The organism is Nocardia sp. NPDC003999, from assembly GCF_053604885.1.
In genome coordinates, this window is the sequence record NZ_JBSGIB010000035.1 from 1 (window position 1) to 43,331 (window position 43,331).

A 43,331-nucleotide genomic window follows, 5' to 3' on the forward strand; every position below is an offset into this window, starting at 1 on the left:
ACATCCTCACCGCGCGCCCCGAACCCGTCCGGCACGAGGCGACGGCCAACGACATCGAGATGCCGGCCATCGAGCATCCTGCGGAGCAGACGGACGAGCGGAGCACCGCTACGGAGCACCCGAACGCAGCACCTGCTACGCAGCGCCCGATGGTAGCTGCTGCGGAGCACGAACAGAGCACCCCGCCCGCTGAGCAGAGCACCGTTGTGGAGCAGCCCGCTACGGAGCACCCGGCGACTGCTACGGAGCACTCTGCGGAGCACGTTGTGGAGCACTCTGCGGAGCACGAACTGAGCAGTCCGCGGAGCACCCCGGCCGCTACGGAGCACCTTACGGAGCAGCGGAGCACCACGGCACCCGAGACTGAACCTGCGCCTCGTGTGGTCGAGCCGGACGTCGAGCAGGCCGCACCTGCACCCGTTGAAGGGCTGGTAGAGCCAGTTGCGGCCCGGCCGGACACCGAGGAGAACGAGCCTGCCGAGCAGGTTGTGGAGCACCCTGCTACGCGGGCCACCGAGCAGCAGAGCACCCCTGTGGAGCACCCTGCTACGGAGCACCCGGCGACTGCTACGGAGCAGTCTGCGGAGCACGAACCGAGCAGTCCGCCCGTCGTACGGAGCACTCAGCGGAGCACCTTGCGGAGCACTTCGGTTCTGGCGGAGCGCCGTGCGGAGCAGCCCACGGAGCACCGCAGGGTTGCTGCGGAGCACGCTCGCGCCGAACGGAGCACCCCGCGTAGCACCCGGACCGCCGCTACGGAGCACCCCGCCGTCGCGGCGCATGGAGCACCACCGGCCGGTATCACCGCGGCGACTTGGTCGCGGGCGCACGAGGTGAAGAGGGTGACCGCAGCACGCTCCTCGGTCGAGCAGATCGCCCAGGTGCTGACCCGCCAGGAGGAAAACCCTGAGCACGGAGCTAGCCGCATTGCTCGCGACCTGCACGTGGGATTCGCTTCGGTGAAGAAGTGGCTGGAAGCCGACACACGGATCTCCAACGCAGGCACCGGCGCCCGCGTGATCGAACTCCGGAAGTGAGGCAGTGACCTTCAGCTGAATCGCACAGTGGAAAGACTCTTTCCACGCAGCTTCCCGAAATAAAGACGCGACCCCGGCGGGGCTTAGCCGCCGGGGTCGCGTCGTGTCTGGACCCTACCGGTCCAGCCCTCCACCAGCCTCGAGGTGGGGGGAGGAAAGGTGCGCTCGGCCGGCGTGAGGCCCCCCGTTCGCAGGTCGGCGTAGCCCTTCGGTGGCGGACGGTTGCCGCGCCCTGTCGAGTCGCGTTTGGTGCTGGTCGAAGCGATCTTGCTCCGGTACGCTCAAAATCGCGGCCCCAGCGGAGCAAGCTAACACTTATGTGCCATAAGTGTGGTCACCTCGCGGGGGCGAGGTCCACCCGGGTGCCGGGTGTCGCTGCGCTGAGCCAGGAGAGAGAGGTGGATTCCGAGGTGGTCACCCAGGTGCCGGAGCGGCCGGATTCGGCCGTGCACGAGGCGTCGACGGCCCATGCAGGTGTGTCGTCGACGCGGCGGATGCAGTCGGTGGCGCGGACGCGGAATCGGAAGCGTCAGGAGAACATCGGCGAGGGGGCGAAGCGGTTCCGGGTGACGGTGTCGGCGGCTGATGCGGTGAAGCTGGAAGAGGCCGCTGCGGAGGCGAACATGACGGTGCCGCGGTACTTGGCGGAGTCGGCGTTGAACCCGACCGGCGGCCGTGCGGCGGGGGAAACCGATGAGGCGGGGCCGTGGCTGCCGTGGCCGAAGCGCAAGACGTTGGCGGGGGTGCTGTTGTCGGCGGCGGGCGCGATGGATGAGGTTCGAGTGGAGCACCTGGCGAAGATCGGCGGCAATCTGAATCAGATCGCGCACGCGGCGAACATCACCGGGACGTTGGCCGATGACATCGATGACACCCTCGACCAGCTGCGCGCGGTGCTCGACGACTTGGCGGTGCGGGCGACGCGGCTGGACGAACTGGCGCGCGAAGTGACGCGACGGTGAGGGCAGGGGCATGAATCCGAACATCAATCGCGGCGCCAAGCTCGGCGGGCTGATGGTGTATCTGCTGGGGCCGGGGAAGGCCAACGAGCACACCGATCGGCATGTGGTCGCGGGGTCGGCGTCGGTGATGCGGGCGGCGTGGTTGGGCCGGTTCGACGGTCCGGAGTCCAACCGGGCGGCGCGCGATGTGGCGTTGGAGATCGCGCGGGAGATGGATCTGCCGCGCAAGCTGCACGGAACCCGGGCTCGGATGCGGGCCCGCGCCGCGAGCGCGAACACCGGTGCGGTGGAGGTGATCGAGCGCCCGGAGAAGGGGGAGAAGGGGGTGCTGCGGGATGCACCGGTGTGGCACTGCTCGTTGGCGTTGCGTGCCGAAGAGGGCGATCTGTCGGACGAGACGTGGAAAGCGATCGCGGAAGACTTCATGAAGGAGATGGGGTTTGTCGACCCCACCCAGGCCGGGGTGCGGTGGGTGGCGGTGCGCCACGGCCGTGCGGGCGCCGACCGCTCCGGCGGCGACCACATCCACATCGCGGCGTCGCTCATCCGTGAGGACGGCAGTGTGGTGGACACGTTCATGCGCGATCCGGTCACGGGGCGGCCGATGGGTGATTACACGCGCTCTCAGAAGGTGGTCAACCTGCTGGAGCACCGGTACGGGCTGGAGGTGCTGGCGTCGCGTGAGGACGGCGGCGCGCTGCGCGGGAACTCGCGAGCGGAGACCGAACGTCGCGACCGCTCCGGTGGGGATCTGACCGAGCGGGAGAGGCTGCGGCTGGAGGTGCGGGCGTTGGCGTCGGCGAGCGCGACCGAGGCGGAATTCGTGCGCCGGGTCCGGGACGCGGGCATCTCGCTGCGCCCCCGCTACAGCAAGGGCGGCGAGGAGGTGACCGGGTACGCGGTGCGGTGGCGCGACCCCGCCGACATCGCCGCCGACCGCAAGACCGAGGCGGCGCGGCTGGCGCGCGGCGGAAAGCCGTTGACGCTGGACGAGCTGACGCACACCGGGCCCTGGTGCAGCGGCGGGCTGCTGTCGAAGGATCTGGCGCTACCTGCGCTGCGGGATCAGTGGGACGACTCCCCGCAGGCGCGGGCGGAGGCGTTGAAGACGTGGAAGGCCGGCCGCCGCAACAGCGGGCAGCGTGGCCGGGAAGCCCAAACCCTCGACGACCCGAAGCTGTGGACACGGGCGCACCAGGATCTACAGCGCTGGAACGACTACCTCGCCAGCATCCCGCCGGAGAATCACGGCGAGTGGGCGCGGGCGGCCGGGCGCGCGGCGGGAGTGTTCGCGGCGTGGTCGCGGCGCGTGGAATCCAAACCGGGAGTGTTCGCGGCCGCGGCGACAGAGCTGACCCGCTCGGCGCAGGTGCCCGCCCATCTGCGGTGGCGCCCGCCCGCCGCAGGGCAGCGCCCGCCCGGGTTGGGGGCGGTAGCGGTGATCCTCATCCAGCTCGCCAAGTACGCCGATCGGAACGACCCAGCGACGGAGACGGTTCGGTTGGTCGAGCAGTTGATGCGCACGCTCGTCGCGATCGCTGACGCACACACCGCCCGCCAGGAGTTCCTTCGCGCCCAGCAACTGCGCGACCGAGCGCTGGAACCCTTGCAGGTCCTGCGCGAGCGTCAGCACCAGCACGCGCAACACGAGTCCCGGACGTCGGGGATGTCTCGACAGGAACGCATCGACCAGCAGGCAGAGCAGATGCGCGCGGCTGGGGTCGATGAGGAATACATCCGCGCCTGGCGCACCACCGCCCGCGCCTTCGACACTGACCCAGGTTCAGCCGTCACCGGGTCGGCGTCGGAGCCCACGCGCCCCAACACCACACCCGGCATCAGCCAGAACCGCGACACAGGCCGAGGACGCTGACCGGCGGGGCTGGTCCAGGGGGTGGATTACCCCCTGGACCAGCCCCTGGATTAGCGCAGGGTTTGGGTCCAGGGGGTAATCCAGGGCCTGGTCCAGGGGGTAATCCAGGGGCTAATCCACCCCCGCGCAGCTCGGTGAGCTGCGGTGTTTGCGTCCCGGCCCGCACCTTCGTCCGCAAGCTCCCCGATTTCCCGACCACCCTCGATCTGCGGAGTACCTGGATCAAGGGTGGTCGAGAAACCGGTTCGGGCCGGGACGGAACACCTTCGAGACCAGACTCTGAAGCAGGGTGGTGGGGGAGGGGTTTCGGTCGCCGCGTCAGCCGTGTCAGCATGCCGCAACCGAACACGCGTGATGGTTCGGTCGAGCGCGGCGAATGCCGTCAAAGGGCAGCCAGGGGTAGCGATTAGGGTAGCGACTAGCCTCGCGCAGCCGTCGCTACCCTGATCGCGAGTCTGGTCGCTACCTTGATCGCTACCCCAGTCGCGAGGCTGATCCGGTCTGAGCTGCGGTGTTCCGTCCCGCCCTGTCCCCTACGTTCGCGGGCTGCCGTTTTCTTGACCACCCTCGATCTGCGTACCTGGACGAGGGTGGTCAACAAACCGGGGACGGGGCGGGACGGAATGTCGAGCAGTGGCACCGGATTCGGGGAGGCACAGGGGAGGGGAATGGCGGCGGCCGGCGGGAGGGTGCGTGCGCTGCGGTTGGGCGTCTGGTCGCCTTGGAAGGTGCTGCCGCACGAGCTTCGCTCGCTTGCCACTGGCCGGGCCTCACTTGGCCCCCTACCGGTATAACTTTGCTCCTCCGGATCATCCCTACGGGGGTTCCTGACTCGCCGAATTTCGGGCGGATCTCGGCGGCGTCATCGAAGCGAACCGGCCTTGTTCGACTACACGCTGATCGGAATGTGCGCCCGTCCGGTCAGCCGGAGTTCGGTGTAGTGCGCCAGTCGGTTGATCTGATCGATGAAGCGATCGGTGTTGGCGTGGCAGACCGCGATCAAGGACAGCGTGTCCGCTCGTCCGGTCGTTGGATACCGGCCCTGGTCGCCACGCGGGTCCAGTCGGTGGAAATCCTGGATGAAACTGACGATGAGTTGCTGGTCGGCGCCATCCCCAAGCAGATCATCCCCTGCCGGGAGCGCGTTGAGCAGGCGTGCGAGATTGTGGCTGTACCGGTGATTCGCGAGGACGGCCGACGGAAGGAATGCCTTGAGCGCGAGTTCGGCTGCTTGGCGGCCGTAGTAGAAGGCTGTTCCGAGCGAGTGTTCGGCCAGAATCACTGCGGACTTGGTTGTCTCGAGGAAGGTTTCCAGGACAGGATCCTCGCAGTTCGCGCGCGACAGGCAGAACATGCGGTCATCGCTGTCATGGTCGAGGTGTGCGTCGACAAACGGGCTGAGATATTCGACAGTGCTCATGCAGCGGACCATACGGCTGAGGGGTGCAGGCTCCTGGGCACTCCAAATCCGCCCGAAATTCGGCGAGTTCGGGAAACTCCTACGGCGCGGTTGTGGTTGTGTGGCAAGCCCTCCCGCGAGGGAGGGCGCGGCAGCCTGGGCGGGGCGACCGACGACTTACAGGCTGTAGCCGGTGTCGCGGGTAGGGCTGTTGTCGTAGATCGGGGTGTCCCATCGATCGCGCTGGCGTTGCCGCTTGGCCTCACGCTGCTGGCGTCGTTGTTCGGTGCGCTGCTGGGCGGCGATTTCCTCGTGGGAAGGCAGGGGGTTGTCCTGGGCGTGGATTTCGGCGCGGGCGCGGTTTTCCCGTTCGAGCTGGTCGGGTGGAAGCTCGGCGCGGCGCTGCTGTTCATCGACGGGGGCTTGGGCCCAGGCGCGTTGTTGCGCGCGGTATGCGTCGGCGCGGTCGCGGTCGTGTTGTCCGGCGGCGATCTCGCGGTCGGCGTCGGCGAGGGCCTGGTCGCGTGCGGCGGTGTCGGTGGCTTCGGTGAGCAGGCGAGGCCAGAGGGATTCGTGCGCACCGATGCGGGCGCGCAGCTCGCTGAGTTGGGCGCGGGTGGCGTCGCGGCGGTCGGCGGCCTGGTTGAGCGCTTCTTCAGCGTCGGCGGCGGCCTGTTCGCGCTCGAGACGGGTTTGGCGGCTGTGCCACCACCGCAGGGCCGCGACATCGTCGCGTGCTGTTCGCCAGGCGGCACGCGCGGCGGCTTCGTCGCGAGTGTGTTCGGTGTTCTGACGTTCGAGGGTTTGGGCGGTGCGGATGTCGGCGGCTTGGTCGTCGCGGCGGCGGTGGGCCTCGATCAGCTGCTCGCGAGCTCGGAGGGCAAGGGTGAGCCGGTCGGGTCCGAACCGCACGTTGGTGTACCGCAGGTGGTTGTGGCGCCTGGTGACCTCACGGGCGAGGTCGGCATCACGCAGTGCCCGCAGTTCCTGGCTGCGGAGTTCGGCGATGAGGTCGACGAATTCGCGGTCGTGGCCCTCGTCGAGGTGCTCAGCCATGCGCCAGCGCAGCGCGGCCGCGGGCTGCTCGAGAGGCAGCGGGCGCTGTTCGTGTGCGGCGCGCAGGGTGGTGGGGACGTCGAGACCTGTTGCGGCGGCGCGGGTCAGCTCGGTGGCCAGCACCGGCCAGTACGGGTCTTCGGTCAGCCGTGAGTCCAGCGCGGTCGCGGTCGCGTGCCAGCGGCGCACATCGGCGTCGCGGTCGCCCAGGACGCGGGTGATCTCGTAGTGGAAGCCCGCTTGGGACTGATGCGCGAGGGTGCCGGGTAGTTGTTCGGGGCCGGTGAGGCGGCGATCGTTGTCGGGGATGTCGTGGACGGCGCGCCAGATGGTGAGCGAGGACAGCAGGTCCGGTTTGGTGCCGACGAGGGGTTTGGCCCACATCGGCGCAGTGGTGGTGGTCCAGGCCCGTGCGGCGGTGTCGATCTCGGCGACCAGGTCGGTGATCTGCTGCGCACGCGTGCGCAGGTGCTCGCCGTATTCCGGGTCGGCCAGCAGGCCGGCGGGCACGGTGGGCAGCCACGACAACGGGGCGGCGCCGTCGCGGCTGCTGGTCAGGTCGATGCGCCAGCTCAGGACGGCGGCGCGGTCGTTGGCGGTGTCGAGTTGGTGGCGCGCGACCGCGTCGGTGAGGACGGCGACGGGGTCATTTCCGGCCACCGCGAGGGTGGAGAGCTGTTTGCGCAGTGTCGGGTAGGCGGGCTCGCTGGTGAGTCCCGGTGCGAGTTGTTCGGCCGCGGCGTCGATGCGCTCCAGCACGGTCGGGTCGGTGCGCTGGTGGGTGACCACACTGATCGCGTCGGTGTAGGCGCGTGCGGCGTGGGCGAGCTGGGCGCGGGGGTCTTCGGCGTGGCGTTGGGCGGTGGTGGCGGAGACTTGGGCGCCGTCACGGCCGAGGATGCCGGTGAGCACGTCGAGGGCGGTCGGCGGGTGGAGCGCATCCAGGGTCTCGGGTGCGGTGTCCTCGCCGTCGTGGGCGGTCGCGACATACAGGTGGTTTTCGTGGCGGCCGCGGGTGAGCGCGACGTATGCCTGCTGGCGGGACTCGCCGCCGATGAGCACGGTGTGCGCGGTGTCGACGGTGAGGCCTTGGGCGGCGTCGATGGTGGTGGCGTAGCCGAGGGTGGTGTAGTCGGCGATGTAGTCCTCGGGCAGGGTGATCAGCCGCCCGGATCCGATGTGCGCGGCGGTGATCCGCCCGTCGGGGTGGACGGCTCGCACCCTCCAGCGGTAGCCGTTGCGGACGTGGTCGGTGGCGGAGATCCGCATTCGGTAGGCGTTCTTGCGGGTGGTGATGATGTCGTCGACGCTGGCGGCCAGCCCGTCACCGAGCGTGACCTCCCGCCGGATGTGGGCGGTGGGGTCGCGGGCCAGGCGGGCGTCGCGGGCCCGGGTGTTCAGTTGGGTGACCAGGTCGCGGGTGGGTGCCAGCAGCACCGCGTCGCGGCCGGCGGCGGTGTCGGCGGCCCACGCCTGGAAGGCGTCCTCGACGACGGCGCCGATGGTGCCGACGTGGACGCGGTCGTGGTCGACGTAGTGCGCGATCGCGGCTGGATCACCCTCGCGCAGCGCGAGACTGGCGGCGCGCTCACCAGCGTCGGTGAACCGCATGACCTGGGTCAGGGTGAGAGCTTCGGTGGTGTGGGCGATGTCGCGGATCACGCCACCGGCGGCAACGGCGGCCAGCTGCTGGTCGTCGCCGATCGCGCGGACGCTGGCGCCACGGGCGAGCAGGAACCGTATGGCGGTGTCGAGTTGGCGGGTGGAGGCTTTCGCGGCCTCGTCGATGATCACCAACGTGCGGTGATCGATCCGCCGCAGCCAGACGGGGCTATCGGGGTCGAAGATCGTGATGGGGTCGTCGATGAGGGCGGTGAGCATGTCGATCGTCGCTGTCGGGGCATGGATCTCCTCACCCAGCACCGCCGCGGCCGCAGCGGTCGGCGCCAGACCGAGCACGATGCCGCCCTCGCTGGTCCACGCGCGAGTGAGCACCTGCATCGCGGTGGTTTTCCCGGTTCCGGCCGGGGCGATCGCGACCTGCAGCCGCGCCCCGGAGGTGGCGAATGACTCGACGAGGGCGCGCTGGCCGGGGTTGAGGGTGCGGCCGTGGTTGTTGGCGGCGAACTCCACCAGCGCCAGCTGCACCGCCGCGGCCGGGATGGTGCGGCCGCCGTCGAGGTGGGCGGCGGCGATGAGCCGCTGTTCGGCGTCCACGATCGCGCGGGCGGTGTAGAGGGTGGAGTCGGCGGTGGTGTAGACGCTGGTGCCGTCCCGGCGGCGCAGCACCCCGACCGCGGGCACCGGATCCGGGACACCGCGCGGGATCGAACACGGCTCGGCCAGCGCGACCGCGACGACTCGCTCGGCCACCTGCGCCCACTGCCGGGTGCTGACCTGGCCGCGCAGCTGGCGTTCGGTCTCGGCGCGAATGTGGTTGAGCTTCCAGGTGGCGCGGTGTGCGGCGACGGTGTCCACGACGCGGCGCGCGGTCTGGGCGATCCACGCCTCATCCACCTCCGGCAGCTCGAGACTGCCGGGCGCGAGGGTGTCGGTGAGCAGCTCCTCGACCGCGTGACGAGAGCCCAGCAGCTCGATCGCTTCCTGCTCCCAGGTGGCGCGCTGCTCGGCCAAGGCGCGGGGTTCGTGCTTGCGGGCCCGGGTGGCGATGGTGGCCTGCTGGGCGAGTTTCCACACCTCCGCCGGGATCGGCGCGCGACCGTGCTTGGCCTGGAACTGGCGGGTCAACGTGGCGAGTTCGGCGCGGATGCTGGTCGAGCGCTGCGACCACAGCTCGATCAGCTCGGTAGCGACCCCGGCGATCTCGCGGACCGGGCGCTTGCTGGCGTCGCGGGCGGGACGGTCGGTGAACCGGACGCCGATCGCGTCGCCCAAATGCTGCTCGAGGCGGGCGTTGTAGATCTCGCTGGCCGTGACCGCATGCTGGTAGACCATCCGGCCATCCAGCGCCCGCCAGCGCCCATCCAATGTCCTGACCTTGTTGGACACCACGACGTGGGTGTGCAGGTTCGGGTCACCGGCGCGGGAATCGCGGTGCAGGAACGCGGTCGCGATCATGCCCTCGGTGTCGACCTGGCGGACACCGTCGGTGCCCAACCTGGTGTAGCAGCCGTGTCTTTCGAGGTAGGCCAACGCGTCGGCGATGGCGGCGGCGTGCGCGGCCTCGATCTTCTCGGCGATCTCGCGTGGCGCCAACGCCCACACCGCTGACACCGACTTCACTGCCGAGAACGTCAGGTCGAACCCGGCGACGGCCCGGCGCTCCGGACGAGAATGCCGCGAAATCCAGTCGGTCAGCTCCGGCCCCTCGTGAGGTGCGCGGCCGTGCTCGCTCGTGAACATCTCCCGGCCCACCCGGGTGCGGATCTCCTCGCGCACCTTCTTGGGCACGGGCGCGTCCTCGGCCTGGCCCGCCGCGACGTTCCACGCCTCCAGTTGCTGAGCGACGACGTGGCGGAAGCTGCCCTCCGGCACCTTGAATTGGTAGAACGGCCTGCCCAGCTGTGTGGCCTTGCGGGCGGCGGCCGCGGAGTCGCCGGCCGCGAGGCGGGCAGCGATGATCGCCTCCGCGTTCGGATGACGACCCTCCCGGTACAAGGCGGCCATCTGCTTCTCGTCGACCGGATCTCCGGCGGTGATGTCGTCGAACGCCACCAGCCCCGAACCCAGCCAGATCCCCGGCACCTCACCGCGATCGGAGTAGTAGTCCGACAGGCTCGCACGGCCCCGCTCATGGCCGTCATGCACCGCAACGCATCTCGTGTAGTAGTCGACACCAGCGTCCGCGCTGAGCCTGTGCGGAGACATCACATAACCGACGGTACGGACGAACCGGACGTTGCAGGTCAGACCACACACAGCCGGTGTGTCCATGAATGCAAAAGGTGTGAACATATGTTCGAAGGGTGGTAGGTAGGGGATAGCGCAGATGGGTGGAAGTGGGCTGGTCGGAGTGGGTTTGGGGGAGGAAACGCGATGAGGGTCGCGGGCGTAGAGGGTTTGGGTGTGAGCACTGGTGGTGTGAGCTACCGACTGCTCGGAAGCCTCACCGCCCACGCCCACGCCCACGCCGAGGCGGTGCCCGTCCTGCGGGCGGGCAACACACGGCGACGTATGGGGCTCCAACCCCAGCCTTTTCGCCGCAGTCGTCGGTGCCGCGGGTGATGATGTGCGGTATGGACCGCTTCGACCAGTTCCGCTACGACCTGGGCTATCCCTGCAATAACCCACGGTGCTACGCGGCGGTCCACGCGACCCCGACGTGCCCGTACTGGCGACCCGAGCCTCTCCCTCCGTCAGAGCCGGTCCCTGGCTCGCGGCCGCCTCTGCCGTATATCAAACCTCTGGACATGCGCTGGATCTGGCTGGTTCCGCCGGCGGTGGTCATCTTCGCGCTGATCGTGCTCCTATAGCAGCCCACTCGATCGACGTCGGGACCGACCGGCCGCACAGCGGTGGCGGACCCGCTTCGCTGTGATGCAGTAGGAATCCCGAGCCATATAGCGGCCTCGACTAGGCCCGTGAAGTCCAGCAGCGCAAAATCTGGCGGTAGCCAACGGGATAACGCTCTGACCAGTGGCGCGTGGCCGGTCAGGCTCCGCGCGCGTAGTCCTCGTGCCAGGTCTCGAGGACCGACAGCGGCCAGTAGAGGCGATACAGGATGCGGTGGGGGGCGGGGAAGGGGGCCTTCTTCGGCCCGCCGCGCGCCAACCAGCCGGTGACGGTGCGCGAGGGGATTTCGGTGATCGCCTCGACCCCGGCGATGTCGACCCACATGTCTCCGTTCGGCAGTTCCGGCAGGCCGAGGAGGCGGCCGGCGGGGAGCTGCTGGCCGTCGGCGCGGGCCTGGCGGATCTGCGCGGATCGGTCCGCCAGGTCGAGGTCTTCGACCGGCCGGGTTCGGGTGGGGTCGGGCGGCATTCGGAAGTCGCTTTCTGTCAGGGCTTCACGGCATCGCCGACGAGTCTAGGACAGGTTTGCAGTGTCAAAACTGTAGCAGCCCACCGAGTCGCACTGTACAGTTTTATTACTGCACAGTTTTGAAACTGCAAGGAGGGGTTCATGTCCCGACGTGACTCGACCAGGACGCGGCCGCGCACCGCTACGCATCGGCCCGCTACTCGTCTTCGTCGGTTCCGCCACGACGATTTGGTCGCGGTGGATCTGTTCTCGGGGTTCGGTGGCCTGACCAGGGGAATCGAGATGGCCGGATTCACCACGATCCTGGCGGCCAACCACAACAGCTACAAAGTCGATGTCCACGAGGCGAATCACCCGGACGCGCAGCATTGGATCGCGGACCTGGTCGATCCCGAGTCCGCCGATTACCACGATGTTCGCGACCTTCCCGCGGCGGATCTGCTGGTGGCGGGGGTGTCGTGTGTGAACCACAGTCAGGCGAACACGCAGAAGGCCTACGAGCAGGGCGTGAGCCTGTTCGATCTGGACGACCCCGAGTACGAGGATCGCGTGACCCGCTCCGAGCGGGACCGGGCGACCGCCAATTGCGTGCTGCACTACGCGGATCGGAATCGTCCGCGCATGATTCTGGTCGAGTGCACGACCGAACTCACTTCATGGGGTCCGGCGATTCCGGGCCGCCGCAAGGTCGGTGACGGGTCGACGTACCGGTGGTGGCTGCGCGCGTTCGGCAATCTCGGCTACGAGCACAAGATTCTGTATCTGAACTCGATGTTCTTCGGGGTACCGCAGAGCAGGGATCGTCTGTACATCGTTTTCTGGGATCGCCGTCTGCCGGCGCCGGATCTGGATCATCGGCCGTTGGCGCGGTGCGGGCACTGCGACGAGGTCGTGGAAGCGGTGTGGTCGTGGAAGACCGGTGTGCCGCCGACCGGCGCGGTCCGCTACGGCACCCAGTACAACTACCGGTGCCCGCGCTGCCACCGCGAGGTCGTGCCGACGATGACACCGTCACTGCACGCGCTGGACCTCACCAACCTGGGCACCCGGATCGGGGACCGCAAGCGCCCGTTGCGGCCCGCGACGATGGCGCGCGCGGAACGCTGCCGAGCGAAGTTCGCCGAATTCCCGGCGATCCTCATGCCCGCCAAGAGCGTGTACGGCACCGAACGAACCTTGAGCCAGCCCCTGGCCACCCAGACCAGCCAGCAGGAAACCGCGCTGCTGTGGACCGGGCACGTGTTCGCCGCGCACCGCCACAACGGCGACGGCCAGCACTTGAGCCGCCCGATGGACACCGTGACCTCCACCCATGAGAAGGCGGTGCTGCTCGCGGTCAACAACTTCCAGGGCGCACCGCGCGGTGCCGGTGACCCGCTGCCCACCCAGGGCGGCTCGCAGACGCTGAGTCTGCTCTCGACGGGAGTGGTGCCGTTCCGGAAGAACACGCTGCCGACCACCTACGCCGAAGCGATGCCGACGGTCACCTCCGAGCAGATCCCCGGCGTGCTCACCGCCGCCGGGGTGATCAAGAACAACGGCGCCATCGACGAAGCGAAGTACCGCGCCCACCCGGTCGCGGACCCACTGGGCACCATCACCGCGTCCGCGTCGCAGGCCCTGCTGTTCGGCGGCTGGTACAAGCAGAACGGACCCTCGGGGACCGAGACCGCACCACACCCGCTCATCGACCCGTTCGGGACCTTGACCTCCCGCGATACCACGGGCCTTCTCACCGCCGGATGGCGAGCTGCACTGGCCGATCTCGCGCTGGAGGACTGCTACTTCCGCATGATGGCCGCCCACGAAGTGGGCCGCGGCTGCGGATTCGACACCGACTTCCCCGGCCACACCGGCGAGTTCGTCGTCTGGGGGACCGCACGCGACCAGGTCGACGGATTCGGCAACGCCGTCTCCCCGGCGGTCGGTGCCTGGATCGGGCAACGGCTGCGTGCGGTGCTGCACACCGCAGAGGCGATCGCATGAGCGTCCCGACACCGACTGCCGGGGGCCAGCCGTGATCCCCGCACACCAGACCTTCAGCAGACCGTCTACAACCAGAAGACAGGACACGACCTGAAATGACCGCGATCGAATGGACCGACGTCACCTGGAACCCGGTCACCGGGTGCGACCGCATCAGCACCGGCTGCGACAACTGCTACGCGATGGGCATGGCCAAACGGCTCAAGGCGATGGGCTCGGCGAAGTATCAGCGTGACGGCGACCCGCGCACTTCCGGGCCGGGGTTCGGGGTTACCGAACACCCCGACGCGCTCGATATCCCGCGCCGCTGGCGTACTCCGCGCATGGTGTTCGTGAACTCCATGTCGGATCTGTTCCACGCCAAAGTCGGCGAGGATTTCGTCCGGGCGGTGCTCGACGTCATCGCCGCCACCCCGCAGCACACCTACCAGGTGCTGACCAAACGCCCGTCGCGGGCGCGGCGGCTGGCCGAACGCGGGCTGGTGTTCCCGCCGAACCTGTGGCTGGGCACCAGCGTCGAGAACGGCGCGGTCACTCACCGCATCACCGACCTGCTCGCCACACCCGCCGCGGTGCGGTTCCTGTCGTGCGAGCCGCTGCTGGGGCCGATCGACCTGGACCGGTTCCTGTTCACCCGCACCTGCCCCGGTGGCTGCGGCTGCCGCTGGCCTGACGACGCGGACCGCTTCGAATGCGCCTGCGGCGGCGAATGCGCCGACTGGCGGCCCGAACCGGCGATCGATTGGGTGATCGTCGGCGGCGAATCCGGGCCGAACGCCCGGCCGATGCACGCGGACTGGGTACGCGACCTGCGGGATCAGTGCGTGGAGGCCGGGACAGCGTTCTTCTTCAAGCAGTGGGGTGGGCGCACCCCGAAGTCGGCCGGCCGCGAACTCGACGGCCGGATCTGGAACGAGTTCCCACAGAACAGGAGTGCATCGTGCCGAGGCTGATGTCGGTGTCGCTGACCGAGGACGCGGTGCGCGACCGCAGAAAGACCGTCACCCGCCGCATGGGCTGGCTGCACCTCACCCCGGGTACTCGGCTGACCTTGTGCCGCAAGGTCATGGGCCGCAAGCCCGGCGAGCCGCTGGTGCGCATCGTCGACGTGGAGGTCGTCGATGTCCGCCGCGAGCGCCTGGCGCTCATTTCTCCGGAGGATGTCGAGGCCGAAGGGTTTGCGGGTATGACTCCAGAGGCGTTCGTGGAGTTCTTCTGCCGCAGCCACACCGGCTGCACCCTGGACACGGTCGTCACCCGGATTCGGTGGCGCTACCTCGACTGACTCGTGTCAGCCCAACGGCCCCGGACCTCGTCTTCAGGCGGGATCCGGGGCCGTTGTTGTTGCCGTGGTGATCGCAATGAACGAAACCCGTTGGTGTCAGCGGTATCTGGCATATTCGATACATGACGACGGGGGCACAGGATCGGCGCGGCAGTTTGTGGACCGGAGACGACTACCAGGGCGTTGTTCGCCGCGTTGGCGACCTCCATCCCCGATAGCGAGATCGCGGCACAACTGGGCCGCTCTCTCGAGGGGCTGCGCGGGCGGGCGAAGTTCCTGCTGCTGGACAACTATTCGTCTGCGGTGGCCCTGCGCAAGCTGAGGCAGATGGCTTCGGAGCCGGGTTTCGACTGGGAGCCCCTCGCCCGCGACGCGCACGCCTTCGCCAACAAGTCCTATTGGGATGCCAGGACCGACGAGCGGCTGATCCTGGCCTGGGCGCGGAATCCGGCGCCGACCATGGCTGAGCTGGTCGAGGAGTTCAGTGTCGGCGAGCAGGACATCGCGCGGCGCTGCATCGCGCTCGAGCTCGCCCAGACCCGGGTGGAGATCGTCGACCACCTCGGCGCCGAACCCGGCGGTGATCTGGCCTACCAAGCCCGGCTGGGACGCGACAAGGCCAACACCGCGGTCGGTGTCCTGGTCCTCACCTCCGCGACCGGCGCCGTGCTGCACCTGTCACTGCACTCCGACATCGACGCCGCTGCACAGGCCTGCGGCGAGGTCGACGAGACCGCGCTGGAAGAGCTGCCCGCCGTGTGGACGATCGCGACCCGCGTCCTGGGCGAAGGGGCCACCCGCGCGACCAAGACCGGGTCCTGGACCGAACGGCCAGCCACCGAACCACACACCAACGCGGTCAGCGACCCGGCCCCGGCCGCGGCCCGGGCGGTTCCCCGGTGGCGGCGGCTGCTGAAGCCACGAACCCGCTGAACGATTCGGTCAGTCGCTCTCGGTGAGTTGAGCACGCAGTTCTTCGATCTGCTCGGTGTCGAACCGGTACTCCTCGAGTGCGGGGCCCGGGTCGTCGAACTCCCTACGCATGTAGCGCTGCTGTTCGCGGTGCCAGGCGCGGAGTTGTGTGAGAACTGCGGCGGCGGCAAACCCCTCGAGGACGAGTACTTCGACAACTTGGGCCTTGCTGAGCTGCGCGGCCGGCCGGGGAGTCGCGACTACCGGCGTCTGGGTGGCGTGGACCGGCGTGGTGGGAGTGCGCCCTGATGATGTGCGTCGTCGCCTGCGTCGGCGTCGCCGAGTGGATGTGCGCGGTGGTGGCTCTGTGTCGCCGAATCCGTACTTCGCCAGGGCGCTGCGCAGCCCCTCGTACAGGGCCTCACGCAGGACTGGTTCGGCCATCTCGCCCAGCAGCTCGTGGCGATGTTCTTGGATGTACTGGCGGCCGATCTTGGTGATCCGGGCCATGAGGACTTGGCGGGTGGGAACGTAATTCCCCCACTCGTAGGCGAACTGGAGTTCGACGAGATCGACCGTGTGCATCATCGATTCGGCGTAGCCGCGGCTGACGAGTCCGTCGAGCGCCCGGCGTATGACGGCGCGGCGACTGCGCTTGATGTCGCGCTCGGCGAGGGTGGTGTCGTCGCCGTCGTACAGGTCGTAGTCGTCGTCACGCAGTCCGATCTCCGCGACGGCGAACCAGGAGTACCCGGCATCGAGATGCCAGGTCCGCCAGGGGCCTACGCGTCCGATGTAGAGCGCGGCGAGGAGTCTGCGTTGAGCGCGGCCCAAACCCCGTGACATCAGGCCATTTTAAGTGCATCCACCGTGTCGGAGGCGGTTGCTCTAATGGGATTCGCCCAAGAGTTCGATCGGGTGATCCTCCCCCCGAGTGCGAGTCGGGGGGAGGCCAGAAACACCAATGCAGTCCGCGAAAACCGTTCATTGGAGTTGGGATGAGACTAACGCCTCCCCACTGGGAGGAGAACTACGTGCCGGTTAACGTTGTGCCCCGGTACGCCACCGAGACAGGCCACTCGGTCGCTGGCGCCGACGCGTGTTCGGCTTCGCGGGAGCCTGCGATGACATGCTGACAGCGTGGGGCGATGAGAGCGGATCGCAGCCCGGGGCGGATCCCGGGACCTACATCCTCTCGGCCGTCTTGCTCGATGACACCGAAGAACAGGCTGTTCGCACGGCGATGCAAGCGCTGCAGCTGCCCGGAGAGAAGAAACTCCACTGGCACTCGGCCAGCGACGACCGTCGCCTGGAGTTCATCGAGGTGGTCGCGTCTTTGCCGGTGTGCGGGATCGTCGTGGTCCACCATTCGGCCAGCGCGGACGATCGCCGCCACCGCCGCAAGTGCCTCGAATACCTGCTGCCGCATCTGGCGTACATGGACTGCGGGTCGGTGACTCTGGAATCGCGCGGCGGCGCCGATGCCAGCGACTACGACATCGTGCAGAAGTTCCGCGCTCAACGCGTGCTCACCGCGGATCTGAGACTCGGGCATCGCATCGGCCGCGAAGAACCGGTGCTGTGGACCGCGGACATCGTCTGCGGCGCGGTCGTGCAGCACCGCGTAGGCAACTCGACCTACCTCGACAAGCTCGGCGGCATGATCGAGATGCGCTCCATCTGACCCCAGAATCGACGCGAGCCACGGGCCTCGTCGTCCGGCGAGTAATCCCGTGGCTCACTTCCAACCCCACCTCGATGGGGCGGCTCCATGGCCCAGGGTAGCAGTTCGTGACCCACAGGTGAGCACAACATCCATCACATATCGGCCCACAATCCTGAAGCCTGGACCGCGCGTTCTCAGCGCCGCCGCCGCGCGGCGGGGTCGGTGGCGGCCTGCCAGGCCAGCAGCGCTTCTTTCGACGGGCGGGCGTACTTCGCCAGCGACCGCACCGAGGAATGCCCGGACAGCGTCATCAGCATCGGTGTGGAGGCCCCGTCTTCGGCGGCGTGGGTCAGCCGGGAGTGCCGCAGCTGGTGCAGCGTGAACGGCCCGCCGGGCAACTGCGCGGTGTGTGCCTCGAACAGCTCGGCCGCGCGCCGGTACGACAATCGGGCGCGGTGGCTGCCCGGGTCGATATCCGCCACGGCCACGTGCGGTTTGGCTTTGCGGTCGGTGAGGAACAGCGGGCCGGTGCGGCGGCCGGCGAGCATGCGCGGCAGCAGCCGGGCGGTCCCGGTCTGCCAGGCGACCACATCGACCGCGCCGCCCTTGCGTCGCACGCGGGCGCACCGGTTGGTGGTGTCGAGATCCGGGACGTCGAGCATCAGCAGTTCCTCGGTGCGGGCGGCGGTCTCGTAGAGCATGTGCCACAGCACCCGCTCCCGCAGACCCGCGTCCATGCTCAGGATCGTGGTGACCTCTGGGCGGGTCAGGGCCCGGCTGCGGTCGGCGGGCACCGAGCGCGGCCGTAACCGCACCAGCGGGTCGCCGACCAGCCAGGTCTGCTCGCGCCAGTAGTCGCACGCGGCGCGCAGCGCGGCCAGGCGCACATTGAACGTCTGCGCCGACGCCCCACCCCACCGGATTCGGAACCAGGCCGCGACCCGGTCCGGATCCAGCAGCGCCGGATCACATTCCGCGCCGAACTCGGAGACCAGCGCGGTCAGGGCGGTGCGGTAGCCGCGGCGGGTGTTGGCGGCGGTCACCGTCTGCAGATAGGTCTGGACCGCGGCGTCGAGGCGCATCCCGGCCCGCAGCGGGCGCACCGCGTTCGATTCACCCATGCCGCCCCGCCGCCTGTGGGCGGGGCGTGGAGCGCCCTGCCGTCTGGTTCATCGGTGTCTCCCTTGATCTACCCGTATCTACCGCAGATAATTTGCCGAGCCGCCCCGGCATGACGGAGCTGTCGCGCCACGTCGCGCACCGGCCCGCACCCACTCTACCGCAGATAATGTGTCATTATCTGCGGTAAATCCTTTCGTCGGATCGGGCGGATTTGCTCATTCTTCTGGTACTCGCGTGGAGGGCCAGACCCAGAGCGTCGGTCAGTCGCTGTCGGTGAGTTGAGCACGGAGTTCTTCGATCTGCTCGATGCCTGCGGCTACGATCCGCGGCATGCCTGAGCTACGCGAGGGATGGGACGTCGAGGAGGCAGTCGGGGAGACCGATTGGGTGATGGCGCATCTGGCCGACCACTACGTCGGACAGCCGCGGGACGCCGACGCGTGCCCGCTGGCCGGGGACGAGCGCTGGGACGAGCCCCTCATCGAGGGCGCGTTCAAAGACGCTGTCGATCGGGCATGCTCGGCCGTGTCGCTGCGATGGGATCAGGATCGTGGCGTGATCACCTACCCGGAGTCGATGACACCCGCCAGGGCCGCCGTGTTGTGGAACGCGGCTCTGGCCGAGGCCCGCCACTACCGCTTGGGTGAGATCGTCGCGGAGACCCGAGCGGGTCGGGGTGCCCGGCTGGCGGACCGTACCCGCGGCAACGAGTGGGTGCTGCCCGACTGACCGACCTCGCATCGACTCGCCCAGTTCCGGCCACGGTGGGGCCGCTACGCTCACCACACCGGACGGCGGGCACCACACACGTGGGCGGATTCGAGATCGGTTCGCGCTACCGCAGGCCGGTCAGAGGTGGTGGTCGAGGTCCATGCGCTGATGCAGGATGCGGACGATGTCGATGACACCCTCATCGGTGGAGCGGTAGTACAGGGTGTGCGATCCGGCGGCGAGCTTGCGGTAGCCGGGGCGGATGTCGTCGCAGGCGCGACCGAGGTGCTGGCCAACTGGCATTCGGCAGTGTGAGTGGGGGTTCCAGAGCGCCTAAGAAGCAACGAAGTTCGGGTAGCCGCGGAGGGGGCCGATGGAACCATCACGGACAACGGCCTGGAAGCCGAGAGGGGATGTTCCGGGCCGTTGCCGGTCACCCGATTGGGGGGCTGCCGAGTTAACCCGGGCGACGCCTCCGATCCTACCGAAACACGGCAAAACGCAGCGGGCGGTCACCACGTTCGCGGGGTTCGAGCGCCTCAGACGCGCTTCCAGCTCCCCTGATGCCATGCCCGGCAGCCTGCGCGGCAACGAGGGGAGGGGAACGATCAGGGAGCCCGGTCCCCCCGGTAGGTTATTCAACCCGACCCCTGCCGCGATGGTGGACAGGGTGTGCCGGAGTCGGCGCCGCGCGCCCTGCCCCGGGCGGGAGAGTCTGTCAGCGGATGCCGAAGTGGCGCGCGCGCAGCTCGGCCAGCACGCGGCGCACCGCGGCCGGGTCGGCGTCGGTGAGCGCGGCCAAGTCCGCCATCGAGTAGTTGCCGCGCTGGGCGAGGATGCCACCGACCGCGTGCAGCACCACCAGATCGTGGGCCTGGCGGGTGGCCGAGGCGAGTTCGGCGATCACCTCATCCAGCCACGGCACCTCACCGCGTTCGGCGCGTTCGCGTTCGGCGCTCGACAACACCGCGTCGAACGCTTCCGCGATATCGGCGTACACCGCACCGCGAGCGTCATCACGCCCCACACCTCCAGCCTTGTCCGCCGGTCCGCACGGCGCAAACAGTGCGTCCGGTTCACCGGTGCGAGATCGATCCGCGCCGCCGGATGGTTACCGAACCTCGCCGGGGGCCGGCGGGCGGTTTCATCGCGGCCGCCACGGCGTCGGCGGGGCGGGAGCGGGGAGTCTTATCTGTAGGCGTCGGACCGTTTGGCGATGGATCGTGATCAGGGCTTCCTCGTCGTCGATCTCGGCCGACGACATCCGCGCGCTCGCCGCGGCGGGGGAGCTGGACGTGGCGGAGGTGTTCTACAAGCGTCAGACCGCCTACGAGCTGTTCCGGCCCGTTGCAGGTGTTCGAGGGTGGTATGGACGTCAGCATGACCGAACCCTGACCAATCAGGCCCGCTCACACTTGCCACGATCACTCCCCACCCGGCCTTCACGCCCCGACCGGAATCCCCGCACGATCAGGTACGCGAGCCGAAACGACCCCGGTTCCCTCACTGTCGGCTGATGGGGGAGCCGGGGTCGCTGCCTACCTGCGGGTGCCGCGCCCCCGGTGTTGTGAGGACCGGGCGCGGCGGAATCCATTTGAGCACGAGCTATGTTGTGCGACAAAGCGTTTGATACACGTTCCATTGATTGCATGTGAAAAATACTGTCGGACAGTTGGTTTGGTGCGCCCGAAACGGGCGGAAGGTCATGGACCCCCTGTCCAGGGCTTTCGTTCTTCGAACCTTCGTAGGGGCGTGCTGTCACACTGGCGTGATGGGGAGCGCAGAGAACCTGATGTCAGCGAAACAGGCTCTTCGGGTTGCTGAGGATTACGTCCGGGACACGATCGAAATCATGAACGTGGGGCGTAGCGATCCCCGCTTCGCTCAGGTCATCGACCAGCTACGCACAGGCATGACGAGCGGAGGTGCGGCCGGGGCCCGGCAGGTCCGCGTCCTTCTCGCCCAGATGGAGGCAACCGCGGGGCCGGATGCTGCCACCTTCATGGGGATCAGCGTTCAGACCGCTGAAGCAGCGAAATTGTGGCGCCGGTACCGCGTCGTCTACCGAGTACACCCGGGGCTGGCCGAAAGCCTTGTCGAGACGGACACCAAGACCGCAGTGCCGTGCGAAATCTTCTCCCGGCTCCCGCATCCGGACCCTTTCATCGCCTTCCCTACCCCGATCCCCGCGCCGATCGCGAGCGATGGCTACCTGAAAATCAGCGAGCCACCGATGATCGTGGGGATGCTCATCACCGCCGCCAACGAGCACGAGCAGATCTGTTCCACCGCCGACCCCCAGGCGCGGCGGCTGAACGTGGCTCTGGCCACCAGGATCCGTTACGAGGGACTGGCACCCAGCCACGAGGAGGCCACCGTGTTCGTGCCCCTCGACGGCAACCGGAGCATCGACGACCTGATCGAGCTCGCTGCGCAGTTGCCTACCTTCGGCACAGTCACCCACGCCGAGCAGCGCAGCATCTACAACCTGTCACTGAGCCTGCTGCTGTACTTGTGCAGTGACCGCCGCGACGCCCGCGAGGGCCGACCCGAGAACGATCGGCGGGGGAAGAAGAATCGTCGCCCCGACCAGAAACTGATCGACCTCGGCTTCGATGTCGGGCCTGCCCTCCAGGCCGCGCGGCGAATAGACCTCACGAGCGAAACCGGCACCGGGAGCAGCAGCGGCAGCGTCCGGCCTCACCTTCGCCGCGCGCACTGGCACACCTACTGGACCGGGCCGCGTACCGCGCCGACTCCGGAAGTGCGCTGGCTACACCCGATCTTGGTCAACAAAGAGGACTTCGGGGGCCGTGCGACCCTGATCGACGTCGCGGAATGACTTGCTGCAGAGGGGCAGGATTCGCGCGGAGAGCCGGTCGATAGATGTCAGTCATAGTGCGATGTCAGCGAGTGTCCTTATGGTTGGGCGTATGACCGACATCGCGCCCCTAGCGGCCTCCACTCGGGCGGTGTTCGGTGACCCGGGTGTGCACGCGGTCGTCCGGTCCGGGCGTACCGTGCACGCGGTCAGCCTCGGTCAGTGGGTCGGCGGCGAGGAAGTCCCGGAGTTGTTGTGCCACACCGGCGTGGCCGGATGGTCACCCACGGCGCTGGCACCGACCCGGGCGGAAGTCACCTGCGCCCGATGCCTGCGCAAACTCGGCGGATCCGCCTTTCCAGCGCACCAGCTTCCACTATTCGACGACGAACACCCAGGCCGATAGCCCCTGCGCTCGAGCCTCGTGAGGTTTAGGAGCGGGCCTGCCCATCGCCGCGTGCAGAACATGGATCACGTCGGGAGACGCCCGGAGGGAGACACCCGGGGACCCCACCCCGCAAAGGAGTGAGTGAGCGGGACCCCGGGATGTCTACGCCCCTCCGAGCGCTGTCACGATGACCGCAGGGAATGGATTGCCTCGTGACAGCCGCCCACACTACGGCCGCACCCGCCCGGATATCCGCTACCACGGTTCACGCGTGTCACGGGATCCCGTACACACGACACCGCAGGCCCGGTCCTGGCGTCCCGGCCGAGCCTGCGATGCCCCGGCCAGTGCCCGAACTCCAACGCTTCAGACCCCGACCTCACCCCACACCCTGCCACTCCGACCAGCACTGTCAAGGAGGAAACCGGCCCTGAACTGGGAAATGTCCGGTTTCGAACAAAAAGTGAGATCCCGGCCCGTCATGAGATCCCGGCCCGTCAATGGATGGTCGCGATCTGCGGTGTTACCGCAAGCTCTCCCTCGGCTTGAGAGCCTGCTCCCGTGGACACTCCGCTGACACACAAAGGCGCGTGACAATCGGTGCGAGCCGGGCCTGGCGGGCGTATCCCGAATCACCAAAGGGTCCATCAGTTCGGCGGGGCCCCTTTATGATTCGGACAGAGGGCGCGCTTTGCGCCTACTCTCCTCGGCATGAGCGAATCACTCGTCTATCTGACCGAGGCAGCCCTCGCGGCCCTACCGGACCAGATCGAAGGTATCGAGCTGGCCTTCGGCAAAGGCATCTTGGCTCAGGACATCGGCTTCAACAACGGTTGGCTCCAGGTGCGGGTCGCTCCGCCTGATGGCGACAAGGACGACGACCGTAGCATGGTTGTGCTCGATTTCCCGACGACTTCCGTCGCCGCCGTGCACTACCCGCGACGAAAGTAGGTCTTCTCGGATCTCACCTGGTCTGAGCTGGACAGCTTCTGGTTTTGCACACGAAATCGCGGGCCGGCCTTTTGCTGCAGGACGCCACTCGGACCGAGATCATGATCAATGTCCGCTGTGGCTGGACGGATCGGCTGCGTCCGCGCCCCACTACCTGCGCTGATCCACCGATCGTCCCGTTGACCAACAAGAAGAGGCCCCGCAACGGCGGGGCCTCTTGGTTTACTCGGGCTGGCGGTTACAGCAGGTCGGGGAAGAACGACCAGCGCACGTCCTGACCCGAGGGCAGGCTGACGTAGCGCAGCAGCGGGTGCCCGCAGTCGCAGCAGGTCGCGGCCTCCCACAGCGCGGTGCGGCCGACCTCGCGGGTGGCGTTGGCGATCTTCACGAAATGGTCCCCGCCGCGGTCGCGGCAGCCCGGCCCGAGCAGCCGCAGGGCCTCGTCCCGGGTGTCCGGGATGCGGGCGAACCGCAGGCCGATCCGCAGCGTGGTGCAGGCGGTGCGGGCGTCGATGTCGAGCCATTGCCGCATGAACGCGACGTCGAACACCTGCGGGCGGCGAAACCCGCTGTGGAGCGTGGTCATCGTCGCTTCCAGCGGTTCAGTGGCGGGGCCGAGGATCTCGGCGGCACGGATGCCGAGGTCCAGCATCTGCTCCCATTCCGGGAGCACGGTGGCGGTGGTTGTGGTCATCAGGTTGTCCTATGGGTGTGGTGGGTTACTCGTAGTAGGAGTTGGTGCCGGGGATGCGTTGCTCGCAGATGTGGTGCCCGCGCCCGGCGTCGACGATCTGCCCCAGCGGGCCGGGGCCGATCGCGCAGGGTGTGGCGACCGGCCACCGGTTGAAGTCGGAGCTGGGCGGGTCCCCGGCAGCGGGGGCGCCGGTGAGTACCAGCGCGGTGGCGGCGGTGACGAGACTCAACGGGAGCAGCTGGCGGCGCATCACGCTCGTCCTTCCCGCTCGCGTTTGCGGGCCAGCTCCATGCCCGCGCCGCGGGCGGTGCGGTGAGTGTTCGCTGCCTGGGCCGGTTCGGTGGATGTTCCGCACGGGTGGGCTTGGGCGAGGGCGGCCAGCCGCATCGCGGTGGCCTGCTCCTGGTCGACTCGCGGCCGTGAGGTCGACGGCAGTGGCCGGGTATCAGGGCCGTGGTGATGCTGGACAGCGGCGGTGGCCGAGTACAGCCGGTCGCGCCAGTGCTGTTCACGCCCAGCGCGGGTTTTGCCGTGCTTCCCGGCGGCGTGCACGCCCTGGTCGACGGCGGCGCGGATCTTCACCCTGGTCGGCGTATCGACTCCGGCGCCGCGCAAGGCCCGACCGAAGCCGTCCATGTTCGTGTCGAAGCTCTGACGTGCTTCGGTGAGCTGGGCCGGGGTGAGCCCGCCGCAGGCCAGAGCGTCGATGTCGTTGCGCACCGTCTCCAGCGCCCACCCGGGTTCGGTGCGCGGGGACATGTCCACGCCCGCGCCGATGAGCTGTTTGACCGTATCGCCGGTGCGGGCGGCGATCTGGTGGGCGGTGTGGCTGTGGCGGCGCAGGTCGACGCGGCGTTTGGTGCGTTCATCGACCAGCAGCAGTTCGGGCAGGTTGCGGTCGTCGACGCGGCCGAGGTCGATGTCGGCGACCAGTGCGGTGAGCGCGGCTTTCTCCGCCGGGTGCAATCCCGCCTTGGTGAGCAGCGCGCCGATGACGGCGCGGTCGCGGTCCATGCCGGCGATCATCTCCGCAACGTCGTCATCCAGCCGCAGCCCGCCGTCGGTGGTGGCGTCGTTGGCGTAGGCGGTGACATCGCGTGCGTCGCGGGCGAAATCGCGGATGCGGTCGGCCAAATCGTCGCGGTCGATCCAGTCCGGCCACGGCTCCATCTCCGCGTCGTCGCGGCCGTCGCGGATCGCGATGCCGATTTCCCGCACCCGCAGCTGGTCGTCGATGGTCATCACGTCGAGCTCACGAGCCATGGCCGCGCTGAAGTTGTCGCCGCGCTCGGCGAACCGCTCCAGCAGCTCACCGACCCGGCCACGAACCTCATGCGCGGGGTCGACCAGGACCGGCGTGTCCGTCAGATCGGTGCCGCTGACACCACCGCGCAGATAGTCGACGACGAATTCCACCCCGGACCGCACCGTGTTCGAGACTCCGGCGTCGGCGAGAGCGGCCGAAAGCTGCGCGCGGCGGGACCTCTCCGTGGCCAAATACATCTCGGCGCTGGCCGGGGTCGGTGCCTGGCCGTGCCAGGCCAGCACCGCCTCCATCACCCGCCCGTCCAGTGCCCGCGCCGACAGGACATCCACAGCGGCGGCCTGGCGGTCGTACACGACGCTGGCCTCGGTGAACCGCTGCCACCACAGCGCATCGAAGTCCGGGTCGAGGTTGACATCGTTCCCGTCGGCGTCGATGACCACGCCGTAAGTGCCCGCGTAGTGGCTGACCAGCTCGTCCATGCGGCGCGTGGCCACCTCCGCCAGCTGCGGGTCGTAGCGCCACACGATCGCGGCGGCCAGAACCTCCATGGTCGATTCGCGGCCAGATTCCCAGCTGAACCGGGTAAGCTGCGCTTCGGCCATCACCCGCGCACTGTCGATATCGGCCTGGGCGTCGGTGTGACCCATCGCGGCGTCGGCCGCGGCCTGGTCGAGCTCGTAGGCCTGCTCCTCGGCGCGGCGCAACGCCACCGACGCCAGCAGATACGCCATCGTCTGACTGTGGCCGGCGGGCGCACCCAACCGCGGTGGCTCATCGGCGCCCACCGGTACGGGCTGCTGCCGAACAGTGTTGTCGGACATGATTTTTCCTCCCTTGATACGGGTTGGGTCGGCCCAGGCCGGGCCGGGATCTACTTCTCGGTGCAGCTCGCCGCGGCTGATGCCGTGCCGTTCGGCGGCGCGGGCTTGGTGTTCGGCGGTGGCTTTGCGGATCGCGTCCAGTTGCGCGGAGCTGGCGGTGCGCTTGGGCGCGGCCTTGGCCAGGTCGAACAGGTGCGCTACCAGCGGTTTGCGGCCGCGTCGGCGCTTGCGGACCATGAATGCTGCGATGTCTTGCCCGTTGGGGCGAAGACCCGCCGCCCGAAGCTGACGGCGGGTCTTCAGATGAGCGGGCGCGGCCAACCACGGATAGGTCGGCACGCCCTCCTCATCAGCGTTACTGCTGGTGGTGGTGTCCCCCTTGGTCACAACCCACCTCGTTCAACGACGCGAGCCCTGCGGCTTCACGACCGTCCCTGGCCGCGTTTGCGCCCGAGGTCCACACCCGAGCCCTGGCTGGTGCGCCGCGCTTTGGGCGCCTCACCGGGGGCGGTGGCCGCGCCGCCGGGGCGGGCTTGGGCGAGGTCGGCCAGCAGCAGCGCGGTGGCGGATTCGCGGTCGACACCGAGCGCGGTCAGCTCATCCACCAGCTGCTCGCGGCGCGACTGGCTGTCCCACCCCGGGACAGTCGCCCGTGTCTTGGCCTGATCGGTCTTCTGCCGCCGCACGGTCGCGGCCGCGGTGATCGACTCGGTCTCCAACCGGCGGGTGACCGCGGTGATCTGCTGACGCGCATCGCGGTCGGTGACCCCGGCCTGGTCGAGTGCATCCGACAGCGCACGCCGGTGGGAGGCCAGCGCATCGGGCTGGGCGTCGCCGTTGACGAACGCGTCGGTGGTGTCACGCGTCAACCGGTTGACCGCGTTCCACACCGGCTCGTAGGCCTTGGCCTGACCGTCCTCGACCTGATGCCCGGCCGCGGCGAGCGCCGCCACGACCGCCGCGCGGGTCTCCTCGGCGCGGCGCTGCGCTTCGGCGCGGGCCTCGGTGCGGCGGATCCGGTACTCGGATTCCTTGTCCGCCCACACGGTTTTCGGATCCGGGCCGGTGCCGGGCGCGTCAGCGTCGGCCAACGCGAGCTTGATGGCGTCGCGTTCGATCGGGGCCAACCCGGAGCCCTTGGCCTTGGCGGCGGCCTCGATCTCCGCACGCAGCTTGGCGGCCTTCTTCTGGTCGGCCTCGATCTGGGAGCGAGCCACCCGCACGTAGTCGGTGATCTTCTGCCCCAGCTGGTCTTTGTCGACCGCGTCCGGCCACAACGGCGGGAACTCGTGTCCGGGTGCGGCTTTGATCGCCTTGCCGCGAACGCGGGCGGTGTCGCGGTCGGCTTCGGGCAGATCAGCGACCAGGCGGGTCAGCTCGGAAACGACCTGGCTGGTGTCGGCGCCGCGCGCCAGGCGGGCCTGGTACTCCATCAGCGCGGCGTCCATCTTCGCGCGGGTGTCGGCATCGGCACCCCAGTTGGCCTGCCCGATCCCCGCGCGCGGGTCGGCGGTCAGGTAGTCCAGCGCGAACAGCACCTTGTCCTGGGCGGCCTGGTCGGCCTCGGCGAGCAGGAACCGCACCCGCGCCCGAGCGGCCTCCTGCGTGGACTCCACACCCGGCGCTGGTGGGGTCGAGCTGCGGCGCATGCCCAGCGATTTCGCCGCCGCCTGGGTGTACTCCTCGATCGCGGCGTACACGCCCTGGCGCTGATCGGGGTTGAGCGTGGGGATTTCGGCGGTGGCGTTGATCGCGTACTTCTGCGCCAACCGGGCCCGATTCATCGACGCACGGTCGGAGTAGGCGTTGTGCACCATCCGCTCGACCGCGTCCTCGTCGCCGCCGCGCGACAGTTCGTCGACGTCGACGTTCCAGCGGTCGCGCAGCCCGGCCGCCAGGCTCTGGCGGACCTGTTCGGCTTTCGCGTCGTCCACGCTCCAGGAGACGGCCTCATACCAGGCTTCGACGACGTCGTCGGCGGACGCGGTCTTCCACCAGTTGTCCGATCCCGCGCCATCGAGGGAGGCGTGCATCGCCTTGCGTTCGGCTTCGAACCGCTGCGCGGCCAGCTCCGCGTCGGCGGCTGCCTGACGTGCCGCCACCTCCATCTCGCGCGTCCGGCGGGCAGCGGTGGCCTGCGCCCACTGGGTCATCATGCTCAGCAACATCCGCGTGAATGAGGCCATCTCACGGGCGGCGTGGTCGATGTCTGCGGCGTGGTGTTCGCTCACAGGGGTTTCCTCCTCAGGGGTGATGTCGTCGTCGGCCGGATCCGGCGGCGGCTCGTGCTCGTAGTCGGGGCCCGGCTCGGGAAGTTCCGGAGCGGGGCTCGGGTCGGGTGTGGTGGCGTGCTGGCGTTGCGGCTCGGCCCGCTGTGGTTGGGCGTGGTGGAGGTGGCCGGCGGGCGGGGCGTTGAGCGCGCCCGCCAGGACCGAGGCATCGACGCGGACGAACTCGTCCAGCTCCACGCCGTGCCCGGCGTCGATGTGCTCGGAGAGGTCCTTGCCGGTCGCGGCCTCCACGACGAGCAGCTCCTGCACGCGGCCGGTCAGCATCTGCGCGACCTGGGCGGCGTGCCGGTACCCGGCGGTGTCCTTGTCGGCCACGATCACCACCCGCGCGGCGCCGCGCAGCTGGTGGGCGTGCTCGCGACGGAAGCTCCCGGCTCCCATCGCGTTACAGGTCGCGACCAGGCCCGCGGCGCGGGCGCGGTCGGCGTCTTTCTCGCCCTCGACCAGCCAGATGGTTTCGCCGTCGGCGACGGCGTGGCGCACCTCGGGCAGCTGGTAGAGCACCGGCGCGAACCCGCCGCCGGACCAGCGGCCCCCGGCGTCGCACTTGCGCTGCCGGAACTGCTTTTCGATGCCGTTCTCGTGCGGGATATGGATCCGCACAACCTCACCCAGCGGGTTGCCCCGCTCATCGGTGTAGCTGTAGATCGCGGCTTGGCGGCGCGGGCCGGTCACCTTCCCCAGCCGGTCACGACGCGACTGGAACGGGATGACATTGCCACCCTCGCGGCCCCGACCCTGCTGCGGGTTCACCCGCTGACCGGTCTGGCGGGACTGACCGCCTTGACGGGCCTGCCCCGGCTTTGGGGAGCGGTGGCTGAAGCCGCGGCGCGGGGCGTCGAACAAGTCCCGCACACCGAGACCGATGGCGCGCAGGACGTCCTCGTCGGTGCACTCCCCGGTGAAGCAACGCACGAAGGTCTTGCGCTTGTCCGGGTCATAGATCAGACCCAGGCTCGGGTGGTTGTAGTCCTCGTGCGACGGGCACAGGTACTTCGTCCACTCCCCGTACGTCGACGTAGGGCCAGGCTTGCGGCCGTTCGCGACGGCGTGAGCGTCCAGGGCTGCGGTGATGCGATCGAACGACGGCCGCGCAGCCGCGGCCGTCGTCTTCGGGTCCGGCTTGCTCACCGGGACGCGCCTCGATCGCTTCGCCCGCCGCCGAGCACCTGCGTCAACGGGCGCCACCACGGCTGCGAGGGCTCCACGGCCTGGGTGTTCACCGGCACCGGGAACTCCAGCGCCACACCGTGGCTGGGCGGCTGGAAAGCGGACCGGCCGACCGTGGCACGCAACTGCGCGAGTTCCTGACGGAGGTCGGTGTAGTCCTGGCGCAAGCTCTGCCACTCCCGCAGCTGCATGTGCGCGGTTTCGACGATCGCGGCGACCAACTCGTCGCGGTCCTCACCCGCCAGCAACTGCGGTGCCAGAGCGGGGTTCTCGATGATCCACCCGGCCGCGATCGCCACCTCCGCCTGCTGCCGCGAATCCGGCTCCGCGGCGGGCTGGTCGGCCGCCGATCCGGTGTGGGTGATCGCTTCGCCGCGCAGCGCGGTGATCTGCTCGGCCATCACGTCCCGCTCGACCGCCTCGACGTCGCCCTGGCCGGTCGCGGCCGCGACCGTGCGGTTGCGGGTGCTCACCCACTCCCGGTAGGCGGCTGGGTCGGTGACCACCTGCCAGGCGCGGTTGTCGCGCACGATGGCGGCGTCGTACTCGCCAGAGGCAAGGCTAGCGACCACCCGCTCGGCGCGGCCGGCCTCCGAGACGGTCAGCACGTCGGTGGCGCGGGCGGTGACCAGGATCTCCTCCGCCGCTTCCACGAACCGCAGCTCCCCGCGGTCGAGCAGATCACGCGGCCGGGTGAGCAGCGTCTGCTCCATGAACGGGTCAGCTGCACTGCACAGTGCAGCGAAGGCCTGCTCCACCCCGGCGCGGTCAAGCAGCTGGTAGTCGCCCGGGTGCAGGCTGTCGGGACGGAACGGGCGCAGCCCGGCGGCGTCGACGAACTCGCCTCGCTCGTTGGTCCAGCCGCTGCGGTCGCTGGTCAAATGCCCCACGATCCGCGTCGCCCGCGAGGTCAGCCACGTCTGGTAGGCGTCGGGGTCGGTGGCCAGCTGCCAGGTGTCCTCCCCCGCCAGACCCCGCACGTCCTCGAAGTTCACCGCCGCCGCGATCAGCCGATCCAGCCGCGCCGCCTCACCGGCGGTGACGACGTCACTGGTGCGGATCGTGGACACGACCGCGTCGGCCATCTCCCGCAGCTGGCTTTCCCACCGCGCCGCACCACCGTCGGCCTGGTCGGGGTCGGTGCCGACGTGCTCGACCAGCTCAGCGACCGTGGCGCGCAACGCCTCTCGGGTCAGCGAGAAGTCGTGGCCGCTGGCCTGGATCGGCCGCAGCCAGATCGCGTCGGGGAAATCCGTGGTGGGCGCGAAGGCCTCGACCCACGCGGCGGGGTCGGCGGCGGGGTTCTCGGTTTGCGCGCTCATCCACGCCTCGTACAGCTCGGCATCGGCGACCCGCTCCCAGGCGTAGGCCGAGTCCGCGCCGTCGAGCAGCTCCGTGACCACGACCTCGGCGCGAGCGGCCTCATCGGCGTGCAGCACCTGACCGGCCCGCACCGCGGCGAGGATCTGCTCGCCCAGCCCGAGCGCAGCATCGTCGATCGCGTGGCGGGTTCGCCGCGACAGGTCGTGGATGGCGTCGATCAGCTCAGCCCGACTCCGCAGCGACGACATGGCGTCAGCGGCCTGTGAGGCGGGCGAAAAGGCGTCCGACATGGGTAGTCCTCCCGGTTGTTGTGGTGGAGACAGCCCCGGCCTCGGTGAAGGCCGGGGACGACAGGACCGCGCCGGGCGAGGCCAGCGGCAGCGGCTTGAGTTGGCCGTTGATGAAGTGGCCTTTGACGGAGCAGAACTTGAAAGGTCCGGCGGGGTCCATGAGCCGGGTCATGTGCGGGTGGCAGTGATCGCGCCACCACACCGAGATGCCGGTCTTGCCGTCGAGGCGGTAGTGCTCCCACGCCCGCCACATCGCCTCGAACGTCGAGGTCGCCTCCGGGTGCTTGAGGTACCAGGGGCACCACGCGTTGGAGGTGACGTCGTCATCCACGTGCCGCGCGTACGTCGGGGCCAGCCAATGAGTGACCCACTCGATGTAGTTGGGAAAGCACGGCTGCGGTGGCTCCTCCCCGCCCTGGCCGCCCTGCCCGGCCGGGGCGGGGTCGGCGGCTTCCATCTCGTCGACCTTCGCCAGGACCTGCTGCTTGAACAGGTCCTCGCCGTCGTCGGGGAACTGGCTCACGCCGCTCCCTCCTCTCGCTGCTCATCGCCGCCGAGCACCGGCGGCTGCTGGACGGGAAACAGCGCTGCCGCAGCCTTCGCGGTCTCAGCGGCAGCGGCCTTGATGTCGGCCTTCACCCGAGCGCCGTAGGGGCGATCCCAGAACGGGACCGACGCGCACAAGGTGGCGGGGAAACCGCTGCCGAACACGACCATCCGGCCGCGCGGCAGCGCCTGAATGTCGGAGACGGTGAGGGTCTGGCGCTCGGTGAGGCTGCGCGACACACTGCGACCAGAGCTGGAGGTCGACACCGAACCGGTCAGCTCGTGGTGGGAACCGACCGCCTCGGCGCGTTCCCGCAGGAACGGCACGTCGTCCAGACCGGAGCCGAGCACACGCACGTTCGCCGCGCCCCACAGCGCTTTCATGCCGCCGGGGCCCCAGCAGCGCTCGCCCTGAGCCCAGGACTGCAACACCGTCAGCACGACGATTCCGCGTGAGCCGAAGTGGCTGTAGAGCTTCGGCAGATCCCGCCAGCGCACCACGTTGGCGGCCTCGTCCAGCACCGCGGTCACCGGCGTCGGCAACCGGCCACCGTGGGCGACACCGCGCTGCACGGACGCCTCCAGCACCGCAGCGGTCAAGGCGTTGAGGATCGGTCCCGCCGACCCGGCGCCCTCCATGCTCAGCAGATAGAGCGTGTTGGAGTCCGACCACGCGAACGAGCGGTGATCGAACCGCCGCCGACCCTCGCCGTGCTCGATCCACGGCCGCAGATCCGGGGACTTGATGATCCGCGCCATCTTCCGCGCGGTGCCGAACACACCCGAGCGTTGCTTGGGGTCCTCGTTGTACATCGCGAACAGGCCCTTGGCGGCCATGTGGTGGCCCGCGAGGTCGAGGATCCGGGCGGGTTCGGTGTTGGTCTCGGCGGTCAGCCACTCCCACACCTGCGAGATCGGGCGATCCGACAGCGCCGCCGCCAGCAGCAGCTGCGCCAGCAGATCCTCACCCGCCGGGTCGAAGAACGCGTCGCGCTTGGCGTCCTGGCCGTCGTCGCCGTCGGCGAAATGACCCGCCAGCCGCGCGGCGCGCTCCTCGGCACCCCACACCAGCTGCGGCTCCACGTCGCGGTCACTGATGCCCTGGGGCTCGTCGACGAACACCGGGCCGTCCTCGACGACATGCAGCCCGGCAGACGGTTTCGGCAGGTCCGGGCGCTGCTCGGGCGGGATCACATACGACAGCGGGTCCCAGCTGAACGGCTCCGTCGCGCCGTTGATGCGCTGGGGATCGAACACGAAACAGTCGCCGATCTCCTCGCGCATCTTGCGCGTCGCGGTGACCACGTCGTTCTTGTTGCTGGTCGTGATCACTGTGCCCGCTGCCTCCAGCACCGCCGGAATCACGCGGGAGGTCGACTTGCCCTGACGGGGTCCCCAGATGTCGACGTGGAGGTCTTCGAACGACCCGAACAGCCACTGCCGACCCTCGATCGACACACCGATCGACACCCCAGGCCGGGACGGGATCCGCTGCTTGGCAGCAGCTTCCGCGTTGGGGAAGGCCACCTTCAGCCGCTTGGCGGCATCCGCGGCGGCGCGAGCCATCAACGGGGCCAACGCGGCACCGCGGCCCATGAAGCGGGCGCGGTCATCGATCGGCAGCCGCTCGAGCTTCGGCCGCCGGCCACTGCCGCTGCCGATGCGCTGCCAGCTCTTCGTGCGCACCAAGCGGGTGCACACCGCCGTGAAGCCCAGCGCCGCAAACGATCCGCCGACCAGGCAGCACGCCGACGCGGTCGCCGCGCCCGACCACACCACATCGCCCATCACCGTCATGTGCGCGGCCAGCGACAGTGGATTCCACGGAACGTCCTGCTCGGGGCCGCCGAAGAACGGCGCCATCCGCAGCGACAGCGACGCCCCCAACGACGTGGTGCCGATCGCGGAGACCGCGATGAGCTCCTTCCACTCCCCCGCGGCGCCCGCGCGTTGTGCCGGGTCCTTGATGCGGCGATCCACTGATCAGCCCTGCCTTTCCACGTCGAAAAAGCGGCCGACGACGACACGAGTCGCGCCGTCGTGGCCGTGAATGGTTTGGATGTCATCGAGGCAGGCCGCCTCGACAGTCGTGCGGACTGCGCCGCGCCAGCGCATCGACACCGCGCCGTCGGGCCAGATCACGCCGTCAGCGACCACACCCGTGCCGGAGAACCCGGTCACGTCGACGTCGCGATGCAGCTGGAAAACCCGCACCCCCGGGTTGATCTCGGTGTTCGTCACCGCGCACCCCCGTCCGGAACCGCCGTGGCGGTGGTGGTGCGCAGGCTGCAGAACGGCTCACACGGACCCAGCGGGCGCGGCGTCGCCGGTGCCGAACCTCCATGGCCGGGGAACGCGGCCACGACCAGCAGCAGCGTCAGCACCGCGACCGTCAGCACCGTCGCGAAAGCGCCGACCATATGGCCGATCCCGGACCGCATCACCGGTCCAGCCCCATCGCCCGCTCCGCCGCAGCACCGGCCCGCATGGCCGCCAAGCCGACCGCTTCCGCTGTGGTCAGTCCCAGCGCGGCGGCCCACCGGCCGATCTCACGCTCCTGGCCTGTCGCGGAGTTCACGGCCGCGACCTTCATCGCCGCGAGCGCCTGATCCTTGGTCAGCTGACGGCCCGGCAGGTAGTCCACGGTCCACCGGCCGCAACCGACATAGCGGGCCATGTGGCCGGTCTGCTCGCTGGACATAACGTGCCGGCCCACATGCACCGTCGCCACCGCAGGAGTCGACGCCGCCCGCGCGAGCAGCTGCGTAGCGTTCATCGCGACCACACCGCCCACTCGGCCGCCGTGGTCGGCCACTCCGATTGCATGCAGCGGATCACCGCGTCCAGCACATCCAGCCCCAGCGGCCGCGCCTGACCAGCCAGCAGCTTCCACACCATCGCGGTGTTCGGACTATCGACCCACAGCAGCTGATCCCACTCAGCCACGATTTCGGCCAGCGTGAGACCGGCCACCGCCTGCACTCCGTTGACCAGGCGATCCGGCGCGAACGAAAGCCGGAACACCCCCTCAGACATCTCGTAAGCGACGTGGTCTGACCGCGTCGCGGTCAACCACTGCCCCTCTCGCTGAACAGCCATCAGGCCTCCCACTCATTCGTGTGCGCTCTGTGTGCGCATCGCGCACACGATTGAGTATGACCGTGATCGCTATCACGCACAAGGGCGCACACGAAGGGAAAAATGCGAGTTGTGCGACGCTGTGATCCATAGCGCGCACACGCGCACACGAGTGTTAGCCTGGGCTGGATCGATACCTAGACAAGGAGGTCGTTGTGACTCCGCATCTGCAGAGGCCCGAGCCGGTCTACATGCAGCTCGTGGCTCACTACCGCGACGCGATCACCAGCGGTGATCTACGCGAGGGTGAGCGCATGCCGAGCGTGCGCGAGATCGCCGAGCAATGGCAGGTTGCTTACACCACCGCCGCGAAGGCGATGCGCCAGCTGGCCGCCGATGGGCTGGTCTCGACCAGCAAGCAGGGCACGATTGTGGCGTTCCTTGAGAACGGCACCTTCAGCCCAGCTGATCGGCTGCGCTCGGTACAACGGGGCCGGGTGATCTACCCGCACGGCGCTTCGAAAATCATCTCCGCTGAGTTGACCACTGCTCCGCAACACGTCGCCGACGCGATGGGCATCGAGCCCGGCGACTCAGTTGTCCGCCGCGAACGCGTGACTAAGCACGGCGACGTGCCAGTCACGTGGTCGGTGACATGGATGCCTGGTGAACTGGCAGAAGCGGTCCCAGAGCTGCTGGATTTGCAACCCATCCCTGGCGGGCAGGGAACCATTGGCCTGCTCAAGGAGAGGACCGGACGCTTTCCGGACACCAACGCCGACAGCTACCGCCAATGCGCGGCACGAGCCACAGCCGAAATCGCCGAGCACCTCGGCATCGCGGAGGGCGATCCTGTGCTGCTGGGTGAAAACCGCTGGCCTGAGAAGTCCGGTGCGGTACTGGAATTCGGTGAGTACGTAATCCCTGCGGGTCACTGGGTCACCGTCACGAAATGACGCACCAGGTGCCAGACTCCGGGCAGCCGCCTGTAGATGCGGCGATCGCTTCAAACAAGGCGCTCTGGGACGAATGGGCCGCCATCCACGCGCAGGGCAGCTGGTACAACCTCGACGCGGTCCGGGCCGGAGCTGACAAGCTGCGGCCCTACGAGGTGGCCGAAATCGGAGAAGTCGCCGGCCTCTCCCTGCTACACCTGCAATGCCAGATCGGCACAGACTCGGTGTCCTGGGCCCGCCGCGGTGCACGCGTCACCGGCGTCGATATCTCTCCTGTCGCGATCCAGATCGCCACAGATCTCGCGCGTGACGTGAGCGTCGACGCTCAATTCGTCGTCTCGGACGTGATGCGCCTCGACGAAGTTCTGACCGGCCAATGGGACATCGTGTATGCGTCTCGCGGCATTCTTGGCTGGCTGCCCGATCTCACCAGCTGGGCGCAGATCGTAAGCCGCTTCGTCGCTCCAGGCGGGTTCCTATACCTCACGGACATGCATCCCGTCGCCAAGACTCTCGATCCGTCCACGCCGGAAGTACGTGTCAGCCAACCGTATTGGCACCGATCCGAGCCTTTTCGACATGCGGTGCAGGGCTCCTACGCCGATCCGTCGGCACCCGTCGAGTCCAGTGAGAAGTATTTATGGACGCACAGCACAGGCGATCTGTTGACAGCGATCGCGGATGCTGGCCTCCGGTTGGAGTTCTTTCACGAGTTCCCTTGGTTGGACAGACAACTGCCCAGCCTGACCCAACGCGGGCAGCGAGAGTTCGTTCCGCCTCATGGCATTGAGCTGCCGCTCTACTTCTCCCTACGGGCACGCATGCCTTAGACCGTTGTCCACACAGTTTGTGTGGACAACGTTGCGGCGTGTCGGCTTCGTCCCGGACCGGATTACATCTAGAAAGGTCGCTATGGCCAGACCAGTCACGCTACCGCCGACCAAAGGCGTCGGCCTGCAACTGTCTCGCGATGTAGTCGACGCGGTCCAGGAAGCAGCGAAAGCGCACGGCCTGACCCAGCGTGCCGTGTACGAGCTGGCGCTACGGCGACTGCTCGGACTCCCCGACTATCCCGGACTACCACCGAGCCACCAGGAGGCCTTGAAGCTCCCGGCCTGACCCGCCCGGAGAACGCGCCCGCCCTAGTGCGGGCGTGGCACCCACCCCCCCAGAAACGGGTGAAGGCCCCCAGTTGGCGCTGGAAGGCCTTCGGTTGGACCCCGATACCCATTATTAGGAATCCGCTGCTTGTGCTAAGCGTGCACAAGGGTAGCAAGCGTGCGAATCCGCAACCAAGTGATACGGCCGAGGCCGCAGATCACAATTTGCGACCTGCACTCTTCCCACTACCTGACGACGATGTTCCAGCTCCCGCCGATGCGGCCCGTGAGCTGGCCTGGGCGACTCTCGTTCCGCTGATCGCGGCGCGGCCGTCGATGCGGCTGATCGACCCAGACAACAACACCACGGTGTCGACTCGGCGGCTGACTCGGCGCCCGCCGGCGGACCCGGCCGCGGTGCCGGTCTACGACGCCGCACGCCGCACGCGGCTGCTGGCGCTGGATTTCGACTCCAAGCGTGGCGGGCCGGTGCAGGTGGCCCAGGACGTGGCCTACGCGAAAGCGTGGCTGCGGGCCTGCGGCGCGCTGCCGGTGTCCGACCTCAACCCGGCCAACCGCGGCCGCCACGTCATCGCGGCCTTCGCTGCCGGTGAGACCCACAGTCGCGACGAGATCGAGCCCGTGATGCGGCTGCTCGCCTCGCGGTTGCCGACGCTGGATATCGGCCTGATGCTCAACCCGAAAACCGGTGCGATCACCCCGCCCGGGTCGGCAACCCGCGACGGCGCGGTCCGTGAGCTGGACGGCGCCGTCGACGAGGCGGCGGCCGCGCTGCGTCAAGGTGCGGAGCCCGGTCTTCTCGCGCGTCTACGGGAGTACCTGGGTGTCGGCCCCGACCACACCACCCAGAAGGCGGCGTCGACCGGCCCTGTGGAGCTGTCTGCGGACCTGTGGGAGTGCGTGGGTAGCTCGGCGCGACTGCGCGCTCCCTGGTGCTGGAGAAGCCCTCTCCCGGCCGCCGTGGAGGCCTTCGCGGTCACCGGCGCCATGCCCGCCGATGGCCGTTGGCCTTCCCGGTCGGAGGCCCGCGCCAGTGTCCTGGCCGCGTGCGCGAAACGTGGCTGGAGTCTCGACGACGTGCGGGCGCGCCGCGACGACACCTGGCGTGGACTAGCGGGCGCGTACTCGCACTACCGCCGTTCTGACGAGGCGCTGGCCGCCGACTGGGAGCGCGTCTGTACCCGTTGGATCACAGCCAGCTCGTTAGTCCGATCTCACGAACACAGGGACAGAAACCTCACACCCCCCGGAGGTGCCTACGGCTCGAAATCTGCCCCGCTGCACAGCGATACCCACTCCCGCTGGCTTGCCACAGCTCACGCGTGGGTCCACCAGACCTGGCCCGGTCAACAACACCGCTGGACAGTGCTCGCCGTACTCGACGCGCTGTCCTACGCCGCGCTGGTCGCAGGCAAGACGGGCCGGGACGGCACACCCCTGGTCGCGGTCGGGGTGCGCGCGCTGGCGGGGTTCGCGGGGCTGCTGTCGGTCGGGACGGTCGCTGATGTGCTGGCGGACCTGCGGGAGCGGCCGGGCAGCCCGATCCTGCGGATCCGCCGCGCGGTGCACCGGGAAGCGGACTGCTACAGCCTGGTCACCGCCTACAGCGGGCCGGAGCTGGACCAGGCCGTGGCGGCGGTACCAGTCGACCGGGTGCAGCTGCGGCCGGTCCACGACGCGTGGAAGGTGCTCGGACTGCACCACCGCGCGGTCTACCAGCTCATCGTCGACACCGGCCTCACCAATGTCGCCGACGTGTTCGCGGCCGCTGGCGTCGGTCGCAGCACCGGCTACGACACCCTCGCTGTGCTCGCCCAGGCCGGGCTCATCACACGCGGCCGCGGCACCGTCTCCCCCGGCGAGACCACCCTCGACGACATCGCCACCGCCCACGGGCTGCAGAAAGTCCGCGTCGACTACCTCGCCCGGATCCAGCGCCAGCGCGCCGAGTGGCATGCCTGGCTCAAGCTGCGCCACCAGATCCCCGCCGACCACGACGCTGGCGCCGAGCCGATCGTGCAGCTCGCGCCGTGGGACCTGGACTCCGGCCTGGACGAGGCGATTTGGGCCGCCCAGATGGCCGCTGGACCCCCAGAATGACGGCCGCTTAGGCGCGCCGTCGCGCCGTCACGAAGCCTGGTTGAGGATGTGCAGGACTGCATCGAGAAGAGCTGGGTCGAGCTTGTCGCGCAGCACCTGCGCGACGTCGTCGGGTGTGCTGCTCTTGGGAATCTTGACCGCCGCAGTCGTGGAAAGAGTCTTTCCATCCTCGGCGCCGCTCGCAGAACCGGAGTCCGGCTCGATGAGGAGCCGGGCCGGGTCATAGGGCTGGCCGAGTTCCAGCAGCGCCCGCTGAGCTTCGGCGGGAAGTACTGCGATCTTGAGTGCCTTCTGCACTGGCATCGCCAGGTCCGACACCATGCCCTGGAACTCGGGGATCAACTCGAGCAGCTGGAGACGCTGGTTCACCTGGGTGTGGGAGATTCCCATCCGCTCGGCGAAGGCCCGCTTGCTCTCGCCGGTCATCGCGAGCACCGCGGCCATCTCGCCGCCCTCGCGGATCGGATCGTAGGGCTTGCGGTGGTAGTTCTCGATGATCCCGCTTTCCTTGCTCAGCCTCGGATCGGCGAGCCGGTCATTGCGGTGCAGCGGCAGCCTGGCGACCTTCTTGTGCCGGGCAGTGGCGAGCCTGCGGTTGCCCATGATGACGACGTAGCGGACCTCGTCGGCGAACTTGTCGTGCGGATGGTGTTCCAGCCACGCCTCACGCGAGCACACCGTCACCGCTTGAAGGATGCCGAACTCGTCGACCGTCGCGGCGAAAGCCGCCAGCTCCGGATCGGCTTCCGGGTCGTACTCACGCGCCCACCGAGGGTTGTCCGGCCGGTGCGCGAACTCCGCCAGTGGCGCGTCCATCTGGGAGGCCGGCGGGGGAGCGGCGGAGACGCCATCAGTCGAAACCTCGGCTCGCGTGGTGGTCAGCACCGCCGAGACGATCGCCGCGGTATCGCTGTGCGCCGTCGACGGCAGGCCACCGGATCCGCTGCGGCTCTTCTTCGGTCGCTGCGGCGCAGGCATCAGGCCGCCTCGTCCGCGCGCTGGCGGGCCAGGATCTCTTCCGCCAGGTCGTCGTACTCGCCGACGTCTTCGGGGATGAGGCCGTAGAACTCGTCGTAGGCGACCCCGCGCGAGATTTCGGTGTTCAGCACATCCAAGCCCAGCGCGTACGGGGTGTCGGGATCCAGCTCGCCGGTGTCGCTGACCAGGTTCGAGGTGAGCGCTTCGCGTGCCTCTTTGGCCTTGCCCTTGTGCGCGGCGGGGCAGCGGGTCAGCAGGACGCTGACCTCGAGCGGGGATCCGGAGTCGTTGACCGCGACGGCGCTCTGATAGGTCGGCACCAGTCGCCGCAGCTCGGCGCGGAACGGCCCGACCGGGCAGATCAGCCAGTCCGCGTACAGGCAGCCGTGGGTGAAGTTCTCCGGCTGCTCACCACCGGTATCGATGATCACCACATCGGCGCCGGTCGAACGCTCGACCGTTCGGGCGTATTGCGACAGCGGCCCGTCGCTCTCGTGCCAGATCGCGAGCTGGAACGGGACCTGGTCACCGACCCGCTCCGCCTCTTGGACCCAGTCGGTCGCGCCGCGCGTGCGGGTGTCGGCGCAAATGACGACCACCTTCAGACCCCGGCGCACCAGCGCCACCGCGGTCAGGATCGCGCTGGTCGTCTTACCGGGGCCGCCCTTCAACGTCGAGAACAGGACTCGCAGGACTCGGCGGGTATCTGCCGTCGTCATGGGCTGTGACTCCTAGCTAAGCCCCGCCCGGGTGGAAAGAGTCTTTCCACCCGGGCGGGTGCGGCGAATAGGAAGCGAGCATCGCCTGCCGCCTACGGGACAGGGGCCGCCACCTGGCTCGATTCAGCCGAGACGATACCGCGCGGTAGTCGGCGAAGAGAACGACCACACCGGCGCATAAGCCGCTTCTCCCACGCCCGCACCCCGGCCCTCGACGAAACCCCTGGTCGCCAAGTTCGCACCGCTCGCCGACCCGGTCCGCGTGGGCAGAGTGTCCGTCCACTAGTGGGCAAGGTCAATATGTTATGTTCCGTCGAAACGTTTTATCGAAACAGTACGATTTGTTTTTAACGACAAAACACAACGAAATTGCGGTAGAATCGAGGTATGAGCGAGCAGTCAGAGGCCCCGGTCGCCGAGTCGGCGGTTGGTGAGCAGCGCGTGTGCAAGTTCCCGGTCGGTCTCGACGCGGAGACCGGCGATTTCCAGGTGTGCGGGCGGGCGGTGTCGGTGGCGGCGCGTCCGGGCCGTCAGGCGAGCTATTGCGGTGAGCCGCGTATGGATCCGGATGGTCAGCGCCGTACTCATGACCGGACCACGGCGTTTCAGCGTCGGCGGGAGCTGCAATTGGCGGCGGCCGGTCAGGTCGCGCCGCGTCGGGAGCGGCCGAACGCGCCCCGGCCGGTGACGTCATCGCGAGCGTCGCTGTCGGAGCTGCTGGCGCAGGTGGAGATGGTGACGACCGCGCACCGCGAGCAGCTGGGGGAGTTGGTCGGCCGGGTGCACGAGATCGTCGCGACCGCGATCGATCCGGATGCGGCGGTCGCGGAGGTCACGCAGATCCGTCGTGAGCACGAGGCCGAGCTGGCGGTGGCGAACACGCGTGCGGACGAAGCCGAGGCCGATGCGATCAGCGCTCGCCGCGAGCGCGATCGTGCGCTCGAGGACAAGGCTTTGGCCGAGGGTGCGGCCGAAGACGCGATCGCCGCCCGGGACGAGGCGCGCGCGGACGCGGAGGAGCGCATCGCGGCCGCCGAGGCTTCGGCCGCTGAGCAGGTCGAGATCGTGCGCGCCGAGGCAGTAGCGCAGATCGAGGCCGCCCGCACCGAGGCCGCCGAGCAGGTCGCTGCTGCCCGTGCGGAAGCCGATGAGCAGGTAGCCGCCGCCGAGGCAGACGCCACCCGGGCGCGCGGTGAGGCAGAACGGGCCGGTGCGCAGCGCGACGCGGCGATCGTCGACCGCGACACAGCTCGCGCGGAAGCTGCCGAGCGCATCGCGGCGGTTGAGGCACAATCGCGGGAGCAGATCGCCGCCGCCGAGCAGGCCGCGTCTGCCCGTGTCGATCAGGTCGAGCACGACGCCGCTGTCCAGATCACCGAGGCTCACGACACTCGTGACGCTGCGGTCGCGGCGCGCCACCGCGCCGAATCCGCCCAGGCCGCCGCCGAACAGGCGGCGGCCGATGCCCGAACCGAGGCTGACCGGCTCCGCGGTGAGCTCACCGATCTGCGCACCCAGCTGGCCGGCGCCCGCACCGAGGCCACGGATCTGCGCGGGGAGCTTGCCGCCGCCCGCGCGGATGCGACCTCCGCCCAGCGCGCGGCCGCCGACGCCGACGCCGATGCGCAGCGACTTCGGGCCGAAATCAGCGAAGTGCGAGCCGATCTGGCTACGGTGCGGTCGGAAGCTCGCGCAGACCGCGAACAGCTGCGCAGCGACCACGCCGCCGAGATCACCCGGATCCAGTCCGCAGCCGACGCCCGCGCCAACGCGCTCGAGCGCGCCCTGGCCGCCGCCCAGAACACCATCTCCCGCCTGGAATCCGAACTCACACAGAAACGCCCGGGCCAGAAATGACGGGCCACAGCACCGACCAACCCTGCGAGCCGCGACAACACCGAGAAAGGTTCCCCCTGATGTCCTCCCGTTCGAAACCCCGAACCGCACCTCCCGATGGGGACGCCCTGATCGAGGGTGCGCTGCCCGACCGGGTGCAGATCGCCCATGAGCGTCTGGCCCACCAGGACGACCCGGCGCTGCTCGAAGCACTCTCGGAGCGTGAGCTCGTCGCCTCCCGCGAGTTGGCCGAGCTGGTGCGCGACCACGAACGCAACGAGAAGCGGGCGCGGATCCAGGCCGCCGCCGACGCCGCCGAACGGGTGCGGCGCACCGCCTCGCAGCTGGCCGAGCGGGAAGCCGCGGACCTGCTGCGGGCCGCGCAAGCAATCGGGGAGCAGCGCCACAGCAGCAGCCCACACGCCAAAGTCGCGCGCCTGCACCAGCGCAAACCACGGGTACTGGGGCTTCTGGCCGGTGTGGTCGCGTTCTCGATGCTGTTCTCCGCGGTCACGGTGCAGCAGAACATCGCCCCTACCGGCGGCGCCACCAATCCGATGTTCTGGCTGTCTTACGGCTTGGAGGCCCTGATCAGTGTCGTGCTGGTCGCGTTGATGCTCTCGACCGCCGACACCGCCGAGTGGGGTGTCATCGACAAGCTGTGGCAGGTCTACACCGTCGAGGGCGTCCTGTTGACCGCGAGCATCGCGCTCAACACCTTCCCCTACCTCCGGAAAGGGGACGTGACCGGTTTCGGTGTGCACGTGGTCGCGCCGATCATGATCGGCGTCGCTCTGGTCACCCACCGTCTGGTCGCCGAACGCTACGGCCACGCGATCGAACGAGCCACCGCCGAAGTCCCCGACCACGAGGACCTGCACGCCCGGCTGGTGGCCCTCACTCAGGTCGGTGACGCCGGGAACCAGATCCTGCCCGACATCCTCACCGCGCGCCCCGAACCCGTCCGGCACGAGGCGACGGCCAACGACATCGAGATGCCGGCCATCGAGCATCCTGCGGAGCAGACGGAC

36 protein-coding genes and 2 pseudogenes are annotated in these 43,331 nt (G+C 68.9%); 18 read left to right on the plus strand and 20 right to left on the minus strand.

Annotated features, from left to right (window positions below):
- Positions 1 to 842: 842 nt before the first annotated feature.
- From ACWESM_RS35315 to ACWESM_RS35325, 3 genes are all read left to right on the plus strand, one after another.
- Positions 843 to 1,037, plus strand: a complete 195-nt coding sequence (locus ACWESM_RS35315; RefSeq protein ID WP_452495506.1) for a hypothetical protein — start codon at positions 843 to 845, stop codon at positions 1,035 to 1,037.
- A gap of 398 nt (positions 1,038 to 1,435) precedes the next feature.
- Positions 1,436 to 1,999 (plus strand): MobC family plasmid mobilization relaxosome protein, encoded by a 564-nt coding sequence (locus tag ACWESM_RS35320; RefSeq protein ID WP_452495508.1) that lies wholly within the window; start codon positions 1,436 to 1,438, stop codon positions 1,997 to 1,999.
- Between the two features lie 10 nt (positions 2,000 to 2,009).
- Positions 2,010 to 3,872 (plus strand): relaxase/mobilization nuclease domain-containing protein, encoded by a 1,863-nt coding sequence (locus tag ACWESM_RS35325; protein WP_452495510.1) that lies wholly within the window; start codon positions 2,010 to 2,012, stop codon positions 3,870 to 3,872.
- A gap of 889 nt (positions 3,873 to 4,761) precedes the next feature.
- On the opposite strand, the gene ACWESM_RS35330 is transcribed toward ACWESM_RS35325, so the two are convergent.
- From ACWESM_RS35330 to ACWESM_RS35340, 3 genes are all read right to left on the minus strand, one after another.
- Complete coding sequence (locus ACWESM_RS35330; protein WP_452495512.1) at positions 4,762 to 5,292, minus strand: hypothetical protein; 531 nt, start codon at positions 5,290 to 5,292, stop codon at positions 4,762 to 4,764.
- A gap of 156 nt (positions 5,293 to 5,448) precedes the next feature.
- Complete coding sequence (mobF, locus tag ACWESM_RS35335; protein ID WP_452495514.1) at positions 5,449 to 10,242, minus strand: MobF family relaxase; 4,794 nt, start codon at positions 10,240 to 10,242, stop codon at positions 5,449 to 5,451.
- 696 nt (positions 10,243 to 10,938) lie between these two features.
- Positions 10,939 to 11,268, minus strand: coding sequence for a hypothetical protein (locus ACWESM_RS35340; protein WP_452495515.1), 330 nt, complete (start codon positions 11,266 to 11,268; stop codon positions 10,939 to 10,941).
- A gap of 141 nt (positions 11,269 to 11,409) precedes the next feature.
- On the opposite strand from ACWESM_RS35340, the gene ACWESM_RS35345 reads away from it, so the two are divergent.
- From ACWESM_RS35345 to ACWESM_RS35360, 4 genes are all read left to right on the plus strand, one after another.
- On the plus strand, positions 11,410 to 13,254 hold the full coding sequence (locus ACWESM_RS35345) for a DNA cytosine methyltransferase (protein WP_452495517.1): 1,845 nt from the start codon (positions 11,410 to 11,412) through the stop codon (positions 13,252 to 13,254).
- Between the two features lie 95 nt (positions 13,255 to 13,349).
- Positions 13,350 to 14,207: a DUF5131 family protein gene (locus ACWESM_RS35350; protein ID WP_452495519.1), complete on the plus strand. Its 858-nt coding sequence runs from the start codon at positions 13,350 to 13,352 to the stop codon at positions 14,205 to 14,207.
- The gene (locus ACWESM_RS35355; protein WP_452495521.1) at positions 14,195 to 14,539 is read left to right on the plus strand and encodes a hypothetical protein; all 345 of its coding nucleotides are present in this window, start codon (positions 14,195 to 14,197) and stop codon (positions 14,537 to 14,539) included. The genes ACWESM_RS35350 and ACWESM_RS35355 overlap by 13 nt, the downstream gene beginning before the upstream one ends.
- A 195-nt stretch (positions 14,540 to 14,734) precedes the next feature.
- On the plus strand, positions 14,735 to 15,472 hold the full coding sequence (locus tag ACWESM_RS35360; protein ID WP_452495523.1) for a hypothetical protein: 738 nt from the start codon (positions 14,735 to 14,737) through the stop codon (positions 15,470 to 15,472).
- Positions 15,473 to 15,481: 9 nt separating this feature from the next.
- Here the strand turns inward: ACWESM_RS35360 and ACWESM_RS35365 are convergent, their stop codons facing one another.
- Entirely contained in the window at positions 15,482 to 16,297 is an 816-nt protein-coding gene (locus ACWESM_RS35365) for a hypothetical protein (protein ID WP_452495525.1), read from the minus strand.
- 283 nt (positions 16,298 to 16,580) lie between these two features.
- Between ACWESM_RS35365 and ACWESM_RS35370 the strand changes: the two genes are divergently transcribed.
- Positions 16,581 to 17,135: a hypothetical protein gene (locus tag ACWESM_RS35370; protein WP_452495526.1), complete on the plus strand. Its 555-nt coding sequence runs from the start codon at positions 16,581 to 16,583 to the stop codon at positions 17,133 to 17,135.
- Positions 17,136 to 17,311: 176 nt separating this feature from the next.
- On the opposite strand, the gene ACWESM_RS35375 is transcribed toward ACWESM_RS35370, so the two are convergent.
- On the minus strand, positions 17,312 to 18,238 hold the full coding sequence (locus tag ACWESM_RS35375) for a tyrosine-type recombinase/integrase (protein ID WP_452495528.1): 927 nt from the start codon (positions 18,236 to 18,238) through the stop codon (positions 17,312 to 17,314).
- Between the two features lie 331 nt (positions 18,239 to 18,569).
- Between ACWESM_RS35375 and ACWESM_RS35380 the strand changes: the two genes are divergently transcribed.
- Entirely contained in the window at positions 18,570 to 18,968 is a 399-nt protein-coding gene (locus ACWESM_RS35380) for a hypothetical protein (RefSeq protein ID WP_452495530.1), read from the plus strand.
- Between the two features lie 120 nt (positions 18,969 to 19,088).
- Here ACWESM_RS35380 and ACWESM_RS35385 read toward each other — a convergent pair.
- Together ACWESM_RS35385 and ACWESM_RS35390 are read right to left on the minus strand one after the other, a co-directional pair.
- Positions 19,089 to 19,235, minus strand: a pseudogene (locus ACWESM_RS35385) (type II toxin-antitoxin system RelE/ParE family toxin); the annotation flags it as partial.
- A gap of 433 nt (positions 19,236 to 19,668) precedes the next feature.
- Complete coding sequence (locus ACWESM_RS35390) at positions 19,669 to 19,977, minus strand: hypothetical protein (RefSeq protein ID WP_452495532.1); 309 nt, start codon at positions 19,975 to 19,977, stop codon at positions 19,669 to 19,671.
- 744 nt (positions 19,978 to 20,721) lie between these two features.
- Between ACWESM_RS35390 and ACWESM_RS35395 the strand changes: the two genes are divergently transcribed.
- From ACWESM_RS35395 to ACWESM_RS35405, 3 genes are all read left to right on the plus strand, one after another.
- Complete coding sequence (locus ACWESM_RS35395; RefSeq protein WP_452495534.1) at positions 20,722 to 21,792, plus strand: hypothetical protein; 1,071 nt, start codon at positions 20,722 to 20,724, stop codon at positions 21,790 to 21,792.
- 91 nt (positions 21,793 to 21,883) lie between these two features.
- Positions 21,884 to 22,177, plus strand: a complete 294-nt coding sequence (locus ACWESM_RS35400) for a hypothetical protein (protein WP_452495536.1) — start codon at positions 21,884 to 21,886, stop codon at positions 22,175 to 22,177.
- 693 nt (positions 22,178 to 22,870) lie between these two features.
- Positions 22,871 to 23,110 (plus strand): hypothetical protein, encoded by a 240-nt coding sequence (locus ACWESM_RS35405; RefSeq protein ID WP_452495538.1) that lies wholly within the window; start codon positions 22,871 to 22,873, stop codon positions 23,108 to 23,110.
- A gap of 238 nt (positions 23,111 to 23,348) precedes the next feature.
- Here the strand turns inward: ACWESM_RS35405 and ACWESM_RS35410 are convergent, their stop codons facing one another.
- Genes ACWESM_RS35410 through ACWESM_RS35460 form a run of 11 tightly spaced genes read right to left on the minus strand, consistent with a single transcriptional unit; the run spans position 23,349 to position 34,611 of the window.
- Positions 23,349 to 23,804, minus strand: a complete 456-nt coding sequence (locus ACWESM_RS35410) for a hypothetical protein (protein ID WP_452495539.1) — start codon at positions 23,802 to 23,804, stop codon at positions 23,349 to 23,351.
- A gap of 25 nt (positions 23,805 to 23,829) precedes the next feature.
- Entirely contained in the window at positions 23,830 to 24,054 is a 225-nt protein-coding gene (locus tag ACWESM_RS35415) for a hypothetical protein (RefSeq protein ID WP_452495541.1), read from the minus strand.
- Positions 24,054 to 26,279 carry an RRQRL motif-containing zinc-binding protein gene (locus tag ACWESM_RS35420; RefSeq protein ID WP_452495543.1) on the minus strand — a complete coding sequence of 742 codons (2,226 nt, stop codon included), beginning with the start codon at positions 26,277 to 26,279 and terminating at the stop codon, positions 24,054 to 24,056. The genes ACWESM_RS35415 and ACWESM_RS35420 overlap by 1 nt, the downstream gene beginning before the upstream one ends.
- Before the next feature lie 35 nt (positions 26,280 to 26,314).
- Entirely contained in the window at positions 26,315 to 29,314 is a 3,000-nt protein-coding gene (locus ACWESM_RS35425; protein WP_452495545.1) for a hypothetical protein, read from the minus strand.
- Entirely contained in the window at positions 29,311 to 30,966 is a 1,656-nt protein-coding gene (locus tag ACWESM_RS35430; protein ID WP_452495547.1) for a hypothetical protein, read from the minus strand. The genes ACWESM_RS35425 and ACWESM_RS35430 overlap by 4 nt, the downstream gene beginning before the upstream one ends.
- Positions 30,929 to 31,489, minus strand: a complete 561-nt coding sequence (locus tag ACWESM_RS35435) for a DUF4913 domain-containing protein (protein WP_452495549.1) — start codon at positions 31,487 to 31,489, stop codon at positions 30,929 to 30,931. Before ACWESM_RS35435 ends, ACWESM_RS35430 begins: the two co-directional genes overlap by 38 nt.
- Positions 31,486 to 33,492: a type IV secretory system conjugative DNA transfer family protein gene (locus ACWESM_RS35440; protein ID WP_452495551.1), complete on the minus strand. Its 2,007-nt coding sequence runs from the start codon at positions 33,490 to 33,492 to the stop codon at positions 31,486 to 31,488. Before ACWESM_RS35440 ends, ACWESM_RS35435 begins: the two co-directional genes overlap by 4 nt.
- 3 nt (positions 33,493 to 33,495) lie before the next feature.
- Positions 33,496 to 33,753, minus strand: coding sequence for a hypothetical protein (locus ACWESM_RS35445; protein WP_452495553.1), 258 nt, complete (start codon positions 33,751 to 33,753; stop codon positions 33,496 to 33,498).
- Complete coding sequence (locus tag ACWESM_RS35450) at positions 33,750 to 33,932, minus strand: hypothetical protein (protein ID WP_452495555.1); 183 nt, start codon at positions 33,930 to 33,932, stop codon at positions 33,750 to 33,752. The genes ACWESM_RS35445 and ACWESM_RS35450 overlap by 4 nt, the downstream gene beginning before the upstream one ends.
- 20 nt (positions 33,933 to 33,952) lie before the next feature.
- Entirely contained in the window at positions 33,953 to 34,288 is a 336-nt protein-coding gene (locus ACWESM_RS35455; protein ID WP_452495556.1) for a hypothetical protein, read from the minus strand.
- Entirely contained in the window at positions 34,285 to 34,611 is a 327-nt protein-coding gene (locus ACWESM_RS35460; RefSeq protein WP_452495558.1) for a hypothetical protein, read from the minus strand. The genes ACWESM_RS35455 and ACWESM_RS35460 overlap by 4 nt, the downstream gene beginning before the upstream one ends.
- A gap of 194 nt (positions 34,612 to 34,805) precedes the next feature.
- On the opposite strand from ACWESM_RS35460, the gene ACWESM_RS35465 reads away from it, so the two are divergent.
- The 4 genes from ACWESM_RS35465 (at position 34,806) to ACWESM_RS35480 (ending at position 38,767) form a co-directional block, all read left to right on the plus strand.
- Complete coding sequence (locus ACWESM_RS35465; RefSeq protein WP_452495560.1) at positions 34,806 to 35,546, plus strand: GntR family transcriptional regulator; 741 nt, start codon at positions 34,806 to 34,808, stop codon at positions 35,544 to 35,546.
- Complete coding sequence (locus ACWESM_RS35470; RefSeq protein ID WP_452495562.1) at positions 35,543 to 36,376, plus strand: class I SAM-dependent methyltransferase; 834 nt, start codon at positions 35,543 to 35,545, stop codon at positions 36,374 to 36,376. Before ACWESM_RS35465 ends, ACWESM_RS35470 begins: the two co-directional genes overlap by 4 nt.
- An 82-nt stretch (positions 36,377 to 36,458) precedes the next feature.
- On the plus strand, positions 36,459 to 36,665 hold the full coding sequence (locus tag ACWESM_RS35475) for a hypothetical protein (RefSeq protein ID WP_397282138.1): 207 nt from the start codon (positions 36,459 to 36,461) through the stop codon (positions 36,663 to 36,665).
- A 206-nt stretch (positions 36,666 to 36,871) separates the two neighbouring features.
- Positions 36,872 to 38,767, plus strand: coding sequence for a hypothetical protein (locus ACWESM_RS35480; protein WP_452495564.1), 1,896 nt, complete (start codon positions 36,872 to 36,874; stop codon positions 38,765 to 38,767).
- Between the two features lie 27 nt (positions 38,768 to 38,794).
- Here the strand turns inward: ACWESM_RS35480 and ACWESM_RS35485 are convergent, their stop codons facing one another.
- On the minus strand, positions 38,795 to 39,745 hold the full coding sequence (locus tag ACWESM_RS35485; RefSeq protein WP_452495565.1) for a ParB/RepB/Spo0J family partition protein: 951 nt from the start codon (positions 39,743 to 39,745) through the stop codon (positions 38,795 to 38,797).
- The gene (locus tag ACWESM_RS35490) at positions 39,745 to 40,464 is read right to left on the minus strand and encodes a ParA family protein (protein ID WP_452495567.1); all 720 of its coding nucleotides are present in this window, start codon (positions 40,462 to 40,464) and stop codon (positions 39,745 to 39,747) included. Before ACWESM_RS35490 ends, ACWESM_RS35485 begins: the two co-directional genes overlap by 1 nt.
- A 387-nt stretch (positions 40,465 to 40,851) precedes the next feature.
- On the opposite strand from ACWESM_RS35490, the gene ACWESM_RS35495 reads away from it, so the two are divergent.
- Together ACWESM_RS35495 and ACWESM_RS35500 are read left to right on the plus strand one after the other, a co-directional pair.
- Entirely contained in the window at positions 40,852 to 42,321 is a 1,470-nt protein-coding gene (locus ACWESM_RS35495; RefSeq protein WP_452495569.1) for a hypothetical protein, read from the plus strand.
- A gap of 59 nt (positions 42,322 to 42,380) precedes the next feature.
- Positions 42,381 to 43,331, plus strand: a pseudogene (locus ACWESM_RS35500) (hypothetical protein); the annotation flags it as partial.

Excerpts from the sequence above, each read along its gene's own strand:
- ACWESM_RS35325 (WP_452495510.1), top strand. The coding sequence starts at position 2,010 with ATGAATCCGAACATCAATCGCGGCGCCAAGCTCGGCGGGCTGATGGTG.
- ACWESM_RS35330 (WP_452495512.1), bottom strand. The coding sequence starts at position 5,292 with ATGAGCACTGTCGAATATCTCAGCCCGTTTGTCGACGCACACCTCGAC.
- mobF (WP_452495514.1), bottom strand. The coding sequence starts at position 10,242 with ATGTTCACACCTTTTGCATTCATGGACACACCGGCTGTGTGTGGTCTG.
- ACWESM_RS35340 (WP_452495515.1), bottom strand. The coding sequence starts at position 11,268 with ATGCCGCCCGACCCCACCCGAACCCGGCCGGTCGAAGACCTCGACCTG.
- ACWESM_RS35345 (WP_452495517.1), top strand. The coding sequence starts at position 11,410 with ATGTCCCGACGTGACTCGACCAGGACGCGGCCGCGCACCGCTACGCAT.
- ACWESM_RS35350 (WP_452495519.1), top strand. The coding sequence starts at position 13,350 with ATGACCGCGATCGAATGGACCGACGTCACCTGGAACCCGGTCACCGGG.
- ACWESM_RS35365 (WP_452495525.1), bottom strand. The coding sequence starts at position 16,297 with ATGTCACGGGGTTTGGGCCGCGCTCAACGCAGACTCCTCGCCGCGCTC.
- ACWESM_RS35370 (WP_452495526.1), top strand. The coding sequence starts at position 16,581 with ATGCTGACAGCGTGGGGCGATGAGAGCGGATCGCAGCCCGGGGCGGAT.
- ACWESM_RS35375 (WP_452495528.1), bottom strand. The coding sequence starts at position 18,238 with ATGGGTGAATCGAACGCGGTGCGCCCGCTGCGGGCCGGGATGCGCCTC.
- ACWESM_RS35380 (WP_452495530.1), top strand. The coding sequence starts at position 18,570 with ATGCCTGAGCTACGCGAGGGATGGGACGTCGAGGAGGCAGTCGGGGAG.
- ACWESM_RS35395 (WP_452495534.1), top strand. The coding sequence starts at position 20,722 with ATGGGGAGCGCAGAGAACCTGATGTCAGCGAAACAGGCTCTTCGGGTT.
- ACWESM_RS35400 (WP_452495536.1), top strand. The coding sequence starts at position 21,884 with ATGACCGACATCGCGCCCCTAGCGGCCTCCACTCGGGCGGTGTTCGGT.
- ACWESM_RS35405 (WP_452495538.1), top strand. The coding sequence starts at position 22,871 with ATGAGCGAATCACTCGTCTATCTGACCGAGGCAGCCCTCGCGGCCCTA.
- ACWESM_RS35410 (WP_452495539.1), bottom strand. The coding sequence starts at position 23,804 with ATGACCACAACCACCGCCACCGTGCTCCCGGAATGGGAGCAGATGCTG.
- ACWESM_RS35415 (WP_452495541.1), bottom strand. The coding sequence starts at position 24,054 with ATGCGCCGCCAGCTGCTCCCGTTGAGTCTCGTCACCGCCGCCACCGCG.
- ACWESM_RS35430 (WP_452495547.1), bottom strand. The coding sequence starts at position 30,966 with ATGTCGGACGCCTTTTCGCCCGCCTCACAGGCCGCTGACGCCATGTCG.
- ACWESM_RS35450 (WP_452495555.1), bottom strand. The coding sequence starts at position 33,932 with ATGGTCGGCGCTTTCGCGACGGTGCTGACGGTCGCGGTGCTGACGCTG.
- ACWESM_RS35455 (WP_452495556.1), bottom strand. The coding sequence starts at position 34,288 with ATGAACGCTACGCAGCTGCTCGCGCGGGCGGCGTCGACTCCTGCGGTG.
- ACWESM_RS35460 (WP_452495558.1), bottom strand. The coding sequence starts at position 34,611 with ATGGCTGTTCAGCGAGAGGGGCAGTGGTTGACCGCGACGCGGTCAGAC.
- ACWESM_RS35470 (WP_452495562.1), top strand. The coding sequence starts at position 35,543 with ATGACGCACCAGGTGCCAGACTCCGGGCAGCCGCCTGTAGATGCGGCG.
- ACWESM_RS35475 (WP_397282138.1), top strand. The coding sequence starts at position 36,459 with ATGGCCAGACCAGTCACGCTACCGCCGACCAAAGGCGTCGGCCTGCAA.
- ACWESM_RS35485 (WP_452495565.1), bottom strand. The coding sequence starts at position 39,745 with ATGCCTGCGCCGCAGCGACCGAAGAAGAGCCGCAGCGGATCCGGTGGC.
- ACWESM_RS35490 (WP_452495567.1), bottom strand. The coding sequence starts at position 40,464 with ATGACGACGGCAGATACCCGCCGAGTCCTGCGAGTCCTGTTCTCGACG.
- ACWESM_RS35495 (WP_452495569.1), top strand. The coding sequence starts at position 40,852 with ATGAGCGAGCAGTCAGAGGCCCCGGTCGCCGAGTCGGCGGTTGGTGAG.